General features: G+C 68.5%; 53 protein-coding genes (2 of these 53 only partly in view). 23 read left to right on the top strand and 30 right to left on the bottom strand.

Annotation, left to right across the window (positions count from 1 at the left end):
• A protein-coding gene (locus WK25_RS32070) for a hypothetical protein (protein ID WP_080294539.1) crosses the window boundary here: on the bottom strand, positions 1–157 show its 5' portion. Its footprint begins 68 nt before the window's first position; only the first 157 of its 225 coding nucleotides appear in the window; the start codon lies at positions 155–157; its stop codon lies off the left edge, out of view.
• A 436-nt stretch (positions 158–593) separates the two neighbouring features.
• On the opposite strand from WK25_RS32070, the gene WK25_RS14485 reads away from it, so the two are divergent.
• Both WK25_RS14485 and WK25_RS14480 read left to right on the top strand, forming a co-directional pair.
• Positions 594–1,145: a cupin domain-containing protein gene (locus WK25_RS14485; RefSeq protein WP_040144816.1), complete on the top strand. Its 552-nt coding sequence runs from the start codon at positions 594–596 to the stop codon at positions 1,143–1,145.
• A gap of 86 nt (positions 1,146–1,231) precedes the next feature.
• Positions 1,232–2,722 (top strand): aldehyde dehydrogenase, encoded by a 1,491-nt coding sequence (locus WK25_RS14480; RefSeq protein ID WP_059544602.1) that lies wholly within the window; start codon positions 1,232–1,234, stop codon positions 2,720–2,722.
• 60 nt (positions 2,723–2,782) lie between these two features.
• Here the strand turns inward: WK25_RS14480 and WK25_RS14475 are convergent, their stop codons facing one another.
• Positions 2,783–2,983 (bottom strand): heavy-metal-associated domain-containing protein, encoded by a 201-nt coding sequence (locus WK25_RS14475; RefSeq protein WP_069241834.1) that lies wholly within the window; start codon positions 2,981–2,983, stop codon positions 2,783–2,785.
• 329 nt (positions 2,984–3,312) lie between these two features.
• Between WK25_RS14475 and WK25_RS14470 the strand changes: the two genes are divergently transcribed.
• Both WK25_RS14470 and WK25_RS14465 read left to right on the top strand, forming a co-directional pair.
• Positions 3,313–3,645, top strand: coding sequence for a cupredoxin domain-containing protein (locus WK25_RS14470; RefSeq protein WP_006488047.1), 333 nt, complete (start codon positions 3,313–3,315; stop codon positions 3,643–3,645).
• A gap of 12 nt (positions 3,646–3,657) precedes the next feature.
• Positions 3,658–4,494 (top strand): FTR1 family iron permease, encoded by an 837-nt coding sequence (locus WK25_RS14465; RefSeq protein ID WP_040142347.1) that lies wholly within the window; start codon positions 3,658–3,660, stop codon positions 4,492–4,494.
• A 70-nt stretch (positions 4,495–4,564) separates the two neighbouring features.
• Here the strand turns inward: WK25_RS14465 and WK25_RS14460 are convergent, their stop codons facing one another.
• From WK25_RS14460 to WK25_RS14430, 7 genes are all read right to left on the bottom strand, one after another.
• Positions 4,565–4,783, bottom strand: a complete 219-nt coding sequence (locus tag WK25_RS14460) for a hypothetical protein (protein WP_040142345.1) — start codon at positions 4,781–4,783, stop codon at positions 4,565–4,567.
• Positions 4,783–5,238, bottom strand: a complete 456-nt coding sequence (locus tag WK25_RS14455) for a hypothetical protein (protein WP_059544605.1) — start codon at positions 5,236–5,238, stop codon at positions 4,783–4,785. Before WK25_RS14455 ends, WK25_RS14460 begins: the two co-directional genes overlap by 1 nt.
• Before the next feature lie 51 nt (positions 5,239–5,289).
• On the bottom strand, positions 5,290–7,107 hold the full coding sequence (glmS, locus tag WK25_RS14450) for a glutamine--fructose-6-phosphate transaminase (isomerizing) (RefSeq protein ID WP_040142341.1): 1,818 nt from the start codon (positions 7,105–7,107) through the stop codon (positions 5,290–5,292).
• Between the two features lie 54 nt (positions 7,108–7,161).
• A complete protein-coding gene (gene glmU, locus WK25_RS14445) occupies positions 7,162–8,523 on the bottom strand; it encodes a bifunctional UDP-N-acetylglucosamine diphosphorylase/glucosamine-1-phosphate N-acetyltransferase GlmU (RefSeq protein ID WP_040142340.1) in 1,362 nt (453 codons plus the stop codon).
• A gap of 135 nt (positions 8,524–8,658) precedes the next feature.
• Positions 8,659–9,669 (bottom strand): tRNA 2-thiocytidine(32) synthetase TtcA, encoded by a 1,011-nt coding sequence (gene ttcA / locus WK25_RS14440; RefSeq protein WP_069241833.1) that lies wholly within the window; start codon positions 9,667–9,669, stop codon positions 8,659–8,661.
• Positions 9,666–10,070 carry a dihydroneopterin aldolase gene (locus WK25_RS14435; RefSeq protein ID WP_040142336.1) on the bottom strand — a complete coding sequence of 135 codons (405 nt, stop codon included), beginning with the start codon at positions 10,068–10,070 and terminating at the stop codon, positions 9,666–9,668. Before WK25_RS14435 ends, ttcA begins: the two co-directional genes overlap by 4 nt.
• Before the next feature lie 78 nt (positions 10,071–10,148).
• Positions 10,149–10,892: an SDR family oxidoreductase gene (locus WK25_RS14430; protein WP_069241832.1), complete on the bottom strand. Its 744-nt coding sequence runs from the start codon at positions 10,890–10,892 to the stop codon at positions 10,149–10,151.
• Between the two features lie 13 nt (positions 10,893–10,905).
• On the opposite strand from WK25_RS14430, the gene WK25_RS14425 reads away from it, so the two are divergent.
• Positions 10,906–12,096 carry a class I SAM-dependent methyltransferase gene (locus tag WK25_RS14425; protein WP_069241831.1) on the top strand — a complete coding sequence of 397 codons (1,191 nt, stop codon included), beginning with the start codon at positions 10,906–10,908 and terminating at the stop codon, positions 12,094–12,096.
• Between the two features lie 8 nt (positions 12,097–12,104).
• A complete protein-coding gene (locus WK25_RS14420; RefSeq protein WP_069241830.1) occupies positions 12,105–12,299 on the top strand; it encodes a DUF2905 domain-containing protein in 195 nt (64 codons plus the stop codon).
• Between the two features lie 83 nt (positions 12,300–12,382).
• Here WK25_RS14420 and WK25_RS14415 read toward each other — a convergent pair whose 3' ends face one another.
• The 6 genes from WK25_RS14415 to WK25_RS14390 form a co-directional block, all read right to left on the bottom strand.
• A complete protein-coding gene (locus tag WK25_RS14415; RefSeq protein ID WP_034208564.1) occupies positions 12,383–12,604 on the bottom strand; it encodes a hypothetical protein in 222 nt (73 codons plus the stop codon).
• Positions 12,605–12,702: 98 nt separating this feature from the next.
• Entirely contained in the window at positions 12,703–13,611 is a 909-nt protein-coding gene (locus WK25_RS14410; protein WP_040142325.1) for a carbohydrate kinase family protein, read from the bottom strand.
• Entirely contained in the window at positions 13,608–14,888 is a 1,281-nt protein-coding gene (locus WK25_RS14405; protein ID WP_040142323.1) for an AGE family epimerase/isomerase, read from the bottom strand. The genes WK25_RS14410 and WK25_RS14405 overlap by 4 nt, the downstream gene beginning before the upstream one ends.
• Positions 14,885–15,904, bottom strand: coding sequence for a LacI family DNA-binding transcriptional regulator (locus WK25_RS14400; RefSeq protein ID WP_069241829.1), 1,020 nt, complete (start codon positions 15,902–15,904; stop codon positions 14,885–14,887). The genes WK25_RS14405 and WK25_RS14400 overlap by 4 nt, the downstream gene beginning before the upstream one ends.
• A gap of 352 nt (positions 15,905–16,256) precedes the next feature.
• Entirely contained in the window at positions 16,257–18,095 is a 1,839-nt protein-coding gene (locus WK25_RS14395) for an EAL domain-containing protein (protein WP_069241828.1), read from the bottom strand.
• Positions 18,096–18,371: 276 nt separating this feature from the next.
• Positions 18,372–19,415 carry a bile acid:sodium symporter family protein gene (locus WK25_RS14390; protein ID WP_069242007.1) on the bottom strand — a complete coding sequence of 348 codons (1,044 nt, stop codon included), beginning with the start codon at positions 19,413–19,415 and terminating at the stop codon, positions 18,372–18,374.
• Positions 19,416–19,761: 346 nt separating this feature from the next.
• Here WK25_RS14390 and WK25_RS14385 point away from each other — a divergent pair, with 346 nt between their 5' ends.
• From WK25_RS14385 to WK25_RS14375, 3 genes are all read left to right on the top strand, one after another.
• Entirely contained in the window at positions 19,762–20,256 is a 495-nt protein-coding gene (locus tag WK25_RS14385) for a peptide-binding protein (RefSeq protein ID WP_069241827.1), read from the top strand.
• Positions 20,257–20,601: 345 nt separating this feature from the next.
• The gene (locus tag WK25_RS14380) at positions 20,602–21,678 is read left to right on the top strand and encodes a porin (protein WP_040142314.1); all 1,077 of its coding nucleotides are present in this window, start codon (positions 20,602–20,604) and stop codon (positions 21,676–21,678) included.
• 172 nt (positions 21,679–21,850) lie between these two features.
• Positions 21,851–22,810: a LysR family transcriptional regulator gene (locus tag WK25_RS14375; protein WP_040142312.1), complete on the top strand. Its 960-nt coding sequence runs from the start codon at positions 21,851–21,853 to the stop codon at positions 22,808–22,810.
• Between the two features lie 125 nt (positions 22,811–22,935).
• Here WK25_RS14375 and WK25_RS14370 read toward each other — a convergent pair whose 3' ends face one another.
• Positions 22,936–23,895, bottom strand: a complete 960-nt coding sequence (locus WK25_RS14370; RefSeq protein ID WP_069241826.1) for an NAD(P)H-dependent flavin oxidoreductase — start codon at positions 23,893–23,895, stop codon at positions 22,936–22,938.
• 276 nt (positions 23,896–24,171) lie between these two features.
• On the opposite strand from WK25_RS14370, the gene WK25_RS14365 reads away from it, so the two are divergent.
• Positions 24,172–25,068 (top strand): alpha/beta fold hydrolase, encoded by an 897-nt coding sequence (locus WK25_RS14365; protein WP_069241825.1) that lies wholly within the window; start codon positions 24,172–24,174, stop codon positions 25,066–25,068.
• 51 nt (positions 25,069–25,119) lie between these two features.
• Here WK25_RS14365 and WK25_RS14360 read toward each other — a convergent pair whose 3' ends face one another.
• Entirely contained in the window at positions 25,120–25,611 is a 492-nt protein-coding gene (locus WK25_RS14360; RefSeq protein WP_059544617.1) for an Lrp/AsnC family transcriptional regulator, read from the bottom strand.
• A gap of 113 nt (positions 25,612–25,724) precedes the next feature.
• Here WK25_RS14360 and WK25_RS14355 point away from each other — a divergent pair, with 113 nt between their 5' ends.
• A complete protein-coding gene (locus tag WK25_RS14355; RefSeq protein WP_059544619.1) occupies positions 25,725–26,627 on the top strand; it encodes a DMT family transporter in 903 nt (300 codons plus the stop codon).
• A 253-nt stretch (positions 26,628–26,880) separates the two neighbouring features.
• Here WK25_RS14355 and WK25_RS14350 read toward each other — a convergent pair whose 3' ends face one another.
• From WK25_RS14350 to WK25_RS14330, 5 genes are read right to left on the bottom strand one after another with little or no spacing between them, the layout of a single operon-like run.
• Entirely contained in the window at positions 26,881–27,087 is a 207-nt protein-coding gene (locus WK25_RS14350; RefSeq protein WP_040142302.1) for a DUF1289 domain-containing protein, read from the bottom strand.
• Positions 27,084–27,590, bottom strand: a complete 507-nt coding sequence (locus WK25_RS14345; RefSeq protein WP_040142300.1) for a YbaK/EbsC family protein — start codon at positions 27,588–27,590, stop codon at positions 27,084–27,086. The genes WK25_RS14350 and WK25_RS14345 overlap by 4 nt, the downstream gene beginning before the upstream one ends.
• Positions 27,591–27,612: 22 nt before the next feature.
• Positions 27,613–28,545 carry a hydroxymethylglutaryl-CoA lyase gene (locus WK25_RS14340; RefSeq protein WP_040142298.1) on the bottom strand — a complete coding sequence of 311 codons (933 nt, stop codon included), beginning with the start codon at positions 28,543–28,545 and terminating at the stop codon, positions 27,613–27,615.
• Positions 28,546–28,576: 31 nt separating this feature from the next.
• Positions 28,577–29,518 carry a 2-hydroxyacid dehydrogenase gene (locus WK25_RS14335; protein ID WP_069241824.1) on the bottom strand — a complete coding sequence of 314 codons (942 nt, stop codon included), beginning with the start codon at positions 29,516–29,518 and terminating at the stop codon, positions 28,577–28,579.
• A 4-nt stretch (positions 29,519–29,522) separates the two neighbouring features.
• A complete protein-coding gene (locus WK25_RS14330) occupies positions 29,523–29,960 on the bottom strand; it encodes a VOC family protein (protein WP_040142294.1) in 438 nt (145 codons plus the stop codon).
• Positions 29,961–30,314: 354 nt separating this feature from the next.
• Here WK25_RS14330 and WK25_RS14325 point away from each other — a divergent pair, with 354 nt between their 5' ends.
• Entirely contained in the window at positions 30,315–30,941 is a 627-nt protein-coding gene (locus WK25_RS14325) for an RBBP9/YdeN family alpha/beta hydrolase (protein ID WP_069241823.1), read from the top strand.
• A 54-nt stretch (positions 30,942–30,995) separates the two neighbouring features.
• Here WK25_RS14325 and WK25_RS14320 read toward each other — a convergent pair whose 3' ends face one another.
• Both WK25_RS14320 and WK25_RS14315 read right to left on the bottom strand, forming a co-directional pair.
• Positions 30,996–33,116: a phosphocholine-specific phospholipase C gene (locus tag WK25_RS14320; protein ID WP_069241822.1), complete on the bottom strand. Its 2,121-nt coding sequence runs from the start codon at positions 33,114–33,116 to the stop codon at positions 30,996–30,998.
• A gap of 58 nt (positions 33,117–33,174) precedes the next feature.
• Positions 33,175–33,459 (bottom strand): hypothetical protein, encoded by a 285-nt coding sequence (locus WK25_RS14315; protein WP_069241821.1) that lies wholly within the window; start codon positions 33,457–33,459, stop codon positions 33,175–33,177.
• Positions 33,460–33,544: 85 nt separating this feature from the next.
• Between WK25_RS14315 and WK25_RS31725 the strand changes: the two genes are divergently transcribed.
• The 4 genes from WK25_RS31725 to WK25_RS14300 are packed head-to-tail and all read left to right on the top strand — an operon-like array spanning position 33,545 to position 38,013.
• Entirely contained in the window at positions 33,545–34,063 is a 519-nt protein-coding gene (locus WK25_RS31725; RefSeq protein ID WP_167432630.1) for a hypothetical protein, read from the top strand.
• Positions 34,017–34,772, top strand: a complete 756-nt coding sequence (locus WK25_RS14310; RefSeq protein WP_069241820.1) for a (2Fe-2S)-binding protein — start codon at positions 34,017–34,019, stop codon at positions 34,770–34,772. The genes WK25_RS31725 and WK25_RS14310 overlap by 47 nt, the downstream gene beginning before the upstream one ends.
• Positions 34,773–34,789: 17 nt before the next feature.
• On the top strand, positions 34,790–35,791 hold the full coding sequence (locus tag WK25_RS14305) for an FAD binding domain-containing protein (RefSeq protein ID WP_069242006.1): 1,002 nt from the start codon (positions 34,790–34,792) through the stop codon (positions 35,789–35,791).
• Positions 35,788–38,013 (top strand): xanthine dehydrogenase family protein molybdopterin-binding subunit, encoded by a 2,226-nt coding sequence (locus WK25_RS14300; RefSeq protein ID WP_069241819.1) that lies wholly within the window; start codon positions 35,788–35,790, stop codon positions 38,011–38,013. The genes WK25_RS14305 and WK25_RS14300 overlap by 4 nt, the downstream gene beginning before the upstream one ends.
• Before the next feature lie 16 nt (positions 38,014–38,029).
• Here the strand turns inward: WK25_RS14300 and WK25_RS14295 are convergent, their stop codons facing one another.
• Positions 38,030–38,947, bottom strand: a complete 918-nt coding sequence (locus tag WK25_RS14295) for a LysR substrate-binding domain-containing protein (protein WP_069241818.1) — start codon at positions 38,945–38,947, stop codon at positions 38,030–38,032.
• Between the two features lie 113 nt (positions 38,948–39,060).
• Between WK25_RS14295 and WK25_RS14290 the strand changes: the two genes are divergently transcribed.
• Complete coding sequence (locus tag WK25_RS14290; protein ID WP_069241817.1) at positions 39,061–39,699, top strand: glutathione S-transferase family protein; 639 nt, start codon at positions 39,061–39,063, stop codon at positions 39,697–39,699.
• A 130-nt stretch (positions 39,700–39,829) separates the two neighbouring features.
• The gene (locus WK25_RS14285; RefSeq protein ID WP_069242005.1) at positions 39,830–42,031 is read left to right on the top strand and encodes a TonB-dependent receptor; all 2,202 of its coding nucleotides are present in this window, start codon (positions 39,830–39,832) and stop codon (positions 42,029–42,031) included.
• 61 nt (positions 42,032–42,092) lie between these two features.
• On the opposite strand, the gene WK25_RS14280 is transcribed toward WK25_RS14285, so the two are convergent.
• Entirely contained in the window at positions 42,093–43,379 is a 1,287-nt protein-coding gene (locus WK25_RS14280) for an MFS transporter (protein WP_069241816.1), read from the bottom strand.
• A 107-nt stretch (positions 43,380–43,486) separates the two neighbouring features.
• On the opposite strand from WK25_RS14280, the gene WK25_RS14275 reads away from it, so the two are divergent.
• Positions 43,487–44,521, top strand: coding sequence for a LysR substrate-binding domain-containing protein (locus WK25_RS14275; protein ID WP_069242004.1), 1,035 nt, complete (start codon positions 43,487–43,489; stop codon positions 44,519–44,521).
• Positions 44,522–44,761: 240 nt separating this feature from the next.
• Here WK25_RS14275 and dapA read toward each other — a convergent pair whose 3' ends face one another.
• Together dapA and WK25_RS14265 are read right to left on the bottom strand one after the other, a co-directional pair.
• Positions 44,762–45,655, bottom strand: a complete 894-nt coding sequence (dapA, locus tag WK25_RS14270) for a 4-hydroxy-tetrahydrodipicolinate synthase (protein WP_069241815.1) — start codon at positions 45,653–45,655, stop codon at positions 44,762–44,764.
• A gap of 139 nt (positions 45,656–45,794) precedes the next feature.
• The gene (locus tag WK25_RS14265) at positions 45,795–45,992 is read right to left on the bottom strand and encodes a hypothetical protein (protein ID WP_200884714.1); all 198 of its coding nucleotides are present in this window, start codon (positions 45,990–45,992) and stop codon (positions 45,795–45,797) included.
• A gap of 116 nt (positions 45,993–46,108) precedes the next feature.
• Between WK25_RS14265 and WK25_RS14260 the strand changes: the two genes are divergently transcribed.
• Complete coding sequence (locus WK25_RS14260; RefSeq protein WP_069241814.1) at positions 46,109–47,128, top strand: sulfate ABC transporter substrate-binding protein; 1,020 nt, start codon at positions 46,109–46,111, stop codon at positions 47,126–47,128.
• Between the two features lie 167 nt (positions 47,129–47,295).
• Complete coding sequence (locus WK25_RS14255) at positions 47,296–48,267, top strand: ion channel (RefSeq protein ID WP_040142271.1); 972 nt, start codon at positions 47,296–47,298, stop codon at positions 48,265–48,267.
• Between the two features lie 74 nt (positions 48,268–48,341).
• On the opposite strand, the gene WK25_RS14250 is transcribed toward WK25_RS14255, so the two are convergent.
• Positions 48,342–48,956, bottom strand: coding sequence for a glutathione S-transferase family protein (locus tag WK25_RS14250; RefSeq protein WP_040142270.1), 615 nt, complete (start codon positions 48,954–48,956; stop codon positions 48,342–48,344).
• A 250-nt stretch (positions 48,957–49,206) separates the two neighbouring features.
• Here WK25_RS14250 and WK25_RS14245 point away from each other — a divergent pair, with 250 nt between their 5' ends.
• Both WK25_RS14245 and WK25_RS14240 read left to right on the top strand, forming a co-directional pair.
• Positions 49,207–49,764 (top strand): sugar O-acetyltransferase, encoded by a 558-nt coding sequence (locus WK25_RS14245; RefSeq protein WP_069241813.1) that lies wholly within the window; start codon positions 49,207–49,209, stop codon positions 49,762–49,764.
• Positions 49,765–51,772: 2,008 nt separating this feature from the next.
• Positions 51,773–55,348 carry an indolepyruvate ferredoxin oxidoreductase family protein gene (locus tag WK25_RS14240; protein ID WP_069241812.1) on the top strand — a complete coding sequence of 1,192 codons (3,576 nt, stop codon included), beginning with the start codon at positions 51,773–51,775 and terminating at the stop codon, positions 55,346–55,348.
• A gap of 175 nt (positions 55,349–55,523) precedes the next feature.
• On the opposite strand, the gene WK25_RS14235 is transcribed toward WK25_RS14240, so the two are convergent.
• Positions 55,524–55,553, bottom strand: partial view of a Na+/H+ antiporter gene (locus WK25_RS14235; RefSeq protein WP_040144810.1) — the final stretch only. It continues 1,638 nt past the right edge of the window; the window shows 30 of its 1,668 coding nt (coding positions 1,639–1,668); its start codon lies off the right edge, out of view — the gene reads right to left on this strand; the stop codon is at positions 55,524–55,526.

The following is a 55,553-nucleotide window of genomic DNA, read 5'->3' as shown; positions in this document are numbered from 1 at the left end:
GGCGCCGAACGGAACGACGAGACAGGATGGTGTAGATCGACAGGTGCAGCAGGCGAGGACTATGCCAGCCGCAACTGCCATCGGAAGCGGGAGCAGCGCTGCGCAAACTTCGCGCATCGCCTCGATCCCACCTCACCAGAGGGCCACGGACTCTCACGATTACACTCGACTGGTTTGTTGAAAGTATTGAACACCTGATCGTTTCGGCGCGCGAGGCGTTTAAAATAATCAAGGTGCCGGGCCGGGCGTCTTTTACATCTATCGGCGTCGATCTTTGCGTTGCGATAACGTTTTTCGGTGCCGATGAATGGCCAATGACGCTGACCTGAGAGCCAGCATATACGAGCCAAAAACGGCGTCAAATGTTTTTTGACGGTGTCGTGTCAGGGCTTTCCCGAAGCACTGCGAATAAAAGATTCGCAAAAGGAATGAAGCATCGGGTGTTCATTATTTCGAACGCCTTTCAGGGTTTTCCCCGCTGATGCGCGGCATAAAGTGATTAGAATATTCAACGGCTGCCGAACGTGCCGAATGCGCCCAACGCGTCGTTTCACTTTTTCACCGCACTCCAAATCGTGTCCGAAACCGAATCGATGTCCACCGAAGTCGCCGAGCGCCTGCGCTTCGTGCGCAACAAGCATGGCCTGTCGCAGCGCGAACTCGCGAAGCGGGCCGGCGTGACCAACGGCACGATCTCGCTGATCGAACAGGGCCGTGTGAGCCCGTCGGTCGGCTCGCTGAAGAAACTGCTCGAATGCATCCCGATGAGCCTCGCGGAGTTCTTCACGTTCGAGCTCGTCGAGTCGCGCTCGGTCGTGTCGCGCCGCGACGAGATGCCGAACCTCGGCAACGACGCGCTCGCGTTTCACCTCGTCGGCGCCGGCGTGAAGGATCGCAACATGTGCATCATGCGCGAGGTCTACCAGCCGCTTGCGGACACGGGGCCCGAGATGCTCGCGCACGCGGGGCACGAGGGCGGCATCGTCGTGTCGGGCCGGCTCGAGCTCACCGTCGATGGCGCGACGTGGCTGCTCGACCCCGGAGACGGTTACTACTTCGAAAGCCGTTTGCCGCATCGTTTTCGCAATCCCAGCGCGGAACAGCTGTGCGAGGTCGTGTCGGCCAATTCGCCGGCGACCTTCTGACCGCGCATCACCGCATTCGCCGCCGGCGAGGAAGCCGTTGTGCGGCGTGCCGCAGCGCGAATGCCCACACCATTGAGGCATCCTGAATGAACAAGTTGACTTTGGCTGACTGGCAGGACAAGGCGGCGTCGCTCACGATCGAAGGGCGCGCATTCATCGACGGCGCGCCGCGCGACGCGCACGGCGGCGGCACGTTCGATTGCGTGAGCCCGATCGACGGCCGCGTGCTCGCGAAGGTGGCCGACTGCGGCGAGGCCGACGTGAATGCCGCGGTCGCGGCCGCGCGCCGTGCGTTCGACGCCGGCGTATGGGCCGGGTTGAACCCGCGCGCGCGCAAGGCGGTATTGCTGCGCTGGGCTGCGCTGATGCGCGAGCATCTCGATGAACTGTCACTGCTGGAGACGCTCGACGCGGGCAAGCCGATCGGCGACACGACGACGGTCGACGTGCCGGGCGCCGCGTATTGCGTCGAATGGTTCGCCGAGGCGATCGACAAGGTCGGCGGCGAGGTCGCGCCGGCCGATCATCATCTGGTCGGGCTCGTCACGCGCGAGCCGGTCGGCGTGGTGGCGGCCGTCGTGCCGTGGAATTTTCCGATCCTCATGGCCGCATGGAAATTCGGCCCCGCGCTGGCGGCCGGCAACAGCGTCGTGCTGAAGCCGTCGGAGAAGTCGCCGCTGACCGCGATCCGTGTTGCGCAACTCGCCCACGAGGCCGGCATTCCGGCCGGCGTGTTCAACGTCGTGACGGGCGCGGGCGAGCCGGGCAAGCTGCTCGCGCTGCACCGCGACGTCGACTGCATCGCGTTCACCGGTTCCACCGCGGTCGGCAAGCTGATCATGCAATACGCGGCGCAGTCGAACCTGAAGCGCGCATGGCTCGAACTCGGCGGGAAGTCGCCGAACATCGTGCTGCCGGACTGCCCGGATCTCGACCGTGCCGCGCAGGCCGCGGCAGGCGCGATCTTCTACAACATGGGCGAGATGTGCACGGCCGGCTCGCGCCTGCTCGTGCATCGCGACATCAAGGACGCGTTCATCGAAAAGCTCGTCGCGGCCGCGCGTGCATACGTGCCGGGCAATCCGCTCGATCCGTCGGTGTCGATGGGCGCGATCGTCGACGGCATTCAGCTCGAACGCGTGCTCGGCTACATCGACGCGGGGCGCAAGGAGGGCACGCTCGTGACCGGCGGCGCGCGGGTGAGACAGGAGACGGGCGGCTTCTACGTCGAGCCGACCGTGTTCGAGGTGAAGCCGGACGCGAAGATCGCCCGCGAGGAGATCTTCGGGCCGGTGCTGTCGGTGATCGTGTTCGACGATGTCGACGACGCGGTGCGGATCGCGAACGATACCGAGTACGGGCTCGCGGCGGCCGTGTGGACGTCGAACCTGACGACCGCGCACGACGTGTCGCGCCGGCTGCGCGCGGGCACGGTATGGGTGAATTGCTACGACGAGGGCGGCGACATGAACTTCCCGTTCGGCGGTTACAAGCAGTCGGGCAACGGCCGCGACAAGTCGCTGCATGCGCTCGAGAAATACACCGAGCTGAAGTCGACGCTGATCCGGTTGCGCTGATCCGGCCGACGAGCGGTTCGATCGCGGGCGCGGCGTCGCGCCCGCGTCGTTCGAGTCGGCTCAGGCCGAGCGCAGCGCGGGGTGGAAGCCCGCCGCCTCGATGATCGACTGCACGCGTTCGACGCCCTGCGCCGATTCGACCTTCACGGTCTTCGCGGCCACATCGATGTCGAGCTTCGCGGCCGGATCGGCGGCCGTCACCGCGCGCGTGATCGCGTTGGCGCAGCCGCCGCAGGTCATGTCCTGGACTTCGAATTCCATCGTGTTCTCCTGAGTTGACGATTGACGAACAAGTTCAGCATGAAGCTTGCCATGGTTGGAAGGTCAAGTCCGTTCGCAACGCGCGCGTCGCCGACAGCAATTTGTCATGCGCAGATCAGACGAATCGCCATTTGCGTGCGCGCGTCAGTCCGAACATCTCCCGATTGACGCGCGCACGTTGACGCGGAACGCTCGGAAAGCCTTGCGCCAGCGCACGCGCGTCACATCGCCGGCGCACGATCTCCATGCGGCGAGTGTGGGTACTCCGAGTTGGGAATGCGAATCGATCTTACTATCGGTTCCCTTCGATATTTCCTTTGATTACGCACATGACCCGTTTCGCTATCGGCTTTGCGCTGGCCCTGCTGGGCGCATCGGCAACGTCCGCATTCGCCGCCGACGATGTCGTCAACCTGACGCTGAAGGACCACAAGTTCTCGCCCGACGGTGTGACGATTCCGGCCGGCAAGAAGGTGAAGTTCGTCGTGAAGAACCTCGATGCGACGCCTGCCGAATTCGAAAGCGACGACTTCAAGGCGGAGAAGGTCGTGCCTGCCGGCAAGTCGGTCGAGATCCTGGTCGGGCCGCTGAAGGCGGGCACGTACGAGTTCCACGACGAGTATCACGAAGCGCAATCGAAGACGCACCTGACCGTCAAATAAGCCGATATCGCGATGCTGTCTACTGCCCTCATCGTTTTTCGTGAAGTGCTCGAGGCCGCGCTGGTGGTTTCGATCGTGATGGCTGCCACCAAGGGCGTGCCGCGGCGCGGCTGGTGGGTCGGCGGCGGGCTCGTCGGCGGCGTGATCGGCGCGGGCCTGATCGCTGCGTTCGCGGACGTGATCTCGCAATGGGCGTCCGGCATGGGGCAGGAAGTCTTCAACGCGGGCGTGATGTTCGTCGCGACGTTGATGCTCGCATGGCATTGCATCTGGATGAGCCGGCACGGCCGCGAGATGGCGCTGCACATGGGCGAGGTCGGGCGGGCCGTCGCGGCCGGCAGCCGGCCGCTGACCGGGCTCGCGATCGTGGTCGGCGTCGCGGTGTTGCGCGAGGGCTCCGAGGCGGTGCTGTTCCTGTACGGGATCGCAGCCGGCGATCCGGGCCAGACGCCGCAGATGGTCGCGGGCGGACTGCTGGGCGTGCTCGGCGGCGCGGGGCTCGGCTACGCGATGTATGCCGGGCTGTTGCAGATTCCGCTGAAACGGCTGTTCTCGGTCACCAACGCGCTGATCGTGCTGCTCGCGGCGGGGATGGCGAGCCAGTGCGTGGGTTTCCTGCTCGCGGCAGGCCTCGTGCCGTCGTGGGGCGATGCGGTGTGGGATACGTCTTGGCTGCTGAAGGAGTCGAGCATCGTCGGCAAGGCGCTGCATACGCTCGTCGGCTATACCGCTCGTCCGGCGGGAATCCAGATCGCCGCGTACGTCGTCACGCTGGTCGCGATCGTCGTGCTCGCCCGGCTCGTGGGCCGGCCGCAGAGCGCCGTGCGGCCGCCGCGGCACGCCGCATGATCCGCCGCGGGGCGGACGAAGCAAGGGGCGTCGTCGACGCCCCTTTTTTACATCCGTTGCCCGTCGCCGCTCAGCGGTGACTGTCGATCCACGCGCGCGCCCATTCGAGCCCGGCCTCGCGCGCTTCGTCCTCGGTGTCGAACACACCGAGCACGCCCGATGCTTCGACGAGCCGGTTGTTCTGCGTGATCGTGCCGCTCGCCGCGAAGCGCTCGGGTTGCAGGATCTCGTCCTGCTGCAGGATCGAATGGCCCCAGATCTGGTAGCCGTGATAGGTCTGCGCTTCCATTATCGCGTCACCTCCGCGGAGCGGCTGCGCGTGCCGACGCGCAGCACGTTGCCGTCCGGTGTGTATTGCCGCGGGATATCGGAGAAGTCGGTCGCGCGCGGCGTGTCCGGCGCGACCGGCTGCATTACCGTGAGCCGGCCTGGCTCCGGCTGCGCGACCGGACGCGGAGCGGCCGGCGTTTCGGCCGGCGCGGCGGGCGCACGATGCGGCGCGGCTTTCACGGCCTGCGCGACGCGGCGCTTGTGCGGTTTCGCGGCGGGCTTCGACGGCACGTTCGCATGCTTTTCTGCGGCCTTGCTGCCGGCATGTGCATCCGCACCGCCGCGCGCGGGCAGCGTGCGCGCCGCCGGCGCGCGGGCCTCGGGCGGGTTCCAGACCTCGACGTAATGCTCGGCCGCCCAGCCCGTCGACGCGACGCTCAGCGCCAGCAATCCGCATCCAAACAGTCTTACCATTGTCTCTCCGTCAGTCTCGTCGGCGCGCCGGACTGCGGCTGCGCCGACTGCTTACTCGACCGTCACCGACTTCGCGAGATTGCGCGGCTTGTCGACGTCGGTGCCGCGCGCGCATGCGGTGTGATACGCGAGCAGCTGCAGCGGCACGACGTGCAGGATCGGCGACAGCTGCCCGTAGTGTTCCGGCATCCGGATCACGTGCAGGCCGTCGTCGTTGACGATCTGCGTGTCCGCATCCGCGAACACGTACAGCTCGCCGCCGCGTGCGCGCACTTCCTGCATGTTCGACTTCAGCTTCTCGAGCAGCGTGTCGTTCGGCGCGACCGTGACGACCGGCATCGCTTCCGTGACCAGCGCGAGCGGCCCGTGCTTCAATTCGCCGGCCGGATACGCTTCCGCGTGGATGTACGAGATTTCCTTCAGCTTCAGCGCGCCTTCGAGCGCGATCGGGTAGTGCAGCCCGCGGCCGAGGAACAGCGCGTTTTCCTTGCGCGCGAATTCCTCCGACCACGCGATGATCTGCGGCTCGAGCGCGAGTACGCTGTTCAGCGCGGCCGGCAGGTGGCGCAGCTCCTTCAGGAATTGCGCTTCCTGCACGGCGTCGACATGCCCGCGCAGCTTGCCGAGCGTCGCCGCCAGCACGAACAGCGCGACGAGCTGCGTCGTGAACGCTTTCGTCGACGCGACGCCGATCTCGGTGCCCGCGTGCGTCAGGAACTGCATCTCGGTGAGCCGCACCATCGCGCTCGTCGCGACGTTGCACACCGCGAGCGTATGCGGGTGGCCGAGCGACTGCGCGTGCTTGAGCGCGGCCAGCGTGTCGGCCGTTTCGCCCGACTGCGAGATCACCAGCACGAGCTGGCGCGGGTTCGGCACCGACTCGCGGTAGCGGTATTCGCTCGCGATCTCGACCTGCGTCGGAATCTTCGCGATCGATTCGAGCCAGTACTTCGCGGTGAGCCCGGAGTAGTAGCTCGTGCCGCACGCGAGGATCAGCAGGCTGTCGATGTTCGCGAACGCGGCGGCGGCCGCGTCGCCGAACAGCGTTGCGTCGAATGCCTCGGTTTGCGGCACCGTGTCGCTGATCGCGCGCGGCTGCTCGAAGATTTCCTTCTGCATGAAGTGGCGATAGGGCCCGAGCTCGACTGCGCCGCCGTATGCGCTGACCACGCGGATCTCGCGCTGCACGAGCGCGCCGTGGCGGTCGACGATCTTCACGCCGTCGAGCGACAGTTCGCAGACGTCGCCTTCCTCCAGGAACGTGAAGCGGTCGGTGCTGCCGGCCAGCGCGAGCGCGTCGGATGCGAGGAAGTTCTCGCCGTCGCCATGGCCGACGACGAGCGGCGAACCCTGGCGCGCGCCGACGACGGTATGCGGCTCGTCCTTGTGCGTGACCGCGATCGCATACGCGCCGTGCAACTGCTGCACGGCTTCGCGCACCGCGTCGAACAGGTTGCCGCGATACAGGCTGTGCACGAGGTGCGCGATCACTTCGGTGTCGGTCTGCGACACGAATTCGTAGCCCTTCGCGCGCAGCGATTCGCGCAGCGTCTCGAAGTTCTCGATGATGCCGTTGTGCACCAGCGCGAGCGCGTTCGACGAGAAGATCGGGTGCGCGTTGTGCGTGACGGGCGCGCCGTGCGTCGCCCAGCGCGTGTGCGCGACGCCGGTCGCGCCTTCGAGGTGCGATTCGCGCACCTGCGCATCGAGATCGGCGACACGCGCGACGCTGCGCGCGCGCTTCGGTGCGCCCGGTTCGAGCACGGCGACGCCGCACGAATCGTAGCCACGGTATTCGAGGCGCCGCAATCCTTCGATCAGCACCGGAACGATATTACGCTGCGCAACTGCGCCGACAATCCCGCACATGAATGGTCAATCCTGTAAGTCGACGCGGGCGCCGCGCTGGCGCCCGCAAAAGGTTCAGCTCTTCTTCTTGACCGGGCGGACGTAGCCGCTCTTCGCGGTCTGCGTCTTCTCGTTCAATGCGAGGACGCCTTCGGCGACGTCCTTCCAGATCGTCGTGCCGGCCGCGATCGTCACGCCGCGGCCGACGCGCACCGGCGCGACGAGCTGCGTGTCCGAACCGACGAACACGTCGTCCTCGATCACGGTGCGGAACTTGTTCGCGCCGTCGTAGTTGCAGGTGATCGTGCCCGCGCCGATGTTCACGCGCGCGCCGATGTCGGCGTCGCCGATGTAGGTCAGGTGATTCGCCTTCGAGCCGTGGCCGATCACCGCGTTCTTCACCTCGACGAAGTTGCCGACGTGCGCTTCGTCGGCCAGCTGCGCGCCCGGGCGCAGCCGCGCGTACGGGCCGATCACGGTGCTCGCGCCAAGTTCGGCGCCGTCGATGTGCGTGAATGCGTCGATGCGCGTGCCCGCGCCGATCGACGCGTTGCGGATCACGCAGTTCGCGCCGATCGTTACGTTGTCGGCGAGCGTCACGTTGCCTTCGAACACGCAGTTCACGTCGATCGACACGTCGCGGCCGCAGCTCAGCGTGCCGCGCACGTCGATGCGGGCCGGATCGGCGAGCGTGACGCCGTCGACGAGCAGTGCGTCCGCCACATTGCGCTGGTGAATGCGCTCCAGCTCCGCGAGCTGCGCCTTGCTGTTCACGCCGAGCGTTTCCCAGTCGTCGTCGGGCTGCGACGTGACGATCTCGAAACCGGCCTCGATCGCGAGCTCGACGACGTCGGTCAGGTAGTACTCGCCTTGCGCGTTCTCGTTCTTCAGCGCGCCGAGCCACATCGACAGCTGCGCCGTGGGCGTGACGATGATGCCGGTGTTGATCTCGGCGATCTTCAGCTGCTCGGGCGACGCGTCCTTCTGCTCGACGATGCGCGTGACGAAGCCGGACGCGTCGCGCACGATGCGGCCGTAACCGGTCGGATCGTCGAGCGTGACGGTCAGAATCCCGTAACGGCCGTCGCGCGCGGCGTCGACGAGGCGCCGCAGCGTCGACGCGCGCGTGAGCGGCACGTCGCCGTACAGCACGAGCGTCGGCTGCGCGGGATCGAGCAGCGGCAGCGCCTGGCGCACCGCGTGGCCGGTGCCGAGCTGCTCGGCCTGCAGCGCGAACTGCACGTCGGGCGCGGCGACCGCGGCCTGCACCTGCTCGGCGCCATGACCGACGACGACGACGAGCCGCGACGGCTGCAGCGTGCGCGCGGTGGCGATGACGTGGGAGAGGAGCGGCCTGCCGGCCAGGGGATGGAGCACTTTCGGCAGCGCGGAACGCATCCGCTTGCCGGTGCCTGCCGCCAAAATCACGATATTCATGGCGCCAGCTTGTCTGAGGAGTTCGTAGCCGTCCATTTTAGCATGCGGCCCCTCGCGTTCCGGGCCTGTCGCGGCGCGGCGACAGTGCCGGAACGGCGCGCCCGCGGCCCGTTCCGGCCGGCGTTGGGGCCCTGCTTACAGGTCGTCGAACTGGACGATCGAGATCGGCCGGGCCGCGCCAGGATTCGCGGCGCCCGGTGCGCCGAACTCGTCGCCCGATGCGCACGGCTCCTCGTCGAATGCCATGTCGCCTTGCGGATCGGCAACGCCCGTCGCGCGCAGCGATGCGAACGGGAACTGCGTCGTATCCATCAGATGCGACGGCACGATGTTCGCGAGCGCGCTGAACATGTTGTCGACACGGCCGGGGAAGCGCTTGTCCCATTCGCGGATCAGCGCCTTCATTTCCGCGCGCTTCAGGTTCGGCTGGCTGCCGCACAGGTTGCACGGGATGATAGGGAACTCGCGCAGCTCCGCGTATTTCTCGAGATCGGTTTCCTTCACGTACGCGAGCGGGCGGATCACGACGTTTTTACCGTCGTCCGACTGCAGCTTCGGCGGCATGCCCTTCAGCTTGCCGCCGTAGAACATGTTGAGCAGCAAGGTCTGCAGGATGTCGTCGCGGTGATGGCCGAGCGCGATCTTGGTCGCACCGAGCTCGCCGGCCACGCGGTACAGAATCCCGCGGCGCAGCCGCGAGCACAGCGAACAGGTCGTCTTGCCTTCGGGCACGAGCCGCTTGACGATGCTGTAGGTGTCCTGGTTCTCGATGTGGAACGGCACGCCGATCCGCGTCAGGTACTCGGGCAGCACGTGCTCGGGGAAGCCCGGCTGCTTCTGGTCGAGGTTGACCGCGACGATGTCGAAGTCGATCGGCGCGCGCTCGCGCAGCCGCAGCAGCACGTCGAGCATCGCGTAGCTGTCCTTGCCGCCGGACAGGCACACCATCACCTTGTCGCCCTGCTCGATCATGTTGTAGTCGCCGATCGCCTGGCCGACCTGGCGCACGATCCGCTTGAACAGCTTGTTGTTCTCGTATGCTTCCTTCTGCTCGCGGCGCGTCAGCGCGCAGCGCCCGGATTCGGCAACGGTGGCTTCGATGGCGACGCCGTCGGCCGCCGTGTCGTTCGTGTGGGGGGCGTTCATGCGCGCTCCTCGTCCTTGATGCGAAAGACTTCGACGCCGACGGCGTCGCAGTCCGGATAGGCGTCCGGTTTCTCGGTACGGACGCGTACCGCGCGCACGGTGTCGTGCGCCAGCAGGGTCGCGGCGATCGCGTCGCACAGCGTTTCCTGCAGATGAATGTGGCCGCGCGCGAGGCACTGCGCGACGCTCTGCTTCATCAGGTCGTAGTCGACGACTTCATGCAGCCGGTCGTCGACGGGCGTCGACTGCGCAAGCGGCACGAACAGGTCGACGTTGATGACGACGCGCTGCTCGCCGCGCTTCTCGTGTTCGAAGGCCCCGATGTTGATGTGCACCTCGTAGTCGCGCAGGTAGAGCCTGCGGCAATCCGCGAGGCGGGGGTGCAGGAGAGCGGAAAACATGGTCGTCCCAGTCAAATTGGCGTGCGTGCACGCAAAGCGGCGCGGGCGGCGGCGGTCGGGCCGCGCGCGCCGCGCAGTTCAGTCATTCGGGCCGGCAGCGGGCGGCACCAGGTGCTCGCCGCCGTCGACGGTCAGCGTCGCGCCCGTCACGCCGGGCGCGCTCGCGAGATAGCAGGCCGCTGCCGCGATGTCGTTCACGTGCGGCGCGTGGCCGCGCACGAGCGCCGCGACGCGCACCTTCGGCGCGAGTGCCAGCGCCAGCGCCGAGGTCGCGCGGTTCAGCGCGGCCTGCATCAGCGCGTGCGACAGCTGCGCCGGCGCCGGGTGAAACAGCGCTTGGTCCAGCACGTGGATCGCGCACGCGCGCAGCGATTCGTCGTCGCGCGCGGTGTCAGGTGTCGCGTCGGCGCGCGCGCGCGCGAGCGCGAGCGGCGCCGTCACGTTGCGCGCCAGCGCACCGGCGAGCGACGCGGCGTCGGCCGTGTGCGCGTCGTCGGTGCTGGCGCACGCGCTCACGAACACGACGCAGGCCGGCCGGCCCAATACGGCGGCGCACGAGGCGACGAGCGCGGCGGCGTCGGTCTCCAGGGCCAGATCGGCGTCGAGCACGGCCGCGCGGCGGCCGCGGGCCGCCACTTCGGCGACGAGCGCGTCGGCGGCCGCGCGCGGCGCGTCGGGACTGCGCTGCAGCGCGACGTCCCAGCCGCGCTGCGCGAATCCGTTCGCGAGCGCTCGACCGAGCGACGCGGCGTCGGCCGCGCTGCCCAGCGCGCCCGCGACGAGCGCGATGCGCGGGGGCGACGTATCGGCTGAAACGGTCATTTACAATGCCGGGATGAACCCGAAAGCTCACGAACCCGCTAGTTTACCTGCTCCCGGCCCTGACGCGCTCGCGCAGTCCGAAACCCTCGCCGCGCAACTGCGCGACGAGATCGCGGCGGCGGGCGGCTGGCTGCCGTTCGACCGCTTCATGGAGCGGGCGCTGTACGCACCCGGCCTCGGCTATTACAGCGGCGGCGCGCGCAAATTCGGCCGCCGCGCCGACGACGGCAGCGACTTCGTGACGGCGCCCGAACTGTCGCCGCTGTTCGCGCAGACGCTCGCGAACCCCGTCGCCGACGCGCTGGCCGCGAGCGGCACGCGCCGCGTGATGGAGTTCGGCGCAGGCACGGGCAAGCTCGTGGCCGGGCTGCTCGCGGCGCTCGACGCACTCGGCGTCGAACTCGACGAATACCTGATCGTCGATCTGTCAGGCGAACTGCGCGAACGGCAGCGCGATACGATCGCGGCCGCGGCGCCCGCGCTTGCGGCCAAGGTCCGCTGGCTCGACGCTTTGCCCGAGCGCTTCGACGGCGTCGTGATCGGCAACGAGGTGCTCGATGCGATGCCGGTGCGCCTGTTCGCGAAGGCCGGCGGCGCGTGGCTCGAGCGCGGCGTCGCGCTCGATGCGCGGCATGCGTTCGTGTTCGACGACCGGCCGGTGGACGCGGCAGGCCTGCCGCCGGTGCTCGCTACACTCGACGTCGACGACGGCTACGTGACCGAGACGCATGAAGCCGCGCTGGCGTTCACGCGCACCGTGTGCACGATGCTCGGGCGCGGCGCGGTGCTGCTGGTCGACTACGGCTTTCCCGCGCACGAGTACTACCACCCGCAGCGCGACCGCGGCACGCTGATGTGCCATTACCGCCACCACGCGCACGACGACGCATTCCTGTACCCGGGGCTGCAGGACATCACCGCGCACGTCGAATTCACCGGCATCTACGATGCGGGCGTCGCGACCGGCGCCGACCTGCTCGGCTACACGTCGCAGGCGCGTTTCCTGTTGAACGCCGGGATTACCGACGCGCTCGCCGCGATCGACCCGTCCGACATCCACCAGTTCCTGCCGGCCGCGAACGCGGTGCAGAAGCTGATCTCGGAAGCGGAAATGGGCGAGCTGTTCAAGGTGATCGGGTTTTCGCGCGGCATCGACGGCACGCTCGACGCGTTCGCGCGCGGCGACCGCTCGCACGCGCTCTGAACCGCGGCATGTTGCGCTGGCTGATGGCGTCGTTCGTCGCCGTGATGATCCTGACGCGCTGCTGGCCGTGGCTCGGCAAGCTCGGGATCGGGCGGCTGCCGGGCGACGTCACGCTGACGCTCGGCGGGCGGCGTTATCCGTTTCCGTTCATGTCGACGCTGGTGCTGACGATCCTGGTGTCGATGGTGGCGCGGCTGCTCTGAGCCGAACGGCGGCGCGTCGCGGACGGGCCGCGGCGCGCGCATGACCGGCGGCCGATGACGGCGCGCGCATTGCAGCTCGCGCCCTACAATTCGATCTCGCCGAGGATCCTGTGCGCGAGCGCCTTCGCTTCCTCGAACGCTTCTTCCTCGCTCGAACTCGTGGTGTGGACGTCGTAGCGCATGTTTTCCGTCTCGTCGCCGTCGTCCCGCGCGAGGATCACGTAGCCCTGGAACTGGCCGTTGTCCGCCCGGTGCGTATGCGCCTTGGCCGTGTAGATGCCTTTGGTGAACGTGTTCGTGTCCATCGTGCCTCTCCCGCAATAGGACACTTCATCGTAGCACTGCGGCGCAGCATGTACAGCGCCGCTTATCGGCGACCGATCGGCGCGACGTCAGCGTGCCGTCAACGTTCCAGCAGCGCGACGACCTCGTCCAGCGTCGGCGCGTGCGCGCCCGTATGCCGGCACGCGGCGGCGCCGGCCGCGAGCGCGAACGCGAGATGGTCCCGCCACGACCGCTGCGGCGCGGCCATCAGGCTGAATAGCAGGCCGCCGATCGACGCGTCGCCCGCGCCGACGGTGTCGACCACCTCGACGCGCGGCGGGCTGGCCTCGAGCACTTCGCCATCTGCATGGAGCGTCGCCGCCTGCGCGCCGCGCGTGACGAGCACAGCCGCATCCGGATTCAGCGCGCGCACGGCCGCAATCGCCTCGGGGCCGTCGCCGCCGAACAGGTGGCGCAGATCCTCGTCCGACACCTTGATCAGGTCGGCGAGGCCGGCCATCCGCTCCAGCGTCGGCCGGAACGCGGCCGTCATCAGGTTCCGGTAGTTCGGATCGAAGCTGATCTTCACGCCGCGCGCATGCAGGTCGGCCGCGAGCGCGACCAGCGTGCCCGCCAGCGGCTCGCGCACCAGGCTGATGCAGCCGAAGTGCGCCCATTTCACGTGCTCGGTCCAGCCGGACGGCAGCCGTGACGGGTCGAACGCGAGATCCGCGCTCGCGTCGCCGATGAAGAAGTACGCGGGCGGACGCGTCTCGTGGACGATCGCGAGCAGCGGCGCACGCGGCACGCGCTGCAGGAAGCGCAGGTCGAGCCCGGCCGCCTCGCTCGTGCGCCACAGTACGTCCGAGAAGCAGTCCTCGCCGATCGCGCCGGCAAGCGCGCTCGGCACGCCGAGCCGCGCGACCGCGCGCGCGACGTTCCAGCCGGCGCCGCCCGGCACCGACGTCCACTGCGCGTCGCCTGTGCGCACCATGTCGGTCAGGATGTCGCCCGCCGACACGAAAGCCGGAAACGTGCCGCCGCTCATTGCGTCGGCTCGCTGCGCGCCGCGCGCGCGAGGGTCGCGAGCACGTCGTAGCACGCGCCCATCGTGTGATAGTCGGTCTTGCCGGCCGGGCTCTTTTCGTCGCTGTACTTGCGGTTGTCGCAGGTGAGGATCCGGTACCACGCGCCGTAGCGGTGATCGACGAAATGCGCCCAGCTGTAGCGCCAGATTTCGTCGTACCAGTCCCAGAAGCGTTCGGCGCCGGTGCGCGCGCCGAGCATCGCGGCTGCCGCGAAGGTTTCCGCCTGCACCCAGAAATACTTGTTGTGGTCGCAGATCGTGAAGTCGGGGCCGAAGCCGTAGCAGAGGCCGCCGTGATCGGCATCCCACGCGTGCGTGAGCGCCGCGTCGAACAGTTCAGCCGCGCGCGGCACGAGCCAGTCGAGCGGGCGGTGCCGCTCGAGGATCAGCAGCAGCTTCGCCCATTCGGTCTGATGGCCGGGCTGGAAACCCCACGGACGGAAGATGTTCGAACTGTCTTCCTTGTTGTAATCCCAGTCGACCGACCAGTCGGCATGGTAGTGCTCCCATACGAGGCCGCCCGACAGCGCGGCCTGGCGCTGCGTGATGTGGGTCGCGAGCTTTTCCGCGCGATCGAGATAGGTGACGTGGCCGGTTGCGTCGTAGGCCGCGAGCAACGCTTCGGTCATGTGCATGTTCGCGTTCTGCCCACGGTACGACGACACGTTCCAGTTCGGCGTCGCGTCGTCGGCGTAGAGGCCCGCGGCCGGATCCCAGAAGCGGTGTTCGGCGAGTTCGTAGGTCGATGCGATCAGCGGGCGCGCTTCGTCGATGCCGGCCATCGTCGCGTGCGCGGCCGCCAGCAGCACGAACGCGAGTCCGTAGCAGTGGCGCGTGCCGTCGAGCGTCGCGCGCTTGCCGCCGTCGCGCCAGTCGAGTTCCCAGTCGTAGCCTTGAAGCGTGTCGTCCCAGTGCGCGTCGCGCAGGAAGCGCAGCCCGTGGCGCGCGTACTCGAGATGGCGCGGATCGCCGAAGTGCCGGTACGCCATCGCGTAGTTGAAGACGAACCGGCAGCTGCTGACGAGGTGCCGCGACGTGCGGTTGTAGACGCTGCCGTCGTCGCGGAAGTAGTGGTAGAAGCCGCCCGTCGGGTCGAACGCGTTCGTCGCATAAAAGCGCAGCGTGTCCTCGACGTGCGACAGCAGGAACGACGGATCGCGGAAGCTCGCGACGAACGGTGCCGCTTGCGCGTGGCTGGCCGGCGCGGCGGCGCGGGATTGGACCGGGGGCATGTTCATGACTCTTGGACCGTGGCGGTATCGAATGCCGGTGAGCCGGCGGGCTGGCTGCTGGCCCGCACGATCAGCTCGACGGGCAGGGAGATCTCGGTGTGCTCGGGCGATTCCGCGAGCAGCAGTTCGACGCCGCGGCGGCCGAGCGCTTCCTTGTCGACGGCGAGCGTCGTGAGCGGCGGATTCGCGTGCGCGGCGGCCGGGATGTCGTCGAAGCCGACGATCGCGATGTCTTCCGGAACCCGCACGCCGCGGGCGATGCACACGCGCTGCGCGGCGAGCGCGGCGGCGTCGTTGTATGCGAACACCGCGTCCGGGCGCGGGCCCGGCGCGTCGAGCAGCTGCTGCATCGCCCGCGCGGCGCCGGTGTCGGGATCGAGCCCGGCGTCGATCGTCACTTCGTACGCGGGATCGAACAGCCGCCCGGCCTCGAAGAACGCGCGCCGATAGCCGATCGCGCGCTGCGCGATGCTGTAGTGCGCGGCCGAGCCGCCGATGAACGCAATCCGCGAGCGGCCGGTGGCGAGCAGATGGCGCATCGCGAGCGCCGCGCCGGTCGCGTTGTCGATGTTCACCGAACGCAGGCCGGGCGCCCACAGGTCGATCAGCACGAGCGGCCGGCCGATCGCCGCGAGCGCCTCGATCGTCTCAGGCTCGATGAAGCCGGCCACCGCGATCGCATCGGGCGCGTGCGGGCGCATCTGGCGCAGCACGTCGTCGTTCGGCCCGACCGTGAGCAGCGTAGGCACGATTCCGCGCTCGCGGCAGGCGTCCTCGACGCCGTGCAGCACGTGCGAGAAGAACGGACTCGCGGGAAAGCGGTTGTGCTGCCGGTGCAGCAGGAACGTGAGCCGGCGGATGCGCGGCCGAAGCTGCGCCGGGTCGTAGCCGAGCCGCTGCGCGATCTCGACGATCCGCGCGCGCGTGGCCTCGGACAGGCCGGGCTGGTTCTTCAGCGCGCGGGAGACGGTGCCGATCGAGACCTCTGCCGCTCGCGCGACGTCGCGAATGGTGGTGCCCATCGTTCGGGTCCGGTTTGTTTAGGGTGACGGCGATTGTATAGTAAAACTCGCTGCTCAATTCGGGCCGGATAACCGGGGAATACCCGAAAATAGTGCATTTTTCGGCGCTAATCTGCGAAAACGCCGTAACTAAAAATACTAAACAAAACGCGAAAAAGGCAAGGTGATCGCGCGCAAGCGGCGCGAGGATGCCCGCCTCATCACGCACGTTGGGCACGCGGACGCGGGAGGTTCTGGCGTTCGGCCGGCCATCAGCGAAGCAGAAGCGGCCAGAAGGGGAGGCGCGACCTTGCCGGAGAAGCCGCTGCTGTCTGGGGCTCGGCAACCGGCGCGGGAAGGCTCGGGGCTGCCTTCAGTCCACCGCCGCGTTCGGCGGTTCGCCGCGCGCGCGCAGCGCCGCGCGGCCCGCGTCGAGATCGACTACCGCGAGGCCGTCCGGCTGCTGTTTCGCGCGCCGCTTCGCGAGCGCCGCGACCGACGCGATTTCGTCGCTGCCGTAGCGCATCGTGCCGTTCGCGCCGGCCGGCACGCCGACCGCGCCGATCGCCATCGTCACGAACCCGAAGAACGCAGGATTGCCGTGGCGGTCCTCGCCGCGCAGGCCGCCGGCCTCCCGGTCGGCCTGCGTGTAGAAGCGCTGCGCCCCTTCGTTGAAGCGCGCGATCGCGTCGGCCGCGCGCGTGCGCCAGTCGTCGCGCTGGAACAGCACGAGGAAATCGTCGCCGCCGACGTGCCCGAGAAAGTCCCGTTGCGGATCGCACACCCCGGCCAGCACCGTCGCCGCGAATTTCAGCACTTCGTCGCCCTGCCAGTAGCCGTACTGGTCGTTGAACGGCTTGAACTGGTTCAGGTCGACGTAGCACGCATGGAAGCCCGCGTCGCGCGCGAGCAGCCGGTCGATATGCGCGCTGATCGGGATGTTGCCGGGCAGGAACGTCAGCGGATTCGCGTAGCGTGCGGCCTCGATACGCATCTCCGTCACCGCGCGCACCAGGCTCTCGCCGGTGCCGAGCCCGACGTAGCGGCCGTGCTCGGTGATCACGAAGCCGTCCGCGAGGTAGCGCTGGTCGTGTCTCGCGAGCAGCGTCGCGAGTTCCTCGACCGTCGTTGCGTTGTCGATCATCAGCGGCGCATCGTTCGCGAACTGCAGACACGGCTTCTTGCCGAACACTTCACGGTGGTACGGCAGCGTGAAGCGGTCGATGAAGCCGCGCCGGTTCACGAGCGCGATCGGCCGCCCGGCTTCGACGAGCGCGACCGCGTGCAGCGCGGGCATCCGGTTGAACAGGTCGAGCACGTCGTTGTTGGTTGCGTCGCGCGGCAGCGCCGGCGCGGGCACCAGCATCTTTGCGGCGATCGTGCCGGCAGGCCGCGCGGCGCGGGTCGCGCCGGGAAATACCGCGATGTGCGGCGTGCGGATCGCGTCGCGCGCGGCCGGCGCGACCATCGGCGACGGTTGCGCGTTCGGCCGGCCGAGCAAGAAGCCCTGCACGCAGCAGATGCCCATATCGCGCACGACGATCAGGTCGCACTCGTTCTCGATCCCTTCCGCGATCAGTTGCGCGCCGCTCGCGTGCGCAAAGTGTTGCATCGCGCGGACCGCCTCGAACTTCAGCGGGTCGTGCGCGATGTCATGAATGAAGAAACGGTCGATCTTCACGACGTCCGGGTTCAGCCGCAGCCACAGGTTCATGCTCGCGTTCGCGGTGCCGTAGTCGTCGAGCGCGAACTGGATGCCCGCGTCCCGCAGCGACGCGACGGCCGGCCCGATGCGCGCGACGTCCGGCATCGCGGTCTGCTCGGTCAGCTCGATCACGATGCGCTCGGCGCCGATGCGCGCGCGGCCGAGCCGTTGCCGCACGCGTTCCCGTTCGCGCGCGAGTTGCACGATCGTGCCGGCGCTGAAGTTGAGGAACAGCTTGCCGTCGCAGCGAAGCGCCGCGAACGCGTCGAGGCAGGCTAGCGCGGCGGCCTGTTCAAGCGCGATGGTCGTGCCGTCGCGCGCGGCCTGAGCGAAGAGCGCGGCCGGCGGCTCGAGCTGCGTGCCGCGCGGGCCCCGAATCAGCCCCTCGTAGCCGACGACGGTGCCCGAGCCGAGATCGACGATCGGCTGGAAGACGGCGGCGAGCGCGCGATCCGCGATCAGGCGCGTGGTGACGGCGGCGGAGGAATCGGGATTGGGCGCGGGCATGGACGAGGGCAGCCGAAGCGACGGGACGCCCGACTTAACGGCAGCGCACTCGGGAAGGTTGAATGAATTTTTTGTGACGACGCGCGCGTTCTTGGTGCGCCCCCGCGGTGGGCGAAGCGCTATGGCGGCGAGGTGCTGGGCGTGGGGAAGCGGGGAAGCGGAGAAGCGGAGAAGCGGAGAAGCGGGAGAGCGCAAAGGCGAACGGACAACGATGATCCTGCCATTCCCGCACGATCCTTCAGCGCGGCCCGGCCAGCCGGCCGCGCTCCTCCCGCGTCAACGCTTGCCTGCGTTCAGCGCGCCGCTTGTGCGCGCCGCCGCGGCCGACGCCTTCTCGCCGTCGCGCTCGCCGCTCGTGTCCCGTGCGCCCCAGTGCTGCGCGAGCGCCGCGCATGCCATCAGCTGGATCTGGTGGAACAGCATCAGCGGCAGCACGATCGCGCCGACCGCGTGCGCGGAGAAGATCACCTTCGCCATCGGCACGCCGGCCGCGAGGCTCTTTTTCGACCCGCAGAAGATGATCGTGATCTGGTCGGCCCGATTGAAGCCGAGCCGCTTGCTGACGACGGTGGTCAGCACCAGTGCGATCAAGAGCAGCACGACGTTGACCACCAGCAGGCCGCCGAGTGCGCGCGCCGGAATCTGGTGCCACAACCCCTGGTTCACGGCTTCGCTGAACGCGACGTAGACGACGAGCAGGATCGATCCTTGGTCGACGAAGCGCAGCACGCCGCGGTTGCGTTCGATCCAGCCGCCGATCACGGGGCGCAGCAGCTGACCGGCGATGAACGGCACGAGCAGCTGCATCACGATGCTGCCGACGGTGCTCCACGGCGACGCGGACGCCGCGGACTGCGACGTGATCATCAGCCCGACGAGCGCGGGCGTGACGAAGATGCCGAGCAGGCTCGACGCGGACGCCGCGCATACGGCGGCCGGCACGTTGCCCTTCGCGATCGACGTGAACGCGATCGACGACTGGACCGTCGACGGCAGCGTGCACAGGAACAGCACGCCTGCATACAGCGCGGGCGTGACGAGCGGCTGCAGCACGGGCTTCAGCGCGAGGCCGAGCAGCGGAAACAATGCGAACGTGCTGAGCAGCACGACCGCGTGCAGCCGCCAGTGGGTCGCGCCCGCGACGACGGCCTCGCGCGACAGCTTCGCGCCATGCAGGAAGAACAGCAGGCCGACCGCGATGTTGGTCGCCCAATTGAACGCGTGCGCGGCCGGGCCGCGGCACGGCAGCAGGCTCGCGAGCACGACGGTGCCGACGAGCGCGAGCGTGAAGTTGTCGGGAACGAAACGGGGACGGGCCATCGGGAAACTCGAAACGAAAATGGCGGGCGCGCACGTCGCGCGCGCGAAGCCGACATTGTCCCGCGCGGTCATTCAATAAACAAATTCATTGTGGGAATCGATTGATGAGCAGGATGCATGAGACGAGTTGGCCGCCGCACCGCGCAACCGGGGCCGGAAAGACAGAAGAATGTTCTGCCGCGATGGCGGCCGGAAGTGAAAAAACCTAGCAGTAACATGGTGTTACACCGATGCCGGCGACCTAACACTTTTTGGCTCGACACCGTTTCGGCCCGCTCATAAATTACTGCTGAAAGGCGGGTGTCGGCTGGAAATGGCCCGCGCCTGCAGGAACAGGCACTGAACGATGACGGAACGGGTGAAACTGAAGGTCGGACGATGGGTGGCAGGCGTGCTCGGCGCGCTGGTGATGCCGCTCGCGCTCGCGCAACCGCCGCACGGCGGTCCGGCGTTCGGCGGCTTCGGCCACGGTTTCGGCCACGGTCTCGGCGGCATTCATGCGGATGGCCAGTCGGCCGGCGGCGCGCCGGTCTGGCGCCGCGGGGCGTCTGCCCCCGGCACGCGGGCCGGCGGCGTGAGCGGCTACGGCCCGCGCTGGGGGCTGCGCCCGACACCGTCTTACGGCCATTACGCGGCGCAGAGTCCATATCGTCCGATCAGTGCCGATTCGCGCCAGATGCCGCGCCCGCCAGGCGGCGGCAACGTCCCGCTGCGCGCGGGTTCGATCCGCGCCGACGTCGCGCGCTACAACGAAGAGCGCGGCGGTCGGCCGCTGCCGCCGCCGCGCGCGCAGGAAGAACCGTCGCGTTCGCCGTTTTTTTCTCCGTTCTACCGAAACTGAGCGCCCCGCGCGTTCGTCCCCTGCCGGCCGTGATGCGGATTCGCCACAGTCGCGCGCAGATTTCCGCTGATTTTCCCGCTGCATTGCGCTATCTTTCGCGCCCGGCACGCGTGCCTCCCGCGGCCGTCCCGTCGCGTGTTCGTCCCGCGCGGGGCCGCCGGGCCGCGCCCGGCCACGTGCCGATGCCGCGAAGTTAATGCCGCCGCTATACCCGCAATAAGTGTGCGCAATTTTGGCGGGACCCATGTTCCGTAAAGATGGCTGCGCCCCACACGACGCAAGCAATCGGCTCCTAAAACAACGCTCGCGCCACTTATCGTTCATTCGACAAAACCTGGAGATCCCATGAAAGCATTCGCTCGCCGTGCGTCGCGCACGTCCGTCAAGCTGATCGCCGCGGCCGCCTGCGTGGCGGCCGCCGCACCCGTCCACGCGCAGTCGAGCGTCTCGCTCTACGGTCAGGTCGACGAATGGGTCGGCGCGACCAAGTTCCCGGGCAGCGATCGCGCATGGAACGTGTCCGGCGGCGGGATGTCGACGTCGTACTGGGGCCTGCACGGCGCAGAGGATCTGGGCAACGGCTACAAGGCGATCTTCACGCTGGAGAGCTTCTTCCGCGCGCAAAACGGCCAGTTCGGCCGCTTCCAGGGCGACACGTTCTTCGCGCGCAACGCGTACGTCGGCGTCAGCTCGCCGTACGGCACCGTGACGGCAGGCCGCCTGACGACGCACCTGTTCCTGTCGACGATCCTGTTCAACCCGTTCTACGACTCGTACACCTTTTCGCCGATGGTGTATCACGTGTTCCTCGGGCTGGGCACGTTCCCGACCTATCCGAGCGACCAGGGTGCGGTCGGCGATTCGGGCTGGAACAACGCGGTGTCGTACACGTCGCCGTCGTTCGGTGGACTGAATTTCGCGGCGATGTACGCGCTCGGCAACACGGCAGGCGACAACCGCTCGAAAAAGTGGAGCGCGCAGTTCAACTACGCGAACGGCCCGTTCGCGGCGACCGCCGTGTACCAGTACGTGAACTTCAACAACGGCCCGCAGGACCTGAGCTCGCTCGTGACCGGCATGAAGAGCCAGGGCATCGGCCTGGTGGGGGCGACCTACGACCTGAAGTACGTAAAGCTGTTCGGCCAGTACATGTATACGAAGAACGATCAGGTCGCGGGCAGCTGGCACGTGAACACCGCGCAGGGCGGTGTGTCGGTGCCGCTCGGCGTCGGCAACGCGATGGCGTCGTATGCGTATTCGCGCGACGGCGGCGGCCTCGACCAGACGCGCCAGACCTGGGCCGTCGGCTACGACTATCCGCTGTCGAAACGCACGGACGTCTACGCCGCGTACATGAACGACCACATCAGCGGCCTGTCGAACGGCAACACGTTCGGCGCAGGCATCCGCGCGAAGTTCTGACGCCCGGTTCGGCGCCCGCGCGCGAAGCGCCGCGCGTCCCGTCTGTCCGGTTTCGCCCCGAAACGGCGCCGCTGCACGCGGCGCCGTTTTGCGTTTGTTGACCTTCTTGTTGCCGCGGCTTTGTTACCCTATCTCGTAATTGCATGATTCCCAGGAATTGCGAGCTAGTTCGATGGATACCCTCGTCAGCATGAATGTGTTTCGCTACGTCGTCGAAGTCGGCAGCTTCGTCGGCGCGGCTGAGCGCATGCAGATGTCGGCCGCGATGGCGAGCAAGCACGTGATGCATCTCGAGCAGCAGCTCGGCGCGCGGCTGCTGCATCGCACGACACGACGCGTCGCGCCGACCGAGGCGGGCCGCGAATACTACGAGCGCCTCGTGCAGGCGCTGTCGGAACTCGACGAAGCCGGACAGGCGGTCGGCGCGGCTAGCGTCGTCCCGCAGGGCCGCCTGCGCGTGACGTCGCTGTCCGCGTTCGGGCTGCGTCACGTGATGCAGGCCGTCACCGATTATGCGGGTCGGTTCCCGGACGTGACCGTCGACATGACGCTGTCCGACCGCGTGGTCGACCTGATCGAGGAGGGCTACGACGTCGCGGTGCGCGCGGCGCCGAACGGGCTCAAATCGTCGTCGCTCGTCGCGCGGCAGATCGCGACCGCGCACATTCTGCTGGTCGCGTCCCCCGAGTACCTGCAAAAGCACGGTACGCCGCAGACGATCGGCGATCTCGCGCACCACAATTACGTGCGTCGCGATTCGAATTCGACGATGCTCGACACGCTGATGATCGATGCGGCCGCCGCGTCGCGCGTGAATCTGAACGGCAACCTGATCGTGAACCATCTCGAAGGGTTGCGCGCGGCCGTGCTCGCCGGCGCCGGCATCGCACTGCTAGGCACCGAGGTGGTGGGCGACGACATCGAATCGGGCCGGCTCGTGCCGGTGCTGCTGGATTCCGTGCCGCCGCACGAGGCGCCGATCTACGCGGTGTACGCGAGCCGCCGTCACGTGTCCGCGAAGGTGCGCTCGTTCGTCGATTTCCTCGCCGCGCGTTTCGAAGGGCAGTCGCTGTGCCCGTCGATCGAGGCGCGGCTGCGCGTGCTGCCGATCGCGCGGATCAAGCGCGCCTGACCCTGTTCGACCGCCCGCGGGCGGACATGAAAAAAGCGCGAGCCGTTGCGGTTCGCGCTTTTTTGTTCGCGTCGGCTTTCACGCGCGGCGCGGCGGCGGCATGACCCGCCGCCGCTGGGCCGCGATCAGCGTGCGATGCCGAGCCGCGCCTTCGCGTCGTCGTACTCGCGCTTCAGTCGTTCGACGAGCGCGCCGACGCTCGGCAGGTCGTCCATCAGGCCGACGCCCTGGCCGGCGCCCCAGATGTCCTTCCACGCCTTCGCCTTGTCGCCGCCGAAGTTCATCTTCGACTTGTCCGATTCCGGCAGCGCGTCCGGGTCGAGGCCCGCCTTCTCGATGCTCTCGCGGATGTAGTTGCCGTGCACGCCGGTGAAGAGATTCGTGTAGACGATGTCGGACGATTTCGCGTTGAGGATCGCGCGCTTGTAGTCCTCCACCGCGTGCGCTTCCTGCGTCGCGATGAAGCGCGTGCCCATGTATGCGAGGTCCGCGCCCATCGCCTGCGCGGCGAGGATCGAGCCGCCGTTCGCGATCGCGCCGGACAGCACGATCGGGCCGTCGAACATCTTGCGCACTTCGCCGACGAGCGCGAATGGCGACGTCGTGCCCGCGTGGCCACCGGCGCCGGCCGCGACGAGGATCAGCCCGTCGACGCCCGCTTCGAGCGCCTTCTGCGCATGGCGCAGGTTGATCACGTCGTGCAGCACGATGCCGCCGTAGCTGTGCACCGCGTCGACGATCTCGCGCGCCGGCGCGCGCAGGCTCGTGATGAAGATCGGCACCTTGTGCTCGACGCACACGCGCACGTCGTGCTCGAGCCGTACGTTCGACTGGTGGACGATCTGGTTGACTGCGATCGGGCCGATCACCGCGTCCGGGTGCTTGGCCTTGTGGCCGGCGAGTTCGGTCTGAATCTGCGTGAGCCACTCGTCGAGCAGCTCGGCGGGGCGGGCGTTGAGCGCGGGAAATGAGCCGACGATACCCGCCTTGCATTGCGCGAGCACGAGTTCGGGGTAACTGACGATGAACATCGGCGACGCGATGACGGGCAGCGTCAGGTTCTGCAGGACGGCGGGCAATGCCATGTGTTGTCTCCAGTCTCGAGGGCGGCCGCAGCAGGCGCGATCGCGCCGGCGCCGGCTTCATGCTTGGCGGTCGAACTTGCTTCGAGTGTAGCCGCGCGATGAAACATTCATATTAATACGAACGGTCGTGCGATTCTACGCGAGCTTAGCAAACCTCGCGGCGTGACGACAATCGAGTGAGTGTTCTCTTTCTATGGATTCGGGCATCTGGCGCGCGCAGTGCCGGCTCGCGCGCTCCTACAATAGCCGCCATAACAAACCAACGAGAAACAAACCATGTCGTTCGACGCGTTTGCACCGTTTCGCGTGACGGTGCGCGACACCGACATCTTCGGTGTCAAAGGAGGCGCGGGGCCACCGCTTCTGCTGCTGCACGGCCATCCGCAAACCCACATGATCTGGCATCGCGTCGCCGCGACGCTTGCGAATCATTTCACGGTGATCGCGACCGACCTGCGCGGCTACGGCGCGTCGGGCAAGCCACCGAGCGACGCGAGCCACGAACCGTATTCGAAACGCGCCATGGCGGCCGACCAGGTCGCGGTGATGCGGCATTTCGGCTTCGAGCATTTCCACGTGTGCGCGCACGATCGCGGCGCGCGCGTCGCGCATCGGCTCGCACTCGATCATCCGGCGGCCGTCGAGCGGATGATGCTGCTGGACATCGCGCCCACGCTGGCGATGTACGAAAAGACCGACCGCGCGTTCGCGACCGCGTATTTCCACTGGTTCTTCCTGATCCAGCCGGCGCCGCTGCCGGAAACGCTGATCGAAGGCCGCACCGATGCGTACATCGAGCGCGTGATGGGCAACCGTTCCGCCGGGCTCGCGCCGTTTGCGCCGCACGCGCTCGCCGCGTATCGCGCGGCGCTCGCGCAGCCGGGGGCCGTGCATGCGATGTGCGAGGACTACCGCGCGTCGGCGACGATCGATCTCGAACACGATCGCGCGGATCTCGAGCGCGGCAACAAGGTCGCGTGTCCGCTGCGCGTGCTGTGGGGCGCGAACGGGATCGTCGCGCGCTGCTTCGATCCGCTCGACGAATGGCGGCGCGTTGCGCGCGACGTCAGCGGCCGCGCGCTCGATTGCGGGCACTACATTCCGGAAGAGGCGCCCGTCGCGCTGATCGACGAGCTGCTCGCGTTCTTCGACGCGCGCGACGAGGCCGCGTGAGCCTGCGGGGGGCGCGGCGCGTGGCGCGCGTCGACGGTCGGTGCGCGGGGCTCAGCGCCGCGCCGCATCGTCTTCGGCGAGCGGCGGCAGACGGCGCGGCACCGGCGTCGACTTCACGATCGCCGTGCTCGTCTCCGCGCGCTCCGTCACCTTCGACAGGATGTCGTCGAGATGCTCGATCGTCCGCAGGTACAGGCGGCAGATGAAGCAATCCTCGCCGGTTACCTTGTCGCATTCGACGAATTCGGGAATCCGGCGCAACACCTCCTCGACGAGATGCAGCTGCCCGGGCAGCGGCTTCACGCGGACGATCGCCTGCAGCGTGTAGCCGAGCGCGCGCGGATCCAGCTCGACGGTGAAGCCCGCGATCACGCCCTGCGCCTCGAGCCGCCGCACGCGGTCGGCGGTCGCGGGCGCCGACAGCCCGATCTGCCGCGCCAGTTCGCTGGTCGCTATGCGGGCGTCGTCGGCAAGCGCCGCGAGGATCGCGCGGTCGGTCGCGTCCAGTGACGCAACGGCGGGCGGGGAAAGGCGTTTCGACATGATCGCTTTGCTTTCGAAGGTGAATCGAAGATTTCACTTCAGTTTAGGCGTGGATGCGCGGAAAGCAAGTTCCTAGAATCGAAGTCATCTTCTCTCGTCGAACGGAGTCCCTGATGGCCTCGAACGAAATCCGCCGCGGCGCTGCCGAAATGGTCGTCGCGATGATGATGTCCGGCACGATCGGCTGGCTCGTGATGTCGTCGCAGCAACCGCTCACCAACGTCGTGTTCTTCCGCTGCCTGTTCGGTGCGGCAACGCTGGCGATCGTCTGCGCGGCACTCGGCTTGTTGCGCCGCTCGCTGTTCTCGCCGCGCATGCTCTTGCTCGCCACCCTCGGCAGCGTCGCGATCGTCGCGAACTGGCTGCTGCTGTTCGCTGCGTATTCGCGCGCGTCGATCTCGATGGCGACCGCCGTCTACAACACGCAGCCGTTCATGCTCGTCGCACTCGGCGCGATCGTGTTCCGCGAACGCATCGGCGCGTCGACGATCGCATGGCTTGCCCTGGCGTTCGTCGGGCTCGTCTGCGTCGTGCGCGTCGAGCCGGCGGTGCTGGCCGTGCCCGGCGAATATCTCGAGGGCGTCGCACTGTCGCTCGGCGCGGCGTTCCTGTACGCGGTCTCGTCGATCGTCACGAAGCATCTGAAGGGCACGCCGCCGCATCTTCTCGCGTTGCTGCAGGCCGGACTCGGCATCGTGCTGCTCGCGCCGTTCGCGCACTTCGACACGTTGCCCGCCAACGCCGCGCAGTGGCTCGATCTCGTCGTGCTCGGCGTCGTGAACACCGGACTGATGTACGTGCTGCTGTACGGCGCGATCCAGAAGCTGCCGGTCGCGATGACGGGCGCGCTGTCGTTCGTGTACCCGGTCGTCGCGATCGTCGTCGATCGCGTCGCGTTCGGGCAGACGCTCGCGTGGACGCAGGTGCTCGGCGCGCTGCTGATCCTGCTCGCGGCGGCCGGCGTGAACCTCGGGTGGCGTATCGTGCCCGCGCGTCGCGCGACGCTCGGCAACTGAAACGGTCGTGCGATTCGGCTTGCCGCTACGCGTTGCCGCTACGGGTTATCGCCAGCGTCGACGCAGCGGCCGCGGCGGCCGGCAAGCCGCGGCCGTGCACACGTCGATCGCGCGCGAGACGGCTGTAAGAAGTTGTAGGGAAACACCCGATGCGATGCCGCTGCGTCGCTCGTATGATGCGGGCTGTGACGTTGATCACGTTCACAGGATTCCGATCTCATGCCGTTCGCCAAGCAGGCCGAACGGCATTTTTTTATGCGCCGCTCCGCGCAAGCAGCCGCCGCCGCGCATCGAGCCGCGCAAGCAGCAGGCGGCGCGCGTCGTCGTCCGACGCACGCCATCCCTTGATCTCGTCGCGCGTGCGCAGACAGCCCGCGCACCAGTCGGTACGCGGGTCGATCCTGCAGACGTCGGTGCACGGCGATGCGACCGTGCCGGCCGTTACCGGTGCGTCGCTCATGCGTCGTGGCGCAGCGCGACGTCCGTGACCGGCGCCCCGGTCAGCGCGACGAGTTCCTGCGGCGACAGGTTGAACACCGCGTGCGGGTGGCCGGCCGCCGCCCACAGGCTGTCGAGTTCGAGCAGATCGGCATCGATCAACGTGACCGGCTCGACGAGATGGCCGATCGGGCAAACGCCGCCGATTGCATAGCCGGTGTTGTCGCGCACGAACTTCGCATCCGCGCGGCCGACCGCGCCGACCTGCGCGGCGACCTTCTTCTCGTCGACGCGGTTGACGCCGCTTGCGACGACCAGCACCGGCCGGCCGTCCGATTCGCGGCGAAACAGGATCGACTTCGCGATCTGCGCGACCGAGCAGCCGAGGCCGGCCGCGGCTTCGGCTGAGGTCTTGCCGGTTTCGGCGAGCATCACGATGCCTTTCGCGTGCCCGCGTTCGCGCAGCAGCAGCGCGACGCGTCGCGCGGAATCGGGCAAAGAGTCGAATGAAGCGGGTGTCGTCATGAGAGATCCGGAAATGTTGGGGTCACGCGCAGCTCGGCGCGTCGGCCGTGCTCTGCGCTTTCGCGAGCAGTGCGCGGCCGGCGCGCGACACGTTCGCGCGGCCGATCGCGTTCGAGATGAAGTCGCCTGCGGCGACGACCTGCGCGAGGTCGATGCCGGTGTCGATGCCGAGGCCTTCCATCAGGTACAGCACGTCTTCGGTCGCGACGTTGCCGGTCGCGCCCTTCGCGTACGGGCAGCCGCCGAGGCCGGCGACCGACGCGTGGAAGATCTCGATCCCTTCGAACAGCGCCGCGTAGATGTTCGCAAGCGCCTGGCCGTAGGTGTCGTGGAAGTGGCCCGACAGCCGTTCGCGCGGGAACACGCGCGTGACGGCCGACAGCACTTCGCGCGTGCGCTTCGGCGTGCCGACGCCGATCGTGTCGGCGATGTCGATCTCGTCGCAGCCGAGCGCCGCAAAGCGCTCGACGACGTCGACGACCGATGCGACCGGCACCTCGCCCTGATACGGGCAGCCGAGCGCACAGGACACACTGCCGCGCAGTCGCAGCCCGGCATCCTTCGCGGCTTTCGCGACCGGCTCGAAGCGCGCGATGCTCTCGGCGATGCTGCAGTTGATGTTCCGCTGCGAGAACGCCTCGCTCGCCGCGCCGAAGATCACGACCTCGTCCGCGCGCGCGGCGAGCGCGTTCTCGAAGCCCTTCAGGTTCGGCGTGAGCACCGAATACACGGTGCCCGCGCGCCGTTCGATGCCTGCCATCACGTCCGCGCCGTCGGCCATCTGCGGCACCCATTTCGGCGACACGAACGACGCGGCCTCGACATTGCGGAATCCGGCGTGCGACAGGCGATCGACGAGCGCGATCTTCACGTCGGTGGGCACGAACGTCTTTTCGTTCTGCAGCCCGTCGCGCGGGCCGACTTCGACGATCTTGACGGCGGTGGGGAACGTCATGGTTGTCTCCAGTTTCGTATGGGGCGGCGATTCAGTAGCCGCGTGCGTAGTCGACGATGCCGGTAACGGGCTCGCCGCGCTCGAATGCGCGGATCTTGCCGGCGATCTGCTCGACGGCTTCGTCGCGCAACGTTTCGGCCGAACTGTGCGGCGTGATCGTGATGCGCGGTGCGTGCCAGCACGGATGGTCGGCCGGCAGCGGTTCGTGCTCGAACACGTCGAGCGTCGCGGCCGCGATCTGGCCGCTCGCGAGCGCGTCGAGCAGGTCGGCTTCGACGAGATGCGCGCCGCGCGCGACGTTCACCACGTACGCGCCCCGCGCGAGCTTCGCGAATGCGCGCGCGCACAGGATGCCGTCGGTGTCGCGCGTGCTCGGCAGCAGGTTCACGAGCACCTTCGCGCCGCCGATGCACGCGTCGAATGCGCGGTCGCCGGCGAACGTGTCGATGCCGTCGAGCCGCTTCGGGGTGCGGCTGTAGCCGCGCACCGGCAGGCCGAGCGCGGCAAGCGCCTGCGCGACCTGCGCACCGAGCACGCCGAGACCGAGCACGGCGACCGTGAAACTCGCGCGCGGATGCGGCTCGAGCACGTGCCAGCGGCGCTCGCGCTGCAGCGTCTCGTATTCGTCGAAACGGCGCAGGTAGCGCAGCACCGCGTGCGCCACGTATTCGATCATCTGCTGCGCCATCCCGGAATCCTCGAGGCGCACGAGCGGCACGTCGCGCGGCAGCGTGCCGGGGTGCGCACGCTCGAGCGCGAGCAGTGCGTCGACGCCGGCGCCGAGGTTGAAGATCGCGCGCAGCCCGTCACGCGGCGCGAACAGCTCGCGCGGCGCGCGCCACACGAGCGCGTAGTCGGCGGCGGCCGCGTCGCCCGGCTGCCATGCGCGCAGCTCGGCGTCGGGCAGCGCCTGCGCGATCGCGTCGCGCCATGCGTCGGCTTGCTGCTGCGGCGAGTAGAACAGGATCTTCATGCGTTCACTTCGCGAACAGCTGGCCGATGTCGGCGAACGCCTTGAACTCGAGCGCGTTGCCGCACGGATCGAGGAAGAACATCGTCGCCTGTTCGCCGACCTCGCCCTTGAAGCGGATGTGCGGCTCGATCACGAAGCGCGTGTGCGCGGCCTTCAGCTTGTCGGCGAGCGCGTGCCATTCGTCCATCGACAGCACGACGCCGAAATGGCGCACCGGCACGTCGTCGCCGTCGACCGGGTTCACCGCGCTCTTGCCGGTTTCGTCCGGCGCGAGATGCGCGACCAGCTGGTGGCCGAAGAAGTCGAAGTCGACCCAGTGCTCGGAGCTGCGGCCCTCGGCACAGCCGAGCAGGCCGCCGTAGAACGCTCGCGCATCCGCGAGGCTCGACACGGGGAAGGCGAGATGGAACGGGCGCAGCGCGCCGGCGGGCGTAGCGGACATCGGGCGTCTCCTGTCGATCGGAACCGGCGCGGCGGCGCGGGCCGATCCGATACATGGCAAGCGGGAAGCCCACATTCTACGGTTTCGCGGCGCGTTGCGCCGCCCGACGGCGGTGGGCGCGGCGGTGCAGGCGGCGGGGCGGCATGAGCGGCATGAGCGGCATGAGTGGCATGGGGAGCGGAAGAAGCGGAAGAAGCGGATGGCCGTCCGCTCGTGGCGGTCCACGATGGCGCCGCCGATCGGGCCGCCAGCGGCCTTCGCCCGCAAAAGCAAAGCACAAAATATTGGTTCGGCCGCCGCGCGGCGCGCGCCACAATCGAAGCTCGTCTCCAAGCAAAGCAAGCGAGGGCAATCATGCGCGCATGCAGCAAATCGGCGTGGCCGCCGCGGCTCGTGACGGTTCCGGGCCTGCACGGCAGCGAAGGCGCTCACTGGCAGACCTGGCTCGAGCGGCAGTTCCCGCGTTCGCTGCGAGTCGAACAGGCCGACTGGGACGCGCCGGATCTCGCGCGCTGGGCGCACTCCGTGTGCGCGCTGCTGGAGCGCGAGCGCGGCCCGTTCGTGCTGGCCGCGCACAGTTTCGGCTGCCTCGCGGCCGCGCATGCGCTCGCGCAGGGGCCGCTCGCGGCCGACGTCGCAGGCGTGCTGTTCGTCGCGCCGGCCAGTCCGAGGAAATTCAAGTTTGCCGGGCCGTTCGACGCGCGCCGGCTCGCGGTGCCGTCGATCGTGATCGGCAGCGAAACCGATCCGTGGATGCCGCTCGCCGATGCGCGCACGCTCGCGCAGCGGCTCGGCAGCGCGTTCGTGAACCTCGGCGACGCCGGGCACATCAACACCGCGGCCGGCTTCGGGCCGTGGCCGCGCGCGAAGTACTTCGTCGACACGCTCGTGCATTGCGCGGCGCCGCTGCGCTTTCGCGACACGGCGGATGACGACTTCGACGCCGCGCTCGTGGATCGCGCACTCGCGCACGCGATCTGATCGCCAACGATGCACGCCGCACGGCCGCTGCCGTGCGACGCCGTGCTGCCGCGCTTACGACACGGACAAGGGCCGCACCGCAGCCGGATCCGAGTAGCTCGGTCGGCCATTCTCCACGTGGCCCGCGAAACGGCGCGAGAAAGTGCCGTTCGCGCCGTCGCTCACCGTCACGTCGTACCAGTGGTGACTCGACGCCAGCGCCCACTGTTCGACGCGTTCGTCGCCGCCGTGCAGCGTGACCTGCCGCGACGGCGCGCCGTAGGCATTGTCGGTGAGCGTCAACGTCACATGACCGCTGCCGTGATTGCGCAGCTTCAGGTACAGATTGCCGTTCGCGATGTCGTAGCCCGCCTTCACTTCCGGCTGCGCCTGGTTGCGGCGCCGCGCGGTCGCGGCCGACACGTTGCCCGCGAACATGCGCACGAAACCGTTGGGCCCGTACACCGAGAACGCGTACACGCCATTCGTCTCCGTCAGGTCGAAGTCCGCATGCAGCACGCGGCGCGCGCCGACCGTGTAGCGCCACGGGCCGTCGGTTCGGTTCGTCGCGTACACGTGGAAATGCGCGCCCTGGTTGCCCCGGTTCGCGAACTCGATGCGCAGCGTGTTGCCGCCGTAGACGCTCGCGTTCACATGCAACTCATACGGCAGCGCGCGTGCGGGGCGCACGCCCGGCTCCTGCGGGTCGATCGGCGACGGCGTCGCGGGCACCGTCGGCGCCGGCTGCGACGTGCATTGCTGGTCGGCGATCGAGCGGTACTGGCTCGTATCGGGCAGCGCCGGGAACGTCGCGTCGGATGAGCGGAAGTCGAATGCGGCGGTCAGGTCGCCGCACACGGTCCGGCGCCACGGCGTGATGTTCGGCTCGTCGACGCCGAAGCGCTCGCCGATGAAGCGGATCACCGACGTGTGGTCGAACACCTGCGAGCAGACGAAGCCGCCTTTCGACCACGGCGACACGACCGTCATCGGTACGCGCGGCCCGAGGCCGTACGGGAGCCCGTCGGCGGTGTAGCTGCCGCCGCGGCCGGGGTTCACGACCGTATGCAGTTCACCGTCGGTCGTCACGGTCGATGCGCCCTGCGCGGCCGACGTCGGCGGCTGCGGCGGCACGACGTGATCGAAGAAGCCGTCGTTTTCGTCGTACATGATGAACAGCACCGTCTTCGCCCACACGTCGGGATTCGACGTCAGCGCATCGAGAATCTGCGACGTGTAGTTCGCACCGTACGCGGGCGTGTATTTCGGATGTTCGGAGAACACGGCGGGCGGCAGCAGCCACGACACCTGCGGCAGACGGTCGTTGATCACGTCGTCCTTCAGGTTGTCGAGCGTGCGCACCGTCTGCGCGCGCTGGTACAGCGACGAACCCGGCTTCGCGTTGATGAAGTTCGTGAAGTTCTGCAGGATGTTCGTGCCGTAGTTGCCGTTGTACGGATCGGCCCACGTGAGCCCCTGCTGATAGATCTGCCACGATACGCCGCGCGCCTCCAGCCGCTCCGGAAAGGTCGTCCACGACAGCAGCTGGTAGGCGGGCGGCAGGTCGCCGTCGACATAGTCCGCGTTGTCGAGCAGCGGGCCGCCGAACTTGCCGGTCGGATCGATCGTGCCCGTCATCAGGTACGCGCGGTTCGGGTGCGTCGGCCCCGGCAGCGAGCAGAAGTAGTTGTCGCACACGGTGAATGCGTCGGCGAGCGCGTAATGGAACGGAATGTCCTCGCGCACGTGATAGCCCATCGTCATGTCGGTCTTGTTCGCGGGCCACTGGTCATAGCGGCCGCCGTCGATCGCCGCATGCGTCTTCGCCCACGAATGGTCGAGCGCGCCGAGGCATTGCGCGCTGGTCGTCTTCGTGTCGAGCCGGAACGGCAGCACGGATTTCGCCGGATCTTCCTTCGACGGCTGGTACCACACCGGCTTGCCGTTCGGCAGCGGGATCGGGAAGCGGTCGTTGTAGCCGCGCACGCCGCGCAGGTGTCCGAAGTAATGGTCGAACGAGCGATTTTCCTGCATGAACACGACGATGTGCTCGACATCGCGGATCGTGCCGGTGCCGCGTGCGGCGGGAATCGCGAGCGCGCGGCGAATCGACTCGGGGAATGCGTTGAGCGCGACGGCGGCGCCCGCCGACTGTGCGACGGTATGCAGGAAACGGCGGCGGCTGGATGACGTCATGTTATTTCACCTCGGTTCTGCGATGCGGGGGACGGGGACACGAACGGCGACGGCGGGATCAGTGCGACGGCGATGCGGCGACGCCGGATGCACCCGCGTTCATCGCGGGCTTCGCGTCATCGTCGTCGTCGGGCGGGTAATGCACGACCGGCGGCGCGAGCGGGGCGGCATCGGACGCGGCGGCGTTCGCGCCGGCATCGCTGTTGAACGCGCTAGCGGAACCGGACGATGCGCGTGCCGGTTGCGATGCATCGTCCGCGTGCGTGTCGTGCGGCGCGTCGTCGCTGCAGGCGGCGACGAAGACGGTGGCACACAGAACGACGACGAGGGCAACGCGACGCATGACTTCTCTCCGGGCAGGCGAATCGGAACGTGTTCGAGTATGCCGGTGCGATGCGACGATTCGGTGAATCGTTTGCGACCGGAGCATGATCGCGAACGGCTTTCGCGAAGCTGACCGAACGCTTTCGCGGCGGCACGCACGCGCGCATGGCGGAATTTTCCAGCGATTGCAGATGACGCATGCCGCGACGCGCTTGCCCGCCGCGGTCGCGCACCGCATCGCGGTGCACGCGTGGCGCGCGCCGCCGCGCCAGCAATCGGCAATCGTTGACCGACACACCGTCCGCAGCACGGAAAAAGCGGGCGTTTTTGCCGCTCCGTCAGCGCGCGGACAGCGAGCCGCCAGCATGGCGACATGCCGCCGCAAGGAACCGCTGCGCGCCCCCGGGGCGTCGCCCGTTCGCACCCCGTATCGTCGACGGCTTCGCGAGCGCGCGCTGCGCCGCGCGGGCGCGGCACCGGAATTGCTCGCTGCGCCGACGCGCGTGTCGCCCCGCGCGGACATCCTCGCTTGGGCGATGCATCCGCGTCAGTCACATCATGGAGCGAGCAGAAGTCATGTCCAGCGATCGATCCGATTCTCCCTCTGCCGAGCCCGCGCGTGACGCCGGCGTGCCGGCGTCCACTCGTGAGTGGTCAACTGCGCCGCCGATGTCGCACGATACGCCGTCGAGTGCCGCGCGGCGCCGCTTTCTGCAATCCGCGGCTGCGGCCGCGACGGTTGGCGCTGCCCCGCACGTTCATCCGCAACCCGCGCACGCGGCAGCGGCGCCGGCCGTTGCGCATCGCGATGCGGCGCCCGCGCAACCGGTTCATCTCGACATCAACGGGCGCGCATACACGCTGCAGCTCGAGCCGCGCGTCACGTTGCTCGACGCGTTACGCGAATACGCGGGGCTCACCGGCACGAAGAAGGGCTGCGACCGCGGGCAGTGCGGCGCGTGCACGGTGCTCGTGGACGGGCGGCGCATCAACGCGTGCCTGACACTCGCGGTGATGCACGAAGGCCAGCGGATCACGACGGTCGAAGGGCTCGCAAGCGACGGCGAGTTGAGCCCCGTACAGCGCGCGTTCGTCGAATACGATGCGTTCCAGTGCGGCTACTGCACGCCCGGCCAGCTGTGCTCCGCGACTGCGCTGCTCGACGAGTTCTCGTCGGGCGCGGCGAGCGCCGTCACCGCCGACGTGCGGCAGCGCCCCGCGCAACTGTCGGACGACGAAATTCGCGAACGCATGAGCGGCAATCTGTGCCGCTGCGGCGCGTACTCGAACATCGTCGCCGCCGTGCGCGCCGCGCACGCGGCGCACGGCTAGCCGACGGAGGCACCGCAATGGAAGCGATCTCCTACGAACGCGCAACGGATGTCGCCGCCGCGGTGCGCGCGGCCCAGCGGCCGGGCACCGCGTTCATCGGCGGCGGCACGAACCTGCTCGACCTGATGAAGGGCGGCGTCGCGCGGCCGGTCGCGCTGATCGACATCACGCGCATCGCGGGGCTCGATACGGTCGACGCGCTGCCCGGCGGCGGACTGCGTATCGGCGCGCTCGTGCGCAACAGCGATGCGGCCGACCATCCGCGCATCCGTGCCGACTATCCGCTGCTGTCGCAGGCGCTGCTTGCCGGCGCGTCCGCGCAATTGCGCAACGTGGCGACCGTCGGCGGCAACCTGATGCAGCGCACGCGCTGCCCGTACTTCTACGATCCGGCGTTCGCGCAATGCAACAAGCGCGCGCCCGGCAGCGGCTGCGCGGCGATCGGCGGCCACAACCGGATGCACGCGATACTCGGCGCGAGCGCGCAGTGCGTGGCGGTGAACCCGTCGGACATGAGCGTCGCGCTCGCGGCGCTCGACGCGGTCGTGCAGGTGAGCGGCCCGCGCGGCACGCGGCAGATTCCGTTCGCGTCGTTTCATCGGCTGCCGGGCGACCGACCCGATCTCGACACGACGCTCGAGCCGGGCGAACTGATCACCGCGGTCGATCTGCCGCCGCCGCGCTTCGCGGACCATGCGCATTACGTGAAGGTGCGCGACCGCGCGAGCTACGCCTTTGCATTGGTATCGGCGGCCGCCGCGTTGCGGATGGACGGCGCACGCGTCGCCGATGCGCGGATCGCGCTCGGCGGTGTCGCGCACAAGCCGCTGCGCGCGATCGACGCGGAGCGGCATCTCGTCGGGCACACGTTGAGCGATGCGACGCTGCATGAAGCGGCGGCGCTCGCGTTGCGCGATGCGCGGCCGCTCGACGGCAATGGCTTCAAGGTCGCGCTCGCGCAGCGCGCGATCGTGCGTGCGGTGAGCGCCGCTGCCGCAACCGCGGGAGGTGTTGCATGAACACGCTGACCGGACAACCGCTCGATCGTGTCGACGGCGTACTGAAGGTGACGGGCGGCGCGCATTATGCGGCCGAATTTCCCGATGCACGGCTGGCGCATGCGGTACTCGTCACGAGCACGATCGCCTCGGGGCGGATCGAGTCGATCGACGCGGCGCGTGCGCGCGCGATGCCCGGCGTGCTGCTCGTGATGACGCACGAGAACGCGATGCGGCTGCCCAACGGCGGGCGGCCGCCGCTGGCGCCGCCCGCGGGGCGCCGGCTCACGCTGCTGCAGGACGACGCGGTGCGTTACAGCAACGAGCCCGTCGCGGTCGTCGTTGCCGAGACGCTCGAGCAGGCAACCGATGCCGCGAACGCCGTGCGGGTGCGTTATCGCACGCGCGATGCGGCGCTCGATTTCGCGCGCGAGAAGCCTGGCGCGCGGGTGCCGCCGAAGCAGCAGGGGCGCCCGATGGACACGCAGCGCGGCGACGTCGACGCGGGGCTGCGCGAAGGCGCGGTGCACGTCGATGCAACGTACACGACACCGATGCAGCACCACAACCCGATCGAGCCGCACGCGACGATGGCGCGCTGGGACGGCCCGACGCTTACGCTGCACGACGCGACGCAGGGCGTGTCGGGCGCGAGCACGGCCGTGGCGGCCGTATTCGGCATCGCGCCCGAGCAGGTGCGCGTGATTTCGCCGTTTCTCGGCGGCGGCTTCGGCTGCAAGGGCTCGTCGTGGTCGCACGTGTCGCTGTGCGCGATGGCCGCGAAGCAGACGGGGCGGCCCGTGCGGCTCGCACTCACGCGGCCGCAGATGTTCGGCCCGGTCGGCGGACGGCCGTTCACCGAGCAGCGCGTCGTGCTGGCCGCGCGCCGCGACGGCACGCTGACCGCGATGCGCCACGACTCGATCGTCACCACGTCGACGTTCGAGGACTGGACGGAGATGTGCGGGATGCCGTCGCGGATCATGTATGCGGTGCCGAACCACGCGACCACGCACCGGATCGTGTCGCTGAACGTCGGCACGCCGACGTTCATGCGCGCGCCCGGCGAGGCGTCCGGCTCGTTCGCGCTCGAGTCGGCGATGGACGAGCTCGCGTGGCAGCTCGGGATGGATCCGGTCGAGCTGCGGCTCGCGAATTATGCGCAAGTCGATCCACAGGACGGCAAGCGGTGGTCGAGCAACGAGCTGCGCGAATGCTACCGCGTCGGCGCGCAGCGTTTCGGCTGGTCGCGGCGCACCGGTGCGCCGCGCACGATGCGCGACGGTCACACGCTGGTGGGCCTCGGGATGGCCGCCGCGGCGTATCCCGCGAACCGCAGCGAGGCATCGGCGCGGGCGCGCATCCTGCCGGACGGCACGGCCGAAGTCGCGTCGGGCACGCAGGACATCGGCACCGGAACCTATACGGTGATGACGCAGGTCGCGGCCGACGCGCTCGGCTTCCCGCCGCAACGCGTGCGCTTTTCGCTCGGCGATTCGAGCCTCCCGCGCGCGCCGGTATCGGGCGGGTCGCAGTCGGCGGCGAGCGTGGCGCCGGCCGTGCGCGAAGCCGCGCTGCAGGCGCGCGCGAAGCTAATCGCGCTCGCGATCGCGGACCCGGGCTCGCCGCTGCACGGCGCCGCGGCCGGCGACGTGACAGTCGACGACGGCTGGGTCGTGCATCGCGGCGACCCGGCGCGGCGCGATCCAGCCGCCGCGGTGATCGCGCGTGCGGGCGGACAGCCGGTCGACGCGCAGGCGACGACGAAGCCGGGCGACGAGAAGTCGCGCTATGCGTCCCATTCGTTCGGTGCGGTGTTCGCGGAAGTGCACGTGGATGCCGAGCTCGGCACGATCCGCGTGCCGCGTATCGTCGGCGTGTACAGCGTCGGCCGGCTGCTCAATGCGAAGACCGCGCGCAGCCAATTGATCGGCGGGATGGTGTGGGGGCTGGGCACAGCGCTCGAGGAAGGCTCGCATCTCGACGTGCGGCACGGCCGCTTCACGAACGCGAACCTCGCCGAATATCACGTGCCCGTGAACGCGGATATCGGCGAGCTCGACGTGAGCTTCGTCGACGAAAACGACACGCGTTTCAACCCGCTCGGCATCCGCGGGATCGGCGAGATCGGCATTACCGGCGTGCCGGCCGCGATCGCCAACGCCGTCTATCACGCAACCGGCGTGCGCGTGCGCGATCTGCCGATCACGCTCGACAAGGTCGTGCTGCCGACGCGCGCGTGAACGCCGGCGGCCGGCGTCAGCGGCGTGGCGTCCTGCGGCGCACTTCGCTGCGCAGCCAGTCGAGCCACGTGCGGATCGCCGCTTCGCGCGGATGATCGGGGCGCCACACGACGTAATGCGCATACACGTCGGTGATGCGCACCGTCGACACGCGCACGAGCGTGCCGGCCGCGAGTTCCGGTTCGATCAGCGAGCGGCGCGCGAGCGCGACGCCGCGCCCGTTCAGCGCCGCATCGATCAGCGCGTTCGCGTCGGCGAAGCGCGGCGCACGCGCCGATTCGGTAAGGTCGAGCCGCGCGGCCTGGAACCACGGCTCCCACGGCTGCGCGGGATGGCGCAGCAGCGTCGCGCGCACGAGATCCGCCGGCGTTCGCGGTGCGATGCCGTCGCGATTGCGGTACGCGGGGCTCGCGACCGGAAACACCGTCTCGTTCATCAGCTTTTCGGCGACGACGCCCGGCCACGTGCCGGGGCCGTAGCGCAGCGCGACGTCGATGCGGTCGCGCTTGCGCAGCGGCGCGAGCGCGGCGTCCGGGTGCAACACGATCGCGATGTGCGGATGCGCGGCCGTGAAGCGCGGCAGGCGCGGCGCGAGCCAGCGCTCGGCGACGCTCGGCAGCACGCTGACGTTCAGCGTGACGTCGCATGCGCGCGGCTTGCGCCCCGCCAACGCCGGTTCGAACGCACGTTCGAGCACGCTCAGCCCCTGGCGCACCTGCAGCACGAGCGCATGCGCGGCATGCGTCGGCGTCGCGCCGCTGCGTTCGCGCGTGAACAGCGGATAGCCGAGCTGCGCTTCCAGCGTGCGGATGTGCTGGCTGACCGCGCCCTGCGTGACTGCCAGTTCGTCGGCCGCACGCGTGAAGCTCTGCAGCCGAACGGCGGCTTCGAACGCGCGCAGCGTCTGCAGCGGAGGAAGATGAATGCGTCGCATCGCGCATTAGTACCACTAATGGCCGAGCACGACAATTCATCGTTTGCTGCCGCGGCGCGCGCGTTCCTACACTCGGTTCCGTCTTTCAACAGGCCCGCGGGGGCAACGCCATCATGAACGCATATCGTCTCTATCTGTCGCCGGGCGCGTGTTCGCTCGCCGTTCACATCGCGCTCGAGGAAACCGGCGCGCCGTTCGACGTCGAAATCGTGTCCGTGCGCGAGCAGCAGAACCTCGACGCGCGCTATCTCGCGATCAACCCCAAGGCTCGCGTGCCCGTACTCGCGATTCCCGGCGAGCCGCGCGTACTGACCGAAACGCCCGCGATCCTCACCTATCTCGCCCGTCGCCATCCGGACGCGCAGCTGCTGCCGCTCGACGATCCGCTGCGCGAGGCGCGCTGCCACGAATGGCTCGCGTGGCTGGTCGGCTGGGTGCACGGAGTCGGCTACGGCGCGCTGTGGCGTCCCGGGCGCTTCGTCGGCGACCCCGCGCTGCACGGCGCGATCAGCGCGCACGGGCGCGGCGTGATCGACGCCGCGAACGCGACGATCGAAGCGTCGCTCGCCGACGGACGCACGTGGGCCGAGCCGAGCGGCCATTCGATCGTCGATCCGTTCCTGCTCGTGCTGTATCGCTGGGGCGTCGCGATCGGGCTCGACATGACGCGCCACCCTGCATGGACCGCGCATGCGCAGCGCGAGGCCGAGCGTCCTGCGGCCCGGCGCGCGCTCACTCGCGAGCGCGGCTGACGCCGCGTCGCACGGGCGGCCGTGTGCCCGCCCGTTTCGTTCCACTGAAGAAGTTCGGACGTGTCCAATTGCCATCGTGTGCCCAATCCATTGGAATGAGAATCATTATCATCAATGGAGTGAAATGAACATGAGCCGTTGCATCCAGTCGAGCGCGACGCCGCCGCGGCGCGCGACCGCGTCCGTCGCGTTCGCGATGATGACCTGCGCGACCGCGCCGGCGTGCGCGGAGGAAACGGAGCCGCGCCACGCGCCGCGGCTGGACCCGATCTTCGTGCACGGCGCCCGCGATGCCGGTTCGCGCGTCGACCGCTCCGGTTCCGCCAAATATGCGACGCCGTTGCTCGACGTGCCGCAGACGATCACCGTCGTGCCGCGCGTGGTGCTCGACGAACAGCAGGCGCTGAGCTTGCGCGAGGCATTGTCGAACGTCGCGGGCATCACGTTCAATGCCGGCGAAGGCGGCGGCGGCTCGGGCGACATGTTCAATATCCGCGGCTTCAGCGCGAACGCGAACCTGCAGCTCGACGGACTGCGCGACAGCGCGCAGAACAATCGCAGCGACCTGTTCAACGTCGACGCGGTCGAGGTGATCAAGGGGCCGAACTCGGTATTCGGCGGCGCCGGCACGACGGGCGGCACGGTGAACCTCGTCAGCAAGACGCCGAAGGCCCGCGCATCAACCGAGGCCGGCACGGTGCTCGGCACGTCGGGCTACCGCCGCGTGACGCTCGATGCGAACCGGCCGCTGCCCGGCACCGACGGCCGCACGGCATTTCGCCTGAATGCGATGGCGCACGTCAACGACGTGCCAGGCCGCGACGACATCCGCAAGCGGCGTTGGGGCATCGCGCCGTCGCTCGCGTTCGGGCTTGGCACGCCGACGCGCGTCACGTTCGGCTACTTCCACCAGTACGACAACAACCTGCCCGACTACGGGGTGCCTGCGTACAACGGCCAAGTGCTGGGTGGCGTGTCGCGCGACCGCTATTTCGGCTGGCGCAATCTCGACCACGAACGCATCACGTCGGATACGTTCACCGTGAAGGCCGAACACGATGTGTCGTCCGGCCTGAAGGTGCAGAGCCTGAGCCGCTATGCGCACCTGAATCGCGACACGGTGATTTCGGCGTCGCATGTGAACGTGCAGGGGCTGCCGCCGGGGCGCTACAAGCCTGCGGGGCCGCAGGGCTATGGCCGCGATGCGTCAACCGCGATGTGGGCGAACCAGACGAACGTCAGCGGCGCGTTCTCGACGTTCGGCATCGGGCATACGCTCGTCACGGGCTTCGAGATCTCGCGCGAGACGTACGGCCGGACGACCTATTCATACGGGCTCAATCGTTTCTATCCGGCCGGCGGTTTCGCGCTGGCGGCGCCGCCCGGCGTGTGGCACGGCCCGGCGCAGCGGCAGGACAGTGCCCGCAACGACACCGCGCTCGTCGTGAAGGCGCTTTACGCATTCGACACGATTTCGGTCGGCCGCCATTGGGACATCGACGTCGGGCTGCGACACGACTGGATCGACGGTCGATCGGAAGGCACCGCGGCGGGCAAGCCTGCCGAGCGCGCGGAAAGTTCCGATCGCCATCTGAGCACGCGTGCTGCGCTCGTGTTCAAGCCGACCGACAACGGTCGCGTGTATTTCGCGTACGGCACGTCGTTCAATCCGTCCGCCGAATTTCTCGTGACCAACGGTTCGGGCGTGAACGCGGCGACCGCCGCGCTCGCGCCCGAGAAAAACGAGAGCTTCGAACTCGGCGCGAAATGGGAAGGGCTCGCCGGCATCGCGCTGAACGGCGCGCTGTTCCACACCGAGAAGAAGAACGCGCGCGAACGGATGTCCGACGGCAGCTATGCGCTGGCGGGCCGGCAACGCGTGCGCGGTGTCGAGCTCGGCGCCGCCGGCAAGGTGACGCCGCGGTGGGACGTGTTCGCGAACTACACGTATCTGGCGAGCGTGACGCTCAACTCGCCTTCGTTGCCGCAGCGCGAAGGGCAGGCGCTCGGCAACACGCCACGGCACGCGTTCAACGTGTGGACGACGTACCGGCTGCCGGCTGGCTGGACGCTCGGCTACGGTTCGCATTTTGTCGGGCGGCGCAACGTGACGTCGCAGGGCGACGGCAAACTCGGCGCGTACTGGGTGCACAACCTGATGGCGAGCTACGACGTGAGCCGGCGCCTGCGCATTCAGCTGAACGTCGACAACCTGTTCGATCGCGCGTACGTCGAACGCGTGCGACAGGTGTTGGGCAACCAATCGCGCTCGTCGGCGGTCGAGTTCGGCGACGGCCGTTCTGCAATGCTGTCGGCCGTGTACAAGTTCTGACCGTCGCGCGCGTCGTCGGCCGCCGGCGGCGGCGCCTGCTGCCCGCCGCTCGCCGCGCTCTTCAGCGCGCAAACAGCGGGTAGGTCGCGGCGGCGATCAGTGCGGTCGCCAGCCACACCACGCTCCACGAAGTGGCCGCCAGCAGTGGCGGAATCGCAAGCGGCGTGGCGAACAGCCCGAGATAGACGATCGTGTTGGCCATCCCGAGCGCGGTGCCCGCATGGTTCGCGCCGGCGAGCGTCGCGAGCTCGGTGTACGCGACGCCGTGCCACGCCGACACGCAGATGCCGGCGAACACGAGCAGCGCGACGATCGCCGCGAGCGGCACGTGCGGGCTGCCGGCGGTCGCGGCCGCGAGTAGCGCGAACGAGCCGGCCGCAACGCACACCGACCCGCGCAGATACGCGCGCCGGTTGCCGTGCCGGTCGGTATGGCGGCCGCTCCACACGCGCATCGCCATCGCGCCGACTTGCAGCGCGACCATCGCCGCGCTGATGCCGCCGAGGCCGAGCCGGCCGAAGTCGTGCAGGAACACGGTCGCGAACGTCAGCACCGCGAACTGCGGTGCACACAGCGCGCCGATGCCGAGCACGATGCGCCACACGCGGCCGCTCGCGAGCGGGCTGCGCGTGGGCAGGGACGCGTGCAGGTGCGTGACAGCCGGTTGCGGCGTGACGGCATGGGTCGCGGTAGCGGGTGTTGCCGCCCGCGCATCGGGCGGCTCGTGCAGCCAGCGCCACGTGAGCGCCGCCGAGCCGGCGCACAGCAGCATCAGCGCGCCGTACACCGCCGCAAAGCCCGCATGCGACGCGAGCGACGGCAGCAGCGCCGCGCCCACGCCGCCTCCGAGCGGCACCGCCGTCTGGCGGATGCTCATCGCGAGGCCGCGTTCGCGCTCGCCGAACCAGCGCATCACCGCGCGTCCGCTCGACCCGTTCACGCTGCCGCCAAGCAGGCCGACGCAACACATCGCCGCGACGACGCGCATGAGCGGCGGCGCCGCGTGCGCGCTCGGAACGATCGCGACCACCATCAGCGCGAGCATCGCGGCGGTCGCGATCAGGCCGGTGAGCAGCACGCGACGATCGCCGAAGCGGTCGGCGGCCATGCCCCACGGCAGCTCCGACAGCGCGACGCCGAAGCCAAGTGCGCCGAGCACGAGCCCGAGCGCACCGTTGTCGAGCTGATAGGCGGAGCGCATCCACACGGCGGTGGTCGGAATGCCGGCCGCGGCCGCGGAAAAGCTCATGTTCGCGGCGACGCCGGCCGCGAGCACGCGCCAGCGATGCGCGGGACTATGCGCATCGCGCACGGCCGAACGCGGGGAGGCGAGGCAGGAGGTATCCATGACGATAGAGCCCGTTTGAAAATTGACATCGTCAGTGTGGCCGCCTACATTCATCCTGAAAATCGGAAAGTTTTTGATTAACTGTTCGATAAAACGGGATGATTCAGATGTCAGGACGAGACGAGGCCGAACAGGCTGCACCCGACGCTGCGCTGGCGCGGCCGAACTTCGACGTCGCGGCATTGCGCAGCCTGGTCGCGGGCGTGGACCTCGGCAGCTTCGCGAGGGCGGCCGATCGCGTCGCGCGCTCCACGTCGGCGGTGAGCGCGCAGATCCGCAAGCTCGAGGAGCAGGCCGGTACGCCGCTGTTCGTGAAGGCCGGCCGCGGGCTTGCGCTGACTGACGCCGGCGATGCGATGCTGCGCTATGCGCGCCGGATGATCGCGCTGAACGACGAAGCGGCCGCGGCCGTGCGCGGCGTGAATCTCGACGGCTGGGTGCGGGTCGGCCTGCAGGAGGATTTCGGCGAGGCGATCCTGCCTGACGTACTCGGGCAGTTCGCGCGCGCGCATCCGAAGGTGCGGATCGAAGCGCGCGTCGCGCGCAATGCGGAACTGCTCGAGCGGCTCGACGCGAACCAGCTCGACCTCGCGCTCGTGTGGGGCGATCCCGCGTCGGCGACGCTCGTGTCGCGCGCGGGCATCGACGCCGACGCGATCGCGCAGGTGCCGATGCAGTGGATCGCGGCGGTCGGCGCCGCAGGCATCGGAATGCCCGATGCCGGTGCCTACGCGGGCGGCGCGGACGCCGGCGATGCGGGGAGTCGCGCGCTGCGCGCGGGCGGCGAGCCGCTGCCGCTTGTCGTGTTCGACCGGCCTTGCCGGTTTTTCGGCGCGGCGACCGACGCGCTCGACCGCGCCGGCGTGCCGTGGCGCGTCGCGTTCACGACGCCGAGCCTGGCCGGGCTGTGGGCGGCGGCGGCGGCCGGTCTCGGGCTGACGGTGCGCTCGCACTACGGGCTGCCGGCATCGGTGCACGTGCTCGATGCGCCGTCGTTCGGGCTGCCGGCGTTGCCCAGCCTGCCGCTGATGCTGCTGCGGCGGACGTCGTCGGCGACGCCGACCGTCGAGCGGCTCGCACGAATCGTCACGCAGGCAGTGCGCGACGCGACGCAGCGCGACGCGGCGGTGCTGGCGGCGTGACCGGCATCCTGCGGCAGCGGCGCGGCGCCCGTCCGTATGGTTCGACCGAACGAGCGAACGAGCGAGCGAACGAATAGCCGAATAGCCGAATAGCCGAATAGCCGAACAGCCGAACAGCCGAACAGCCGAACAGCCGAACAGCCGAACAGCCGAACAGCCGAACAGCCGAACAGCCGAACAGCCGAACAGCCGAACAGCCGAACAGCCGGACAGCCGAATAGCCGCGCGCTGCATCGCAACCTACGCTGCCGCTGTGTCCGGCTCGAATTCGGCGAGGGCGGCAAGCATTGCAGCGAGCCTCTCCCGCAATGCCTCGCTCGCCGGCACGAACGGCAGTCGCAATCCGTCCTCGCACCAGCCCTGCGCGGCCAGCACCGCCTTCACCGGCGCCGGGTTGGGCTCCGCAAACAGCGCCGCAACCAGCGGCTGCAACGCGACCGACAACCGCCGCGCATCGGCGAGCCGGCCGTCGCGCAGCAGCGTATGAATGCGCACGTGCCATTCGGGCAACACGTGCGCGCTGCTCGCGATCGCGCCGTGCGCGCCCGCGCAAAGCGCCGCGAAGTTCTGGTTGTCGTCGCCGGACAGGATCGCGAGCCGCGTGTCGTGCACGAGCCGGCTCATCCGGTCGAGCGTGCCGCCGCACTCCTTGATGCCGGCGACACGCGGGTCGCGCGCGAGCGCCTGCAGCGTCTCCAGTTCGACGTTCACGCCGGTGCGGTACGGGATGTTGTAGACGAGCACCGGCAGGCCGGCGGCCTCGACGATCGCTTCGACGTGTCGGCGGATCCCGTCCTGCGTGGGCCGGACGTAGACGGGCGGCGTGACGAGCAGCCCGTCGGGGCGCAACTCGGCGAGCGCGCGTGCGCGGGCGGCCGCGAAGTGCGTCGCGCTCGCGGTCAGGCCGACGACGATCGGCAGGCCGGGCGCCGCGTCGCGCAGCGTCGAGAATACGGCGTCCTGTTCTCGTGCGTCGAGCAGCACGCCTTCGCCGGTCGTCGCGCCGGCGACGAAGCCCGCAATGCCGGCGACCGCATAGCGGCGCGCGAGCCGCGCGAGCGCGCCATGATCGACGTCGCCGTCATGAAACGGCGTGATGACCGGCAGCCAGATACCTTCGAAACGTGTGTGCATGCAAAGCCTCATGGTGGAAACGGAGTGGGAGGAAACCGTTCCGCCGGCGGTATGCCGGAGCGAGGCGTGCGAGCAAGGGGAGTGAAACGACCTGCGGGCATCCCGTCCGGCATTCGCCTGACGGGACGCGACGTCCCCGTCAGTCGAGGAGTCGTTTCTTGAGTTTCAGCCCGGCCGCGCGCGCACCTGCCGCGGCGGCGGCAACGATCGACGGCGAGCGCAGGGAAGCGGACATGAACGAACCGTGAAAAGGGCTGAGCGGCGATCTTAACACCGGATCCGGCGCGCACGCGAGCGGCGCGCGCCGCTTAAGCAGGATTCGAGATTTGCTTTCCACGACAGATTGGAAGGCACGCCGCGCGCGGCCGCTAGAATGCCCGCTTACGTTTCGATGACAGCGCGTGCGCGCGCCGTCGCGCACATTCACCACCACTGGAAACGGGGCATATCACGATGGCAAGCATCATGGGGATCGGCCGCTGGCTGCACACGGGCGCCGCGGCGGCGCTGGTCGTCGCGGCAACGGCCGCGCACGCGGACACGTCGATCCTGAACGTGTCGTATGACGTGACGCGCGAGCTGTACAAGGACATCAACGCGAGCTTCGCCGCCGCGTACAAGCAGCAGACCGGCGAAACCGTGACGATCAAGCAGTCGCACGGCGCATCGAGCGCGCAGGCGCTGTCGGTGCTGCAGGGGCTGCAGGCCGACGTCGTGACGATGAACCAGCCGAACGATATCGATCTGCTCGCCGAGCGCGGCCAACTGCTGCCGAAGGACTGGCGCGCGCGCTTTCCCGACGCCAGCTCGCCGTATTCGACGACGATGGTGTTCCTCGTGCGCAAGGGCAACCCGAAGGCGATCAAGGACTGGAGCGATCTCGCGAAGCCGGGCGTCCAGGTGATCATCGCGAACCCGAAGACGTCGGGCAACGGCCGCTACGCGTATCTGGCCGCGTGGGGCTACCAGAAACAGAAGGGCGCGACCGATCAGCAGGCGCTCGACTTCGAGAAGGCGATCTTCCGCAACGTGCCGGTGCTCGACTCGGGCGGACGCGGCGCGACGACGACCTTCACGCAGCGCGGCATCGGCGACGTGCTCGTCACGTTCGAGAACGAAGTCGCGCTGATGGATACGGGCGTGTCGGGCGCGGAATTCGATGCCGTGTATCCGTCGGCGAGCATCCTCGCAGAGCCGCCGGTCGCCGTCGTGGACAAGGTCGTCGACAAGAAGGGCACGCGCAAGGTCGCGCAGGCGTATCTCGACTACCTGTATACGCCGCAGGCGCAGGAGATCATCGCGCGGCACCATCTGCGCCCGCGCGACGCGAACGTGCTGAAGAAGCATGCGGCCGAATTCAAGCCGCTGAAGACGTTCAGCGTCGAGCAGGTTTTCGGCAGCTGGGCGAACGCGCAGAAGACGCACTTCGCCGACGGCGGCACGTTCGATCGCGTGATCGTCGACCGCAAGTAGGCGCCGCGCACGCCGCGCGCGTGCAGACAGCACCGCCGCGCAACCGGCCGCTCATGCGGCCGGTTTTTTTTCGGCTTGCGGCGTCGGATGCGCGTGGCCACGCAGCGCGTTCCGCCCGCCGCGTTCGCGTGCTACGCTCATCGCCTCCGTGCTCCGGGCCTCCCGCAATGACCGTCGATTCGTCTTCCCCCGCCTCCCGCGGCCGTGGCCGCAAGCTGTGGTCGGGCACCCGCCACGTGATCGCATACGGGATGCCGCCGCTCGGCTGGCGCGACCTCTACCATCGCGCGCTGACGGTGAGCTGGCCGGTGTTTTTCCTGTCTCTCGCGGTGCTGTTCCTGCTGCTCAACAGCGGCTTCGCGATGCTCTATTTGCTCGGTGATGCGCCGATCGCGAACCAGTCGCCGGCCGGGTTCGTCGGCGCGTTCTTCTTCAGCGTCGAGACGCTCGCGACCGTCGGCTACGGCGACATGCATCCGCAGACGATCTACGCGCACCTCGTCGCGACGTTCGAGATCTTCATCGGGATGTCCGGCATAGCGCTCGCGACTGGTCTCGTATTCGCGCGGTTTTCCCGGCCGCAGGCGAAGATCCTGTTCGCGCGCCATGCGATCGTGCGGCCGCTGAACGGCAGGATGACGCTGATGGTGCGCGCCGCGAATGCACGCCAGAACGTGATCGCCGAAGCGCAGGCCAAACTGCGGCTGATGCGGATCGAAGGCACGCACGAGGGCTATACGCTGCGCAAGATTCACGACCTGCCGCTCGTGCGCAGCGAGCATCCGATCTTCCTGCTCGGCTGGAACCTGATGCATGTGATCGACGAATCGAGCCCGCTGTTCGGCGAGACGGCCGAATCGCTTGCCGCGCGCGATGCGTCGCTGCTGATCACGATCGAAGGTTCCGACGAAACGACGTCGCAGGTCATGCAGGCGCGTTATTCATGGGAGCATGCGGACATCCGCTGGCTGCACCGTTATGTCGATCTGATGCACGAGGAGGACGGCGTCACGCACATCGATTACACGCACTTTCACGATGTCGTGCCGGTGGACGCCGATAGCGACGAGCGCGGGTCGCCGGGCGTGATCGTCGATGCCGACGCTACGGCGCCGCCCGGATCCAGGCCCGCGCCGTAGCGCGGGCGCTGCGCGCGAACGTCGCGGCATCGGTGCGCGCGCCGCGATCGCACCGCGTGCCGTTGTTCCGCGCGTCACGCGTGCAGCAGCCGCGCGGCTTCGCGCTGTTCGATCGCCACCGCGCGCCGGTAGCCGTCGCGGTCCTCGGCGCGCGCGACGTAGTCCGCGAGCACGCCGTCGTGCGGCAGCAGGTGCGCGTCGAACGCGATCTTCAGCGTGCTGGCGAGCAGCAGGTCGGCCGCGGTGAAGCGGTCGCCGACGAGCCAGCGGCCACGGGCGAGCGTCTGCGCGAGCGCGCGCTGCACGCGCGTGATGTTGCCCCAGCCGAACGCGACCGGGTTGCCCGACGCGCCGGTGAATTTCTCGGCCATCGCGGGCTCGAGGCAGGTCGGCGTGAAGAACATCCACTGCAGGAAGCGGCCGCGCAGCGGATCGTCCGGCGCGATGCCGAGCCCCGCGCCCGCGCAGCGATCGGCGAGATAGAGCAGCACGGCGCCCGATTCGGCAAACGGTTCGCCGCCGTCGTCGAGCGCGGGCAGTTTGGCCATCGGATTGACCTGGACGAACGCGTCACTGCCCTGTTCGTGCGAGCGCAGGTCGATCGGCACGAGTTCGTAGACGGCGCCGATTTCCTCGAGCATCCATAGCGCCCGGAACGCCCGGGTCTTGGGCCAGTAGTAGAGCTTCATCGCGCCTCCGCGTTGTCAGTGCGTGTCGGTTCGGTCGATGCTCAAGCGTACTCGCGCGGCAACGGTTCGGACAGGGGAAATAGGGAAGCGGTGCCGCGTGGCATGCGTCCAGACATCGCTGGTCATGTGACGGTTGCGGCAGCGGGCATTCCGCGCATCTCGACCGCAGCACCGTTCAGTCGTAGTTCTTCATATAACTAGTCATTTAATGACTATCGGTGGGTAAGCCGTGCACGGAAAGGAGCAACGAATGACACACGACGATCGCATCACCGTCGTTCCGCGGCGAACACCCGAATCGGCCGCGATGCGCGCCGAGCTCGCGCGGACGATGGCAATCACTGCCAGACTCAACCGTTTGACGTTCGACGATGCGGACGAAGTCCGCGCGCTGTTCGGCGAACTGATCGGCAAGCCGATGGATGGCGGCTTCCTGCTGATTCCGCCGTTCTACGCGACGGGCGGCGCCGATATGCGGGTCGGCCGCAACGTGTTCGTCAACCAGAACTGCACGTTTTATGACCTCGGCGGACTCGATATCGGCGATGATGTGATGATCGGGCCGAACGTGAGCCTCATCACGTCCGGGCATCCGATCGAACCGTCCCGCCGGCGTGATGCGGTCGTTGCGCGGCCAATCGCGATCGGAAACAACGTGTGGATCGGCGCGGGCGCGACGATCATCGGCGGCGTGACGGTCGGCGAGAACGCGGTGATCGCCGCCGGTTCCGTCGTGACGAAAGACGTTCCGCCGAATACGCTGGTCGCGGGAAATCCTGCGCGAGTGATCCGCTCGATCGCGGAGTGACGCGTTTGCCTGATGCCGTGTGCGGACAGCGAATGTGGACAACTCGGCGCGCCATTCACTCGAAACGCTGTGAAATCGAATGGTGAGCGCGCGGCATCAGGCTGACTTCGCGCTGCTTCCGGGCGTGTTGCGCCGCCCGCATCGAGCAGCATGGCGCCCATTTCGGCGAACGGGGCGCTACTGTTGTCGACCGCGGGCAATCAGGATCATCGAATCGACTTCGATGAACGTGTTGCAGCTCCGGTCGTGCGAACGCCAGCCGATTTGCGCGAGCGCGCAGAGGTGCGGATCTCTTCGCGCGCCCATAGCGGCGGCGCGACATCCTTGTGCGTGCCGGTTGTGGATATCCCGGTCTCGCAACCACTTGACACGCTGTGCATTTCACCGGTGAGAGCGCGCCTGCGGCCGGACGCGCGGTGCAGGGTGTGGATAACCGCGCCCCCGCCGACGAAAAACGCTGTGCGCTTGAACGGTGAGCGCCGCCGATCAAGCGCGCGGGACGCTTGCCCCGCGCGGACTTCCGGGCGGGGCGCGAAATCCGGAGTGCGCCGCGCATTCCAACAGCGCGCGCAAAGCGGCGCTAGATTCGTACGCGGATCGCGGTGTGGATATCCTGCCGCGGCAATCACTCGAAGCGCTGTGTATTTCAATGGTGAGCGTCGGCGCCCGGTCGAACCGGGTGCTGGTTTGCGCGTCGGCTGGCGATGTTCGTCACGGCTTCGAGGGTCGCGCATTCTAACCGCACTCGTGATCGCGTGTATCGCCCGAGCGCCGGCCGCGGTGTGGATATCCGGTCACCGAAAGCAGTCGACGCGCTGTGGATTTCATCGGTGAGGGCGCCGGCGTGCTGCTCCGCCGTGCCGGCGCGAACCAGGATGCTCGGCCCTCTGCGCGTTTGAGGGCGCTGTCGATTACGCCCAACGTGGCACTTTGGCGCGATTCCGTTCAGACGCTCACCGTTGAATTTCACAGCGTTGCGAGTGGTTGTTGGTCGTGCTTTCCACACCCTCATCGATGCCGTCGTTCGATCGCCGGATTGTCGCTCACCATAGGAAGTCACAGTGTTTGGAGTTGTTGTGTGCGCACGGATCGGCGCGCTCGTTTGCTCGGGGGTTGTCGCTCACCATCGGGATTCACAGTGTTTCGAGTCGTCGCGCGGCGGGCTATCCACATCCAAACCGGTGTTCTCGTTCGATTGCATGCCGATGCTCACCATCGAAAAGCACAGGGTTTTGAGTGTCCGATGGCGGCGATATCCACACCCGTGCCGGCGCACCCGGCATTCGGCCGCCGAACGCGCGCCTGCATTGTCGCGACGGCCGGACGGCCGCCGGGATAGCGACGACGCACACCGCAGTGTGGATATCCCGCTGCCGAATCGACTCGCGAACCTGTGCATCCGGACGGTGAGGGCGAAGGCTGCGCCGGCGCGCAGGAGTCGGGCTGTGTGGATATCTCTCGCCGACATCGACTCGTCACACTGTGGATTTCGACGGTGAGCGACTGCATCCGCCCGGACAGCAGACAGGGCGAGGTGTGGACATCCGGCGCCGGACGCGACTCGAAACGCTGTGCGATCGAATGGTGAGCATGCTCGCCAGCTGCCCGCAGCCGCGGCATTGTGGACATCCGGCACCCTCGACCAATCGGAACGCTGTGCATTTCACCGGTGAGGACGGGCGCGTTTCGCCGCCCGAACCCTTGTCGCGCGGGCCGCGGGCGCCCGCCGCCGCGCTCTCGATCTGCGTCCGGCGCATCGCGGCCGTTTCGAAGCAACGTGCCCGCTCATCCCGGAATACCCCGAACAGCTCCCGCGACCTCCCGCGAAAACTCTCTCAATTTCGCCGCAAAACCTGCGTGGTTTTTCTCACTACGCGGCGTCCCGAGCAAGATGAGAAAAAACTTTCTCGTGTTGCCGCGAAAGAATAGAGTCATCCGGCTGCACCGGCCGGCGTCGCCCGACGCCGCAGCGCGCGGCCCCAGAACAGCACAATCAGGAGACATCCCCATGACCGCCCGCCTGCCAGTCGACGGCACGCCCGCCCTGTCCGACTACCGTCTGACCGACAACCTGACCGCTACGCGCGGCCGAATCTTCCTGACCGGCACGCAGGCGCTGATCCGGCTGCTGCTGATGCAGCGCGCATCCGACACCGCGCAGGGCCTGAACACGGCCGGCTTCGTCAGCGGCTATCGCGGCTCGCCGCTCGGGATGGTCGATCAACAGCTGTGGAAGGCGAAGAAACTGCTCGATGCCGGCGGCGTGCGCTTCCTGCCCGCGATCAACGAGGAACTCGGCGGCACCGCGGTGCTCGGCACGCAGCGCGTCGAGGCCGACCCGGAGCGCACCGTCGATGGCGTGTACGCGATGTGGTACGGCAAGGGCCCGGGCGTCGACCGCGCGGGCGACGCGCTCAAGCACGGCAACGCGTACGGTTCGTCGCCGCACGGCGGCGTGCTCGTGGTGGCGGGCGACGACCACGGCTGCGTGTCGTCGTCGATGCCGCACCAGAGCGACTTCGCGATGATCGCGTGGCACATGCCGGTCGTGAACCCGTCGAACATCGCCGACATGCTCGAATTCGGCCTGTACGGCTGGGCGTTGTCGCGCTTCTCGGGCGCATGGGTCGGCTTCAAGGCGATCTCGGAGACCGTCGAGTCCGGCTCGACCGTCGATCTCGACGCGCTGCAAACGCAATGGCCGGCGCCGCCGGGCTTCACGCCGCCCGCGGGCGGGCTGCACAATCGCTGGCCCGACTTGCCGAGCCTGACGATCGAGGCGCGCCTCGCCGCGAAGCTCGACGCGGTGCGCCATTTCGCGCGCACCAACAGCATCGACAAGTGGATCGCGCCGAGCGCGCGCGCGAACGTCGGCATCGTTACCTGCGGCAAGGCGCACCTCGACCTGATGGAAGCGCTGCGCCGCCTCGACCTGACGGTCGACGACCTCGACGCGGCCGGCGTGCGGATCTACAAGGTCGGCCTGTCGTATCCGCTCGAAATGACGCGCATCGAAACCTTCGTCGACGGGCTCGCCGAAGTGCTGGTGATCGAGGAGAAAGGTCCCGTCATCGAGCAGCAGATCAAGGACTACCTGTACAACCGCGCGGACGGCGCGCGCCCGCGCGTGCTCGGCAAGCACGATGCGGCGGGCGCATGCCTGCTGTCCGAGCTCGGCGAACTGCGTCCGTCGCGGATCCTGCCGGTGTTCGCCGACTGGCTCGCGCGCCACAAGCCCGCGCTCGATCGCCGCGAACGCGTCGTCGATCTCGTCGCGCCGCAAATCCTGTCGAACGAAGCGGACGCGGTGAAGCGCACGCCGTATTTCTGCTCGGGCTGTCCGCACAACACGTCGACGAAGGTGCCCGAAGGCTCGATCGCGCAGGCCGGCATCGGCTGCCACTTCATGGCGTCGTGGATGGAGCGCGACACCACCGGCCTGATCCAGATGGGCGGCGAAGGCGTCGACTGGGCCGCGCACGCGATGTTCACGAACACGAAGCACGTGTTCCAGAACCTCGGCGACGGCACCTACTTTCACTCGGGCATTCTCGCGATCCGGCAGGCGGTCGCCGCGAAGGCGAACATCACGTACAAGATCCTCTACAACGACGCCGTTGCGATGACGGGCGGGCAGCCGGTCGACGGCAGCATCTCGGTGCCGCAGATCGCGCGGCAGGTCGAAGCGGAAGGCGTGTCGCGCTTCGTCGTCGTGTCTGACGAACCGGAGAAGTACGACGGCCATCACGGGCAGTTCCCGGCCGGCACGACGTTCCATCACCGCAGCGAGCTCGACGCGGTGCAGCGCGAGCTGCGCGAGACGCCGGGCGTCACCGTGCTGATCTACGACCAGACCTGTGCGGCCGAGAAGCGGCGGCGGCGCAAGAAGGGCGAATTCCCCGACCCGGACAAGCGGCTGTTCATCAACGACGCGGTGTGCGAAGGCTGCGGCGACTGCGGCGTGCAGTCGAACTGCCTGTCGGTCGAGCCGCTCGAGACGCCGCTCGGCCGCAAGCGCCGCATCGACCAGTCGTCGTGCAACAAGGATTACTCGTGCGTGAACGGCTTCTGTCCGAGCTTTGTGACGGTGGAAGGGGCGGCGCTGAAGAAGGCGGCCGGCGTCGCGTTCGACGAAGCGGCGCTCGCCGCGCGCGTCGACGCGCTGACGGTGCCCGCGACGCATCTGGACGCGGCCCCGTACGACATGCTCGTGACGGGCGTCGGCGGCACGGGCGTCGTCACGGTCGGCGCGCTGATCAGCATGGCCGCGCACCTCGAAGGCAAGAGCGCGTCGGTGCTCGACTTCATGGGCTTCGCGCAGAAGGGCGGCTCGGTGCTGTCGTTCGTGCGGATCGCGTCGAGCGACCGGTGGCTGAACCAGGTACGCATCGACACACAGCAGGCCGACGTGCTGCTCGCCTGCGACATGGTGGTCGGCGCGAGCGCGGAGGCGCTGCAGACGGTGCGCCACGGGCGTTCGCGCATCGTCGTCAACACGCACCGGATCCCCAACGCGTCGTTCGTGCAGAATCCGGACGCGAGCCTGCACGCGGACGCGCTGCTGGAGAAGATGCGCCACGCGGCCGGCGACGGCTATCTGTCGAGCTGCGACGCGCAGGCGCTCGCCGCGAAATTCCTCGGCGACTCGATCGGCGCGAACATCCTGATGCTCGGCTACGCATGGCAGCTCGGCCTCGTGCCGGTGTCGCTCGCCGCGATGATGCGCGCGATCGAGCTGAACAACGTCGCGGTGCCGATGAACAAGCTCGCATTCTCGATCGGCCGCATGGCCGCGGGCGACGCCGCGGGCCTCGATGCGTTGTGGAATGCGCGTCACACGGCGACCGCTGCGCATGCGGCGCCGGAGACGCTCGCCGAGCTGATCGCCGACCGCGAGGCGCGCCTCGACGCGTACGGCGGCGCGCGTTACGTCGAGCGCTACCGCGCGCTGGTGAGCGCCGCGCGCGCGAAGGGCGACGATGCGCTGACGCGCGCGGTCGCGACGACCTTCTACCGGCTGCTCGCGGTGAAGGACGAATACGAGGTCGCGCGGCTGTACGCCGACGGCGCGTTCCGTGCTGCGCTCGAAGCGCAGTTCGACGGCGTGCCGGGGCAGGACTATCGCGTGAAGTTCAATCTGGCGCCGCCGACGGTCGCGAAGGCGGGCCGCGACGGCAGCGCGCCGAAAAAGCGCGTGTTCGGCCAGTGGATGTGGCCGGTACTCGGCACGCTCGCGCGGGTGCGCAGCCTGCGCGGCACGTGGCTCGATCCGTTCGGCCGCACGGCCGAGCGCAGGATGGAGCGCGCACTCGCGGACGACTACGAGACGACGCTCACGCGCGCGCTCGCCGCGATGACCGCGGAGAACGCGGCGCAGGTCGCGCAGCTGGCCGAGCTCCATGCGCGCGTGCGCGGCTTCGGTCACGTGAAGGTGCGCAACCTCGCCGGCGTGAAGCGTGCGGAGCGCGAACTCGCGCTGCAGCTCGGCATCGACGCGGCGACGAGCGCGGCCGTGCAGCACGCGCTCGACGACATGAAAGGGGCTGGCATGCTGAAGGGGATCCCGGTCGTCGTCGCGAAGTAACGCCAACGCGCGCGGGCGGATGTGCAAACGGCGACGCTCGCGCGTCGCCGTTTGTCATTCGGGAACCGTCATGCAGCCGGCAAGGACATTCGGCATCGCGCCGAGATGACCCGCCGCGGCGCGGTGTCCCTTCGTGGAGCCGTGCCGCGCAGCGCGGGGCCGCTTCGACATGCTGCTAGACGATCCCTTTCTTGCGCGTCGACAG

Source organism: Burkholderia latens (assembly GCF_001718795.1).
Lineage (GTDB): Bacteria > Pseudomonadota > Gammaproteobacteria > Burkholderiales > Burkholderiaceae > Burkholderia > Burkholderia latens_A.
Note: the sequence above shows the minus strand (reverse complement) of the source record. Positions and strands in the feature narration are given on the sequence as shown.

Excerpts from the sequence above, each read along its gene's own strand:
- WK25_RS14470 (WP_006488047.1), top strand. The coding sequence starts at position 3,313 with ATGACCCGTTTCGCTATCGGCTTTGCGCTGGCCCTGCTGGGCGCATCG.
- WK25_RS14415 (WP_034208564.1), bottom strand. The coding sequence starts at position 12,604 with ATGGACACGAACACGTTCACCAAAGGCATCTACACGGCCAAGGCGCAT.
- WK25_RS14430 (WP_069241832.1), bottom strand. The coding sequence starts at position 10,892 with ATGACCGTTTCAGCCGATACGTCGCCCCCGCGCATCGCGCTCGTCGCG.
- ttcA (WP_069241833.1), bottom strand. The coding sequence starts at position 9,669 with ATGAACGCCCCCCACACGAACGACACGGCGGCCGACGGCGTCGCCATC.
- dapA (WP_069241815.1), bottom strand. The coding sequence starts at position 45,655 with ATGCACACACGTTTCGAAGGTATCTGGCTGCCGGTCATCACGCCGTTT.
- WK25_RS14480 (WP_059544602.1), top strand. The coding sequence starts at position 1,232 with ATGAACAAGTTGACTTTGGCTGACTGGCAGGACAAGGCGGCGTCGCTC.
- WK25_RS14460 (WP_040142345.1), bottom strand. The coding sequence starts at position 4,783 with ATGGAAGCGCAGACCTATCACGGCTACCAGATCTGGGGCCATTCGATC.
- WK25_RS14455 (WP_059544605.1), bottom strand. The coding sequence starts at position 5,238 with ATGGTAAGACTGTTTGGATGCGGATTGCTGGCGCTGAGCGTCGCGTCG.
- WK25_RS14385 (WP_069241827.1), top strand. The coding sequence starts at position 19,762 with ATGACGGAACGGGTGAAACTGAAGGTCGGACGATGGGTGGCAGGCGTG.
- WK25_RS14320 (WP_069241822.1), bottom strand. The coding sequence starts at position 33,116 with ATGACGTCATCCAGCCGCCGCCGTTTCCTGCATACCGTCGCACAGTCG.
- WK25_RS14425 (WP_069241831.1), top strand. The coding sequence starts at position 10,906 with ATGAACCCGAAAGCTCACGAACCCGCTAGTTTACCTGCTCCCGGCCCT.
- WK25_RS14315 (WP_069241821.1), bottom strand. The coding sequence starts at position 33,459 with ATGCGTCGCGTTGCCCTCGTCGTCGTTCTGTGTGCCACCGTCTTCGTC.
- WK25_RS14280 (WP_069241816.1), bottom strand. The coding sequence starts at position 43,379 with ATGGATACCTCCTGCCTCGCCTCCCCGCGTTCGGCCGTGCGCGATGCG.
- WK25_RS14465 (WP_040142347.1), top strand. The coding sequence starts at position 3,658 with ATGCTGTCTACTGCCCTCATCGTTTTTCGTGAAGTGCTCGAGGCCGCG.
- WK25_RS14255 (WP_040142271.1), top strand. The coding sequence starts at position 47,296 with ATGACCGTCGATTCGTCTTCCCCCGCCTCCCGCGGCCGTGGCCGCAAG.
- WK25_RS14350 (WP_040142302.1), bottom strand. The coding sequence starts at position 27,087 with ATGAGCGACGCACCGGTAACGGCCGGCACGGTCGCATCGCCGTGCACC.
- WK25_RS14405 (WP_040142323.1), bottom strand. The coding sequence starts at position 14,888 with ATGAACATGCCCCCGGTCCAATCCCGCGCCGCCGCGCCGGCCAGCCAC.
- WK25_RS14330 (WP_040142294.1), bottom strand. The coding sequence starts at position 29,960 with ATGTCCGCTACGCCCGCCGGCGCGCTGCGCCCGTTCCATCTCGCCTTC.
- glmU (WP_040142340.1), bottom strand. The coding sequence starts at position 8,523 with ATGAATATCGTGATTTTGGCGGCAGGCACCGGCAAGCGGATGCGTTCC.
- WK25_RS14375 (WP_040142312.1), top strand. The coding sequence starts at position 21,851 with ATGGATACCCTCGTCAGCATGAATGTGTTTCGCTACGTCGTCGAAGTC.
- WK25_RS14275 (WP_069242004.1), top strand. The coding sequence starts at position 43,487 with ATGTCAGGACGAGACGAGGCCGAACAGGCTGCACCCGACGCTGCGCTG.
- WK25_RS14420 (WP_069241830.1), top strand. The coding sequence starts at position 12,105 with ATGTTGCGCTGGCTGATGGCGTCGTTCGTCGCCGTGATGATCCTGACG.
- WK25_RS14365 (WP_069241825.1), top strand. The coding sequence starts at position 24,172 with ATGTCGTTCGACGCGTTTGCACCGTTTCGCGTGACGGTGCGCGACACC.
- WK25_RS14295 (WP_069241818.1), bottom strand. The coding sequence starts at position 38,947 with ATGCGACGCATTCATCTTCCTCCGCTGCAGACGCTGCGCGCGTTCGAA.
- WK25_RS14290 (WP_069241817.1), top strand. The coding sequence starts at position 39,061 with ATGAACGCATATCGTCTCTATCTGTCGCCGGGCGCGTGTTCGCTCGCC.
- WK25_RS14380 (WP_040142314.1), top strand. The coding sequence starts at position 20,602 with ATGAAAGCATTCGCTCGCCGTGCGTCGCGCACGTCCGTCAAGCTGATC.
- WK25_RS14390 (WP_069242007.1), bottom strand. The coding sequence starts at position 19,415 with ATGGCCCGTCCCCGTTTCGTTCCCGACAACTTCACGCTCGCGCTCGTC.
- WK25_RS14245 (WP_069241813.1), top strand. The coding sequence starts at position 49,207 with ATGACACACGACGATCGCATCACCGTCGTTCCGCGGCGAACACCCGAA.
- WK25_RS14240 (WP_069241812.1), top strand. The coding sequence starts at position 51,773 with ATGACCGCCCGCCTGCCAGTCGACGGCACGCCCGCCCTGTCCGACTAC.
- WK25_RS14300 (WP_069241819.1), top strand. The coding sequence starts at position 35,788 with ATGAACACGCTGACCGGACAACCGCTCGATCGTGTCGACGGCGTACTG.
- WK25_RS14410 (WP_040142325.1), bottom strand. The coding sequence starts at position 13,611 with ATGAGCGGCGGCACGTTTCCGGCTTTCGTGTCGGCGGGCGACATCCTG.
- WK25_RS14370 (WP_069241826.1), bottom strand. The coding sequence starts at position 23,895 with ATGGCATTGCCCGCCGTCCTGCAGAACCTGACGCTGCCCGTCATCGCG.
- WK25_RS14435 (WP_040142336.1), bottom strand. The coding sequence starts at position 10,070 with ATGTTTTCCGCTCTCCTGCACCCCCGCCTCGCGGATTGCCGCAGGCTC.
- WK25_RS14325 (WP_069241823.1), top strand. The coding sequence starts at position 30,315 with ATGCGCGCATGCAGCAAATCGGCGTGGCCGCCGCGGCTCGTGACGGTT.
- WK25_RS14485 (WP_040144816.1), top strand. The coding sequence starts at position 594 with ATGTCCACCGAAGTCGCCGAGCGCCTGCGCTTCGTGCGCAACAAGCAT.
- WK25_RS14250 (WP_040142270.1), bottom strand. The coding sequence starts at position 48,956 with ATGAAGCTCTACTACTGGCCCAAGACCCGGGCGTTCCGGGCGCTATGG.
- WK25_RS14285 (WP_069242005.1), top strand. The coding sequence starts at position 39,830 with ATGAGCCGTTGCATCCAGTCGAGCGCGACGCCGCCGCGGCGCGCGACC.
- WK25_RS14360 (WP_059544617.1), bottom strand. The coding sequence starts at position 25,611 with ATGTCGAAACGCCTTTCCCCGCCCGCCGTTGCGTCACTGGACGCGACC.
- WK25_RS31725 (WP_167432630.1), top strand. The coding sequence starts at position 33,545 with ATGATCGCGAACGGCTTTCGCGAAGCTGACCGAACGCTTTCGCGGCGG.
- WK25_RS14345 (WP_040142300.1), bottom strand. The coding sequence starts at position 27,590 with ATGACGACACCCGCTTCATTCGACTCTTTGCCCGATTCCGCGCGACGC.
- WK25_RS14335 (WP_069241824.1), bottom strand. The coding sequence starts at position 29,518 with ATGAAGATCCTGTTCTACTCGCCGCAGCAGCAAGCCGACGCATGGCGC.
- WK25_RS14355 (WP_059544619.1), top strand. The coding sequence starts at position 25,725 with ATGGCCTCGAACGAAATCCGCCGCGGCGCTGCCGAAATGGTCGTCGCG.
- WK25_RS14340 (WP_040142298.1), bottom strand. The coding sequence starts at position 28,545 with ATGACGTTCCCCACCGCCGTCAAGATCGTCGAAGTCGGCCCGCGCGAC.
- WK25_RS14400 (WP_069241829.1), bottom strand. The coding sequence starts at position 15,904 with ATGGGCACCACCATTCGCGACGTCGCGCGAGCGGCAGAGGTCTCGATC.
- WK25_RS14305 (WP_069242006.1), top strand. The coding sequence starts at position 34,790 with ATGGAAGCGATCTCCTACGAACGCGCAACGGATGTCGCCGCCGCGGTG.
- glmS (WP_040142341.1), bottom strand. The coding sequence starts at position 7,107 with ATGTGCGGGATTGTCGGCGCAGTTGCGCAGCGTAATATCGTTCCGGTG.
- WK25_RS14395 (WP_069241828.1), bottom strand. The coding sequence starts at position 18,095 with ATGCCCGCGCCCAATCCCGATTCCTCCGCCGCCGTCACCACGCGCCTG.
- WK25_RS14260 (WP_069241814.1), top strand. The coding sequence starts at position 46,109 with ATGGCAAGCATCATGGGGATCGGCCGCTGGCTGCACACGGGCGCCGCG.
- WK25_RS14475 (WP_069241834.1), bottom strand. The coding sequence starts at position 2,983 with ATGGAATTCGAAGTCCAGGACATGACCTGCGGCGGCTGCGCCAACGCG.
- WK25_RS14310 (WP_069241820.1), top strand. The coding sequence starts at position 34,017 with ATGTCCAGCGATCGATCCGATTCTCCCTCTGCCGAGCCCGCGCGTGAC.